This window comes from Aestuariivirga sp. (assembly GCF_020252405.1).
Taxonomy (GTDB): Bacteria; Pseudomonadota; Alphaproteobacteria; order Rhizobiales; family Aestuariivirgaceae; genus Aestuariivirga.
Genome location: NZ_JADCDA010000008.1, coordinates 54,752 through 107,581 on the forward strand (window position 1 = coordinate 54,752; position 52,830 = coordinate 107,581).

Consider the following 52,830-nt stretch of genomic DNA (forward strand, 5'->3'; position numbering starts at 1 on the left):
GCCGTGTCCTTCGGCGTGAAGACGCGCGCCTCGTTGCTGATTGTGTTGATCGGCCCCTTGAACTGGCCTGAGTTGCGGTCGATGAAGAATTTGTACAGAACGTCGTAGCCGACGATCATCGGGAGTCCGTAGAGATAGGCCTCCTCGGCGATTGCCCGGGCCTCGGAAACCTGCGGGGTGTCCTGGCTGAATGCGCCCGGCCCGGCCACCGGGACCATCAGGATGCCGGCAAGGGCAATCGCACCCAATGCGCGCCGGAACCTCGCCCCCGAAAGAACAGCTCCTGAAAGGCCCATCGCATCCGCTCCATGTGTTCGCGCACCGCCACTGCCGCCGATCCAGGGTGAACAAACCTGTGATCCGAGCCCTTGGACCTTCTCTAGAAAAATCGACCCCGCTCGGATATAGCCTTTCGGGACGAATTCCTTGGCATTTGGTGACACGTATTCCCATGACCCCTGGCCGGACACCGCCCATGCCCGAGATCGTGACCTTGCGCAGCGGCGGCCTGCGATCCTCGATCGAACTCATTCGCGAGTTGGGCCACGACCCTGTGCCGCTGGTTCTGGAGAGCGGTCTCACGCTCGACATCTTCGAAGACCCGGAGACCGAAATGCCGCTTACGGTCGGGCTTAAGCTTCTCAACGCCTGCGTCAGGACCTCCGGGCTTCCGCATTTCGGCCTCATGGCGGGAGCGCGCAACAGTTTGGCGACCCTCGGCCTGTTCGGACATATCGCCCAGACGGCTCCGAACATCCAGACCGCGATCAATGACCTCATCGGCTTCCTGTCCGTTCATGACCGTTTCGCCAAGGGGCGGCTGGCGATTGACGGCGAGACGGCGGCGCTCGAATACGCTTTCGACTATCCGTCCATCCTGGGCGCCGAACTGGCAACCGACATCACCATCGCGGCCGTAACCAAGATGTTGCGCGCGCTGTGCGGGGACGAATGGCTCCCGACGCGGGTGAGGCTGCCCAGGGCGCGGCCAGCGAACGCGAAGCCCTTTGTGGACACCCTGGGCGCGGACGTCGTCTTCGGCTCGAAACTTGGCGCGATCGAGTTTCCCGCGCTCTGGCTGACGCGCGCTCTTCCTGGCGCCAATCAATCGCTGCGCGCCTATTTCGGCGGTCTTGTGAGGCTGGCGCAACAATCCTCCGACTCGGAGGTGGAGAGGGTCCGGCGCATCGTGCGCGTCCAGCTGTTCGGCGGCAGGCCAACGGCGGAGCGCGCCGCGGCAGTCCTCGGCATCCATCGGCGCAGCATGGCGCGCCGCCTGTCCGCCGAAGGCCTCACCTTCAAGGAACTGGTCCGCGATCTCCGGTTCGAGATGGCCTGCGATATGCTGGCGAAGTCCGGTGCGCCGATGGCCCAGATCGCCGAGATGCTTGGCTACTCCGATCAGACGGTCTTTTCCCGCGCCTTCTCTCGTCACTTCGGCCACCCGCCCAGCCATCTGCGCAAAACCCAACGCTGAGTGCGCCCTCAAGTCATACCAAGGGACTTACGTTTTGACTCATTGGGGTTTTGATTTGGCTTGAGGTGTGATTCCTGTTTTGGAAAGGAGATTCGCAACATGCCTTCAGCCATCCGTTTTCGCGTCGATCACTGTTCCGCCGAGCTTCGCCGGCTTGCCAGGGCATCGAGGGACAGCAATTAAAGCCGCCGGTTTTTGTCTCTCGCGGCGGTCGCTGAAGGCCGGAGCCGGGAGGAGGCGGCGCAATGACCTGAAGCGCGTCATCAATGAGCGGTTCAACGTCGACTTTCATGAGCGTTATGTCGGCGTCATTCTGCGGAAGCTCGGTTTTTCCCACATCAGCGCCCGTCCCCGCCATCCCGGGCAGGACGCGGACGTCATCGCGGCATATAAAAAACTTCGCAGATTTACTGAATACCCGTCTTGCGGAGGTCCCCAGGGCATGATCCGCAAAAGTGGAACCTACTATTGCGACAAGATCATGCTCAAGCTTTTGATCTGGCGCATGTTTCGATCAAGTGATTCGACCTGATTGGAAGATGCGCCAGGGATGTCGCCATGCGCCCTTGGCGGGAACAGGCGCAAGCGCCGGTCGGGCACGGGAAGGAAGACGGCGCAGCCGCTTGCCCTGGGCCACCGCATAAACCTGTTTTGCCGCCTCGACAATGATGGCGCCCGAGAGGGCCGGCACCAGTCGCGACCCAAGGCTCTCAATGGCGGGGGCAGCAGAGAGCATCGCCGCTCTGGTGGAGGGCGGAAAATACAAGGCATAGGACCAGGACACCACCGAGAACTGGCTTTCCTTCAGCAGGGTGGATAGCTGCGGCTTCGAAAAAGGCTGGCCATGGCCGAAGGGCGAGGTGTCGAACCTTGCCCAGACGCCGCGGCGGTTGGGCACCACCAGAAACAGGCGGCCCTGCGGCGCCAGCACGCGCCATATCTCGCGCAGCATTTCCTGGGGGGCGTCTGTCAGTTCCAGCCCGTGCACAACCAGCGCCACATCCACCACGCTTTCGAGCAGCGGCAGGTCGCATTCATCGACCAGCGCGGACTGAACTGCGCCATTCTCGGGCCAGCGAAAGACGCCCTGCCGGGCCATCATGAAGGCGAGTTGCGCTTCCGGCTTGACGATGCAATCGGATAGATAGGGCATGGCATAACCCAATCCCATCACCCGCGCCCCCGGCAGCCCGGCAAGGCGCGGCTTCAATTGGCCCGCCAGGGAACGCCTTGTGGCCAAACCGAGCCTGCTGCCGTAGAATTCCCTCAGATCGACAATATCCACCGCACCAAAGCCCCATCCACCACAGCAAAAAGATCATCCGGCACGACAGCATCGGAACGAGACATGCCACATCTCATCTTCCACCAGTTCATCTGCCGGTCCGACAATTACGGCCTTATCCTGCATGACGACAAGACCGGCGCCACCGCCGCCATTGATGCCCCCGATGCGGCCGAAATCGAGCGCCAGCTGGAGGCGAAGGGCTGGAAGCTCACTCACATCCTGACCACGCACCATCATGGCGACCATGTGGAGGGAAACCTGGCGCTGCAGGAGCGCTATGGATGCAGCATCGCCGGACCAAGGGGGGAAGCCTCGAAGATACCCGGCATCGGGCGGGAAGTATCCGGTGGCGATCGCTTCACCTGGGCAGACCGTGAAGTGCGGGTGATGGATTGCCCAGGCCACACGCTGGGGCATATCGCCTATCACATGCCCGCCGAAGAAGCAGTGTTCGCGGGCGACACGCTGTTCTCGCTGGGCTGCGGCCGTGTGTTCGAGGGCACGCCGGAACAGATGTACCATTCGGTTGCCCAATTCGCGGCCCTTCCGCCGGCCACGCTACTCTATTGCGGCCACGAGTATACGCAGTCCAACGCCCGCTTCGCACTCGCTGTCGAGCCCGGCAATCTGACGCTGGCCCAGCGTGCCGCCGAGGTTGACCGGCTCAGCGCAGAAGGCAGGATGACCTGCCCCTCGACGATCGGGGCGGAGCTCGCCGCCAACCCCTTCCTGCGCACCGGCAGCGCGGAAATCCGGAAGACCCTGGGTCTGGAAGCCGCAAGCGACGCGACGGTCTTCGCCGCGCTGCGCGAACGCAAGAACAGCTTCAATTAGGCGCCGGCACGCGCTTGAACAGCATGTCCTTCGCGGCCATCAGCGCGCCCGCGGTGATGAGCAGGCAGGCGGCAAAAATCGACCAGGTGAAGGCCGCATAGCCTGCGACCGCCAGCGCCAGCGTGGACAGCAAAGGCGAGGCATAGGACGCCGCGCCGAGAACCATGATGTCGCCGTGCTTCACGCCATAGTCCCAGCTGTAGAAGGCCGCCCCGACCGGCAACAGGCCAAGACCCAGCACCGCCGCCCATTGCGTGGCATCGGCGGGCCATACCGTCGTTTCGAAAAGCAGGTGGCAAATGGCGGAGAGCACTGCGGTGACGAGGCAGAACCCCGCCACCACGTCGGTCGGTACATTGCCGAAGCGGCGGGACAACACCGAGTAGCCCGACCAGATAAGCGAGCACAGGAAGGCGAGGGCGTGGCCCTTGGTGAAGCCTTCGGCAAGCGAAAGTCCCCTGCCGCGCGTGATGATCAGCACCGCGCCCAGCAGTCCAAGCACAACGCCGAGGATGTGATGCGGCCGGAGCCGCTCGCCCGGAAGGAAGGCCGAGAACACCACCAGGAACAGCGGCCAGAGATAGGCGATGAGGCTCACCTCCACAGCCGGCGCCGCACGGATGGCGCTGAAGTAGACGACGTGATAGCCGAAAAGCCCGGCTACGCCGAGCAGCCACACCTGCCAGCCCTGACGCAGGGCAGAGACCGCACCCTTGCGGAACGGCCACGTGAGCGCCCCCATCAAACCGCCGACGAGAAAGGTCATCGCAGCGAGCTGGAAGGGTGGCATCTTGCCGCTTGCAGCGCTCATCAGAGCGAGCAGCGCCCACATGAGCACGGCGGTGAACCCGATGAGCGTTGCCGTGGAGCGCCGCATCAGGCTGCCTGCAGCCTGCGGCCAGCCAGCAGGCGGTCGCCGAAAATCGAGATTGCCACCGCGCTGAAGATCACCAATCCGCCCAAAAAGGCCGCACGTGTGGGAACTTCGCCGGCGCCGAGCCAGCTCCACAAGGGATTGAGCACCACATCGAGCATTGCAACGAGCGTGAGCGTGACGGCCGGTACGGCCTTGGCGCCCCTGGCATACCACACGAGCGGGATGGACAGCTGCAGAGGACCCATCAGCGCAAGCAACAACATGTCGTGGATATTGACCTGAAACCCACCCCCGGGATGGCCGCCGAAGACGTGGCCCAGAACCCCGGCCAGGAAGAAGGTTGCAAAGCCGCCGGCGCAGATTGCCGGCACCATGTCGAAGGCGCGGTAGCGCCGCAGCATCATGGTCTGCACCGAAAACGACAGGGGCACGAGCAGGGCCACGAGGATGCCGGTGATGTTGCCGGCCGAGAACCCATCCCAGGCGATGATTGCCACACCCGCCACCGCCATGACAGCCGCCAGCCAGGATGCCAGCGACGGCTTCTCATGGGTCAGCCAGGGACTGAGCACGCCTGCGAAGATTGGCGAAAGAGCGCCGATCACCGAAACGGTCGCGGTGCCAGCCAGCGTCAGCGAGGTGACATAGAGCGTCGAACCCGCCGAGAAGAAGCCCGCGACCGTGAGCAGGGCGGGAAGGGGAATCTCGCGGAACTTGGCAAAAGTCCGGTTGCCATAGACCGCCACCAGATAGGCAAGCAGGAACACCGACATCCAAAAACCGCGCCAGCAGTTGATCTGCCAGCCATCGAGACCGGGCATGAAGCGAACAAATACGCCAGCGAGGCTCCAACCGGCGGTGGCGCCGAGCACGAGCAGAATTCCCGTTCCGTATCCCGGTGCGCCGGCTGGCATGGCTGTCGACTGATTCGCTCCGTTCCGGGCAAAATCTTGCCCGCCGTGCCGACACTCCGCAATGCCCGCCGCCACTGCGTTCGGAAAACGGCTCGGATGTTGTCCCGGCCTTCGTTCCCGTTGCGTGAGCGGTCAGGCGCGCAGCGTCTTGTTCTCGGGGTCGTAGGGGCTCTCAGGGATGACCGTCGCCTCGAACATCTTGCCGAGGATCTTTATGTGGAGCGCGGTGCCCACCGCCGAATTCCCGGGCTTCACCATGCCCAGCGCCAGCGACTTGTTCACGCGGAAACCGAAGCCGCCGTTGGTGGCGCGGCCGACAAGCTGGCCATTGCGGTAGATCGGTTCGGAGCCGCGCGCGTCCGAGTCGTCGTCGCCTACGCCGTGGACTTCCATGGTCACGAAATTCCAGCCAAGGCCCTTCTGCCTGGCTTCCACCAGCGCGTCGCGGCCGATGAACTGACCCTTGTTCGGGTGCACGAAGCGGTCGAGGCCCGACTCATAGGCATTGTACTCGATCGACAATTCGCGCGGCACGAGGCGGTAGCTCTTCTCGATCGACAACGACGACATGGCCTTGATGCCATAAGGGCGGATGCCAAATTCCTTGCCTGCCTCCATGAGGAGATCGAACAGCGCAATCTGCTGCTCGACCGGGTGGTGGAACTCCCAGCCGAGCTCGCCCACGAAGTTCACGCGCAGCGCATGCGCCGCGCAGTGGCCCACGCTGATCTCCTTGCCGGAGAGCCACGGGAAGGCTTCATTCGAGAGGTCGGCATCGGTCAACTTCTGCAGCACCTTGCGCGAGTTGGGGCCGGCGAGCACCAGCACGCCGAAGCGGCTGGTGATGGAATTGAGCCGCACCGAACCATCGGCCGGGCAGAGCTTCCTCAGGTAATCGTGGTCATGGCGTTCATAAGCGCCGGCGGACACGAGGTAGAAGCGGCCTGGCGCCCACTCATAGACCGTGAATTCCGCGCGAACCCCGCCGCGCGGCGTGAGCAGATGGCACAGCGCGATGCGGCCCATCTTCTTGGGGATCCTGTTGGCGAGAATGGAGTCGAGCCAGTCGCGCGCGCCCGGACCTGACACCTCCATCTTGGCGAAGGCCGACATGTCCTGGATGGCGAGGTTGTTCATCACGTTCCGGCATTCTTCACCCACGAAGGGGAAGTAGTTGGAACGGCGGAACGACCACTTCTCGACAATGCGGCCATCATCCGTGGGCGGAGCATAATTGTGGTTGGTCAGCACATCCGGGCTGTTGATCTCTTCCTTGGTGAGGGCATAGGCCTTGGGCGCGAACCAGCCCGGACGCTCCCAGCCATAGACGGAGCCGAACACAGCGCCCAGATCCTTCATGCGGTCATAGACGGGGGTGCGCTTCAGCGGGCGGGCAGCCGGACGCTCCTCATCCGGATAGTGCGGCGTAAAGACATTGGCATAGGCTTCCTCGTTCTTGGCCTTGAGGTAGCCGCGCGTCGCATAGGGGCCGAAGCGGCGGGGATCGACGCCCATCATGTCGATCGAGGGCTCTCCCTCGACGATCCATTCAGCGAGCTGCCAGCCGGCGCCCCCCGCAGCGGTGACGCCGAAGGAATGGCCTTCGTTGAGCCAGAAGTTCCTCCTGTCCCAGGCGGGGCCGATGATCGGCGAACCGTCCGGCGTATAGGCGATGGTGCCGTTATAGACCTTCTTGATGCCCACCTCGCCGAAGGCGGGAACGCGGGTGATCGCCGTTTCGATGTGGGGCGCCAGCCGGTCGAGGTCCTCCTGGAAGAGTTCGTATTCGCTCTGGTCAGACGGTCCGTCCATGTAGCAGCAGGGCGCTCCGTGCTCATAGGGTCCGAGCAGCAGGCCGCCATTCTCCTCACGCATGTACCAGGAGGAATCGGCCTCGCGCAGCACGCCCATCTCCGGCAGGCCCCTGGCGTGACGTTCGCGGATCAGCGGATGCGGCTCGGTCACGATATACTGGTGCTCGACCGGGATCACGGGAATGTCGAGGCCGACCATGGCGCCCGTCCTGCGGGCGAAGTTGCCGGTGGCGGAGACCACGTGCTCGCAGGTGATGTCGCCTTGGCCGGTCTTCACCACCCATTCGCCATTGGGCTTCTGCTCGATGCCGGTGACCGTGGTGTTGCGATGGATTTCCGCGCCGCGCGAGCGCGCACCCTTGGCCATGGCCTGGGTGAGGTCAGCCGGCTGGATATAGCCGTCATCCGGGTGCTGGATGGCGCCGAGGATGCCATCGGTCTCGCACAGCGGCCAGATGTCCTTGACCTGCTGCGGCGTCAGCACGTTGACCTTAACGCCGATCGTCTCCGCCACGCCCGCATAATACATGAACTCGTCCCAGCGGTCCCTGGTGCGGGCGAGACGGATGTTGGAGACCTTCTTGAAGCCCACATGCTGGCCGGTCTCGGCCTCGAGCGAATTATAGAGGTTCACCGAGTACCGATGGATCTGGCCCACCGAGTAGGACAGGTTGAACAGCGGCAGGAGGCCCGCCGCATGCCATGTCGAGCCCGAGGTCAGTTCCTTCCGCTCGATCAGGACGACATCGCTCCAGCCCTTCTTGGCCAGGTGATAGAGCGTGCCGACGCCGACCACGCCACCGCCGATGACGACCACGCGCGCATGTGTTTTCATATGGGCAAATCCCTCAAGACCCCGAAGATTCGAGCTCACAATAGTGAGCACCATTCAACAGTCGTGAGGCAGAACGACCGGGGCAGGGCAGAATCCGACACGAGCGCATGATCCTTAAGGGTGGGACCCACAATTGCGATAAGATCATGCCCAATCCAACAATCCAGCGCCCGATCCGATCAGGTGATTTCACCTGATCGGAAGATGTTTTAGCCAGCAAAACCGCCCGCCTTCAGGAAGTCCAGTTCCGCCGCCGTGGACACCCGCCCCAGCACCGGATTGCGGTGGGGAAAGCGGCCGAACCGGGCGATGATGTCCAGATGGACCTGGGCCCAATGGGCCTGATCCTGCAGTCCGATGGTCCGGAACAGTGCAACGCCCCGGTGCTGGGCATCAAGATCCTCGGCATGCTCATATGGCATAATCAGCCAGCAGGCTCGGGGCGCGGTGAGTTTCTGGTGGAAACCCTGGCCAATCCACTGCTTGGCCAGCCGCAAGGCCCTCGCGTCAGCCGCGAAGGCCAGCGGGCTGCCGCGGTGGATGTTGCGTGGCGCCTGATCGAGCAGGATGACGAGGCCCAGCGCCCCCTCGGGCGTCTCGCCCCAATGGTCGAAGGCCCCCGACCGCGCGGCTGCCAGGGCCTCACCGAAGCGCACCTTCAGCGCGCCATCGAAAGCCGCATCCTTGAAGAACCAGCGGCCCGGACCGGCCAGTTCCCAGAAGCGCGTCACATCGGCGGGTGTCATGTGAGCTCCATATACGTTTCGATGAAGTGGGCCAGAGCCGTGACATCGTCGCGGTCGAAAACCGGAACGGGTGCGTTATCGATCGGGCCATTGGCCGCAATGGCCACCACAGTGGGATCATCGCCCGCAAGTTCGGGATGCGCAAGTTCGAGATTGCGCACCTCGACTTTGTGATGGCTGTCCCGCTTGTAGCCTTCGACGATCACCAGGTCGCAGGGCGCGAGCTTGCAAAGGATCTGCTCCAGCGTCGGCTCCGCCTCCGTCCGCGATTCATGGATGATCGCCCAGCGGTGGCGGGAGACGACGGCAACCTCGCAAGCACCTGCCTTGCGGTGGCGGAAGCTGTCCCGCCCCTCATGGTCGATGTCGAAGGAATGATGCGCGTGCTTCACTGTCGAGATGCGATGGCCGCGCTTCGTCAGTTCAATGACGAGCTTCTCGACCAGCGTGGTCTTGCCGGAATTCTTAAATCCGGCAACGCCGATGACCTTGTTCATAGGTTGAACTCTGCCGCAATGCGCCCGGCTTCCGCAAGGTCCTCCGGCGTGTTCACGTTGAAGAAGGGATCATAGGGATCAACGGGCCACTCCACGACGGCCGCATCGCACATGCGCTGCCAGTCCTGCAGTCGCGGGACGAGCGGTTTGTCCATTGCGCTTGCAAGGCTGGAGAGAAGTGCCGTTGACCATAGGCCGGTCAAGTAATGTTGTTGCGCCGACGTTGCGGCGATGGCGGCAGGCCGCCCCGCGGCAACAAGGCGCGCCGCCAGATCAGCCGGAAGAAAGGGCGCGTCGCACGGCACAGTCAGCACCGCGTCGCAACCTGTCTCCTTTCCATAAGCGAGCGCCGCGTGGACACCGGCGAGCGGTGTTGCGATATCCGTGCGGATGTCGGCGACGACGGAATGGCCCAGCCCGCAGAACCGCTCCGTCCCGCGGTTTGCATTGAGGACGATGGCCGGTACCTGAGGCGCAAGGCAGGCTGTCACGCGCTCCAGAATACTCCGCCCGCGGATGAGTGCGAACGCCTTTTCCCGCCCCATGCGGGACGAGCGCCCGCCCGCCACGATGACGGCGCAGAGCTTCATACGTGCGCGTAGATCCGCTGCGGCGGAATCCAGATCGTCACGCTGTCGCCCATACGGATCAATCCTTCGGCCTCCACCCAGCCGACCACACCGCGCTTGTGCATGGCGGCGGCGACGAAACCCTTCTTCTGTTCCGGGTGATGTTTCGCGATGATGTCCGCCGGATAGCGGCAGGGATGGTTCTCGGCATCGACCACCACCATGGCGCCGGAGGGAAACTGCAGCCGCGTCGAGGGTGGAAGCAGCGTGAGGTCAGGGATGCCGCTCAGCACCAGGTTGGCCCCCACCCATTCGGGTTTCACCGCGGGAATGCCCATCGTCTCCGCCACCTCGGCGAGCTCTTCCGCGGAGAGGATGGACAGCTGGCGCGAATTCCGCACCTCGGTGTTGCGCTTATACTGCTTCAGCATGCGGCTGTCGGACTTCCGTGTGAGGCCGCCGTGGCAATCGCCCTCCATGCCGGTGAACGACAGGCGGGCTTCCGGCACTTTGCGCTTCTCCAGTCCCGTGTCGCGGTCCGGGCTGGCGAGCAGCAGTTCCACATGGCCTTGGAAGCTAAGCTTGGTGAGAAGTTCCGGCAAGGCTGTATCTCCCTCGTCTGCGATGCTACCCTCTATCCCCAGCATGAACGAAAATCATTCCGAAAACACGCTTGATCTCTCTGGCCTGATTTGCCCGCTGCCCGTGCTGAAGGCCCGCAAGCGGCTGGCGGCGATGGCGCCGGGCGCCATCCTCAAGGTCATTGCCACGGACCCCATGTCCGCCATAGACATGCCCCACTTCTGCAATGAGCAGGGCCATATGCTGCTGGAACAGCAGCAGGATGGGCCGGTGCTCATCTTCAGGATCAGATGCAAATGAGTTTCGATTTTGGCGCATTCAACAATTGGGGCAGCCTCAAGAAGGTGGCAATCCGCGATGTCGACCAGGCGTTCGTTAGCGAGGCCAAGATCGACGCCGAATGGAAGGACCTGAATTTCCACTCCCGCCCCGACCTCGCCAACGCCCGCAAGGAATACAAGTTGGTAGAGGACATTCTCGCCGCAACCGGCGCCGAGGTGATCAAGCTTCCCGCCGCCCCCGGCCTGACGCTTGACTCGATTTACACCCATGATGCGCTGATCGTGACGCCGCGCGGACTGGTTAAGCCGCGCATGGGCAAGCCGCAGCGCCGGAAGGAAGCGGAAATCAACGGTGCGGCGCTCGAGAAGCTCGGCTTCCCCGTCGCGGGCGAGATCACGGGCGAGGGAAAGGTGGAAGGAGGTGACCTTGTCTGGATCGACCGCTTCACACTCTTGGCTGGCGTGGGCTACCGCACCAATCTGGAGGGATTGCGCCAGCTGGGAGAGATCATGGGTCCGGACGTCGAAATCCTGTGGTTCGACATGCCGCACTTCAAGGGCCGTTCAGACGTGTTCCATCTGATGTCCTGCCTCTCGCCGCTCGACCATGACTTGGCTGTTGTCCACACGCCGCTGATGGCGGCCCGCCAGGTCGAGTTCCTGGAATCACGTGGCATCAAGTTCGTCGAGGTGCCGGCGGAGGAGTTCGAGACCATGGGGTGCAACGTTTTGGCCCTCGGCCCGCGGCATGCCATGATGGTCGAGGGCAATCCGGAGACGGAACGCCGGATGAAGGCGGCAGGCGTCAAGGTCGAGGTCATTAAGGGTCATGATATCTGCCGCAAGGGAGAAGGCGGCCCGACCTGCATGACCAGGCCTCTGGTGCGGGAATAAGGAAGGCCAACTGACTGGGGAAACCCGGTCAATTCGGTTCACACCAGAAGTTCCTGGATTTTTTTGGAGAAACCCACCGTCACACTGCCGTCCTTGTGCTCAATGAGCGGCCGCCGGATCAGGGAAGGGTTGTCCACCGCTAGCGCCACGGCTTTGGCCTCTGTGAGGTTCGCCGTCTTTTCTGGCGGGAGGCCGCGCCAGGTGTAGCCGGCCTTGTTGATCATCTTCTCCCAGCCGCCCAGCGCCTTGGACCACTTGGCCACCTGATCCTTGGTGATTGGGCTGTCCTTCACGTCGGAGAAGCTATGTTTGATCTTATGTTCGTCGAGCCAGTCGATCGCCTTCTGGCAGGTCGAGCATTTGGATAGTCCGTAGAGATTGAGCGTCATTGTGCCGTTACCTGTTGAGCGAGAGGGTCTTGTCCGTGAAGGCCTCCGCCCCGCCGGCGATCTGATCGGTGAAGGCGCGGAACAGCCCCTCGATCATCGGTTTCTCGATGTTCTTGACGATGAACACGAGACGGGTCCGCTCATCCTTATCCGGCCAGGCGGGAAGCCTTACTGGAGGATGAAATACGTGCTGAACCCCGTGCAGGACCACCGGGCGTGACGGATCGTCGGAGACTTTCACGATGCCCTTCATGCGCAGCATGCTGGCGCCGTGGTAGGACTTCAGGAGTTCCATGAACAATTCCAGTCCCTGCGGGCTGATGGCGTTGGCCTCGCTGAAGGTGAATGACCGGATGTGTGCATCATGGCGCGAGACGTGATTATGATGATGGTCATCCGCGTGGTCCTGGCCTTGCGGATGGTCATGTCCATGGTCGTGAACCTGCCCCGGGCGGCGGCGGCGCTTCTCGCCTGTCTCATGAGCGTCCGCAGCAAGCCAGTTCTGCACATCGGCCGTCTTGGTTCTTGGATCGAACAGCCCCATCGTGAACAGCCGCCCGGCAGTCGCCTCATTTCGGTGGGTGGTCAACAGCCGGGCGGCGGGCGCCAACTCCCTGAGACGGCCAATGATGGCGAAGAGCATGTCCTCGCCCTCGCGGCCCACAAGCAGATCGACCTTGGTCAGCACGACGCGATCCGCCACCGCAACCTGCTTCACGGCCTCGGGATGGATATCCAGCGTCGCCATGCCGTTGAAAGCGTCAACGACAGTGATGACGCCCTCCAGCCGGCAGCGGGCGAGCAATCCGGGCTCACTCATCACCGCGTGCAGCACCGGCGCCGGGTCGGCCAGCCCCGTGGTCTCGATGACGATCCGGTTGAACGCCTTGATGTCGCCGCGGCTGCGGCGGGCGAGAAGATCGTGGATCGTGTCGATGAGATCGCCGCGAATGGTGCAACAAAGGCAGCCGGATGCCATTTCGATGACGTTTTCATCGGCCCGCTCGACCAGCAAATGGTCGATGCCGACGTCGCCGAACTCGTTGATGATGACGGCCGCGTCGGACAGGAATGGGTCCTTCAGCAGGGCGTTCAGCAGCGTGGTCTTGCCGGCCCCGAGGAAGCCAGTGAGGATCGCGACCGGAACGGGAGCATTGGCCATGGGCTATTTCTTCCATTTTCCAGGCAGGCTCGATGCCACGAGAGCGGCGAGAACGAGCCCGCCTCCGGTATACTGGTTCGCCTGCAGCCGCTCGCCGAGGATGAGCGCCGCGGCCGCCGTCGCCACCACCGGCTCCAGATTATAATAGGGCGCAACTGTAGACGCTGGTGCGAAGCGCAGCGACAGCATCTGAGCCATGTAGGCAACGATATAGATGATCGCCACACCAGACATAAACGTGAACCCCAGGCTGGTGGCAGGCCCGCCCGGCAGGAACCGCAGTGTACCGGACCCGGCATAGAGCGCAATCGCCAGCACCGGCGGCAGGATCACCATGTGCACCAGGCTGCCGAAAGCGGCGGGCGTCATGTACCGCGATATGGCGCGACCGGAAAAGAACTGCAAGGTCGCCCCGGCTGCTCCTGCAGCTGCCAGCAGGATGCCCCGGATATCGAGGCTGTCGAAGCTCGGCCCAACCGCTATGGCCAGGCCGATGAAGGCGACAAGCGCGATCAGAATGCGAAAAAGACCCGGGTTGCGGCCTTCGACCACCGGCGCCAGCAGCATGATGAGCACCGGGAACAGGTAGAAGATGATGACGGCCAGCCCCACCGGAATGAATTGCACCGAACCCAGATAGGCAACGGACACGAACAGCGTTGCCACCGACTGGCCGATGAAGCTGGGCAGCGCGCCCTTGGGCACCGCCATGCGCTCGCCTTGCGCCACGGCGACGACAGAAAAAACGATGGCAATCATGAAGGTGCGGAACAGCGTGCTCTCGATCGCCGGAATGCCGTTGCCAATGGCGCCGCGCACGAAGTTCGGCACCAGGCCATAGAGCCCGGCTGCGCCCAAAGCACAGGCAATTCCCAGTCCCGCCCGGTTGATCATGTGTTTCAGTTCTTCTTCTTTTTCTTGGCAGGCGGGGTTTTCGGCGCGGGTTTCGCAACATCATCACCCTCCGGATCGACCGTGACGGGGGGCCGCGCCAGATCAGGCGCCAGGGCTGCGATCTTGGCAAAGGTTTCCGGTGGGATCACCTCGCAGGGCGCTTTCTCGGCATGGTAGCGCGCGCAGGCCGCCTCGCTTTCGGGCTTGTCGAGATTCCACACGGCAGCGGCAAAACCGCGGTTTTCCGGCAGGCGGATCACCCCGGGCGTCCCCATGAGGTCCATGCCGGAAGGGCTCAGCATGCGACCGCGCAACGCCATGTCGGCGGTCGCCGAATTCTCGTAATTGCCGAAGGAGATGCCCCAGCCGCCCAGACTCTTGGACATGGCCAGGGTTATGGGCTTCTGCTTGCACAACTTGCGGGTCATGTCGGCCGGCACGATGCCACCCGTCCGCACATTGGGAATGGATTGCAGCTGGACGCGGGGCGCGGCCGGACGCGAGAAACCATCCGTCAGCAGCATTTCGGCCAGATCGACACGATGTTTGCCGCTATTGGCCCCTAAGATGACGGCTGCGAGACGATGCCCATCCTCGGTCGCCGTCGCGACCAGATTGAAACCGGAATTGCACACAAAGCCGGTCTTCATGCCATCGGCTTCCTTCATCTGGCGGAGCAGCGAGTTGCGGTTCATCAAGCGGCGCTTGCCGATGGCCAGATAGGGCTGCGAGAAGAAGTGGTCGTATTCCGGGAACTCCCGCAGGATCGTCGAGGCGAGGATGGCGATGTCGCGGGCCGTGGTGACATGGCGGGGGTCGAACAGGCCGTTCGGGTTCTCGAAATGGCTGCCGGTCATGCCGAGTTTGCGGGCCTCAGCATTCATCTCTGCCGCGAAGACCGGGATGCTGCCAGCAGCGGCCTCGGCCAGCACATAGGCCATGTCATTGGCCGAATAGACGAGCAGCGCCTGAAGCGCGAAATCCACGCTCACGGTCTTGCCCACCGGTACCCCGATCTTGCTGGGTGGCTGCGAATGGGCGAGTTCGGACACGGGAAGCTTCTGGTCAAGCTTCATCTCGCCCGACTTCAGTTTCTGGAAGATGATGTAGGCGGTCATCAGCTTGGTGATCGAGGCGGGGTACCAGGGGTCACCAGCGCGGTCCTGGGAGATCACCTCCTGGGTGGCGGGATCGAACAGCAGCGTCGGCCCGGCGGCGACGGCCGGCAGCGCAAAGCCGAGCATGACAAACACAGTGAGAATAAGGCAGAGGGTCGGCAATAGAGGTCTGCTCCAGGTCAGTCGGAAGTGGCGAGGCCGCTCTGTCATTACAGGAATCCGCCCATTCCGCAGCAGCCACGCTGCATCGCTGGTGCCCCTGGAGGGACTCGAACCCCCACGCCCTTGCGGGCAACAAATTTTGAGTCTGCCGCGTCTACCATTCCGCCACAGAGGCACGCGAGCCCCGCATAATTCCCCGCCCTTGCGCCGTCAACCGTAAAGGGGGAGAAGCATTTTCCATGATCCGCATCACCGACTCACTGGCCATCGACGAGGACGAGATCGGCTGGTCCGCCATGCGTGCGTCCGGCCCGGGCGGACAGAACGTCAACAAGGTGGCGACGGCCGTGGAGTTGCGTTTCGACATCGGGAAGGCCTTTCTGCCCGAGGACCTGAAGGCAAGGTTGCGCCCGCTGGCGGGACGGCAGCTGACGCAGGAGGGGGTGCTCGTCATCACCGCGCAGGAGACCCGCTCGCAGGAACGCAACCGCGAGATTGCACTGCAGAAGCTGATCGGGCTGCTGCGCAAGGCCGCGCACCGACCAAAGCGGCGTATCGCTACGAAACCGACGCGGGCCTCCAAGGCGCGCCGTCTCGATTCGAAGTCCAGGCACGCGCAGACCAAGCGCCTGCGCAGCTCACGACCCGACACGGATTGACTCCCTGATGCTCAAACGCCTCTATGACTGGACGCTGGCGCTGGCCGCGCGCGAGACCGCCGAAATCTGGCTTGCCGTGATCGCCTTTGTCGAGAGCTCGGTGTTTCTGATCCCCGCGGATGTGCTGTTTCTGCCCATGGCGCTCGCCCGTCCGGGGCGTGCCTACCGCTTCGCACTCGTCGCCACCGCCGCCTCGGTGCTGGGAGGCATCGTCGGCTACATGCTGGGCCACTATGCATTCGAAGCCTTCGCGAAACCGGTGCTGAGTTTTTATGGCAAGCTCGACGCGTTCAACCATCTCCGCCAATGCACCGGCGAAGACACGCTGATGCTGCTGCTCGTCACCTCGGGCCTCGCGCATCTGCCGCCCATCAAGATCGTCACCATTCTCGCCGGCGTGGCGGAGGTGAGTTTCCTGTTCTTCGTCGTCTCCAGCATCGTTGCACGCGGCGCGCGCTTCTTCGCGCTGGCTTGGGCGTTGCGCCGTTGGGGTGGCCCGATCCGCGACTTCATCGAGCGCCGCCTCGGCTTGTTGGCAGCCATTGTGGCGGGAATCGTCATCCTGCTCTATATCGTCATCAAATATTCGGGCATCGCCGGAAGCGTGACCACATGTTGAACATCCTCACTCCGCAACGCGCGGCCTTGCTGATCTTCGTCGTGGCCTTCGCCACCATCGCGGGGGCATGGATCTTCGAATACTATGGCTATCTGCCCTGCGAACTTTGCCTGAAGCAGCGCTGGGCCTATTACGCGGGCGTGCCTTTGGCGCTGCTCGTGGCTTTGCTTGGGCCGCGAAATCCCGGTCCCGCAAAAGCAGGTTTGATGCTGCTCGGCTTGCTGTGGCTCGGCAGCATGGTCTTCGGCATCTATCATTCAGGTGTCGAATGGAAATGGTGGCCGGGGCCCGCCACCTGCACCGCGCAGGTGGGTTTCACGGGCGGTCTTCCCGATCTTTCAAAGCCGGCGGTGCTGTGCGACACGCCGACAATCCGTATCATGGGACTGTCGCTTGCAGGCTGGAATGCGGTGATCTCGCTCGGCCTCGCCCTGGTGGCCTTCGCCGGGCTGAGGCGAGCTCAGGGGTCGAGCTCGGTATCCCAATAGAGATAATCCTGCCAGCTGTCATGCAGGTAGTTGGGCGGAAAATAGCGCCCGTTGCGGTGCAGCTGCGCCACACTCGGCCGCACCGGCTTCTGCGCCGGAAACATATTGATTTGTTGCGGCAGATATCCACCCTTCAGCAGATTGCAGGGGGAGCAGGCGGCAACGACGTTTTCCCACGTCGTCTGGCCGCCCTTCGAGCGCGGGATCACATGATCGAAGGTAAGGTCGTCATGGCCGCCGCAATATTGACAGGTGAAGCGGTCACGCAGGAACACGTTGAACCGGGTGAAGGCTGGCGTACGCGAGGGCTTCACATAGGTCTTGAGCGACACCACGCTGGGCAAACGGAACTCGAAGGTCGGACTTCTGACGACCCTGTCATATTCGGAGACGATGTTTACCCTGTCGAGGAAGACGGCCTTAATGGTGTCCTGCCAGCTCCAAAGCGACAGAGGATAGTAGCTCAACGGGCGGAAATCCGCGTTGAGAACCAGGGCAGGGCAGGCTTCCGGCGCAACCGGCACGAATTGCAAGCACACCTCACGGGGTCGAATCTCTGAGACGTTACTATATCTTGTGTGGCAATCCTGTGAAGACTCTTCTCAGACGATGGACCTGCCCCGCAAGACGCGATAGTGCTGCCACAGCAGAAGGGCCGCCACTGAGCGGTTGGGGCGCCATGGCGCCCCCAGTTCCACCATCACTCTGCTGGACGGACGATCCACCATGCCGAACAAGTCCTGTGCGGCCACTTGCAGGGCAAGGTCGGGAGCAGGCCAGGCATCAGCCGCCCTCGCCGCCGTCAGCAGATAGATGCTGGCCGTCCAGGGGCCGACGCCTGGAATGTCGAGAAGCCGTCGTTGCAGCTCGTCCTCCCCCATTGTGTGTGTATCATCAAACCATCCCTCAGCGAATGCGGCCGCAGCAGCACGGAAGGTCCGGGCCTTGGCCCCGGAGAGGCCGAGGGCCCGCAATTCCGGCTCGCTGAGTTTCAGGACCTCCTGCGGAGCGAAGCCACCAATGCAAGTAGCGAGTCGCGACCATATGGCTTCGCCGGCCTTGAGGGAGATGAGCTGGTCGGTGACGATCCGCAGCAGGCTCCCGAGCCCTGACGCGGCATGGCGCAGCGGTGGCAGTCCGTGGTGTTCCACGATAGGCCCAAAGCGCGGCTCGATGGCGGCAAGCTGCGCCACTGCCGCCTTTAGGTCATTCTCCGTTTCGAGCCGCTGCATGGAGGCTGTTTGACCTCTGAACGATTTCGCCGCAAGACCTGACCCATGAGCCGCCCCGTCTTCCGCTTCGCGCCGAGCCCCAATGGCTATCTGCACCTTGGTCATGCCTATTCGGCGCTGCTCAATGCCCGTATGGCCGCGGAGTCCGATGGCCACCTGCTGCTGCGCATCGAGGACACGGACGAAAGCCGTTCGCGGCCGGAATTCGTGAAGGCGATTTTTGACGATCTGGCGTGGTTGGGACTGTCATGGGAAGAACCTGTACGGGTCCAGAGCCAGCATTTTGCCGACTATCACGCCAATCTCATGCGGCTGTGGAACATGGGAGCCATCTACCCCTGCTTCTGCTCTCGAAAACAGGCTTTGGCCCGCTCCCTGCCCGTCCGCGACCCCGATGGTCAGCCGCATTACGGTGGCGCCTGCCGTGCCTTGCCGCGGCACGAGGCGGAGGCGCTGATCGCCCGCGGCAATGTCTTCGGCTGGCGGGTCGGCATGAACCAACTGGGCGACCCGCAAGCGGCCGTCTGGGGTGATGCCATGATCGCCAAGCGGCACGCCGGATCGAGCTATCACATTGCGGTGGTGACCGACGACGCGCTCCAGGGTGTCACCGATGTGGTGCGCGGCAAGGATATCGAGCCTGCGACGCCCCTGCACATGCTTCTTCAGCGGCTTCTCGGTCTCCCGGCGCCCCGTTACCTGCACCACGATCTGGTCAGGGATGCGGAGGGCCGGAAGCTTTCGAAGAGCATAGCCAGCACGTCTCTCCGGCAGCTCCGCGCCGCTGGGGCCACGCCGGACGGCATCCGGCATCAGCTTGGCCTTGCCTGATCAGAAATCCGAGGTAATGCCCTTCTTCTCCCAGTCGCCAAAGCGGGTGGGCTCAGGGCCTTCGCGGCCATTCACCTCTCTGGGGAGCTTCAATTCAGGCAAAGTCCGGCGACGCTCTTCAGCCTCGGCCAGCGCGCGCCGGGCCTCGGGGGAAAGCGGCTTGCCAGCCGTGGTCTTGTGGTCCGTGGTCATTGCCCTCATATGGAGGCTGGTCGAAGCATTTGGCAAGGAGGAGTTGGCGGCATGAATACCCTGCGCACGGGATTGCTGATGGCGGCTCTGATGGGCCTGTTCCTGGCGGCGGGCTATTTGCTTGGGCGGCAGCAGGGCATGTTCATCGCTTTCCTGCTGGCGGCGGGCATGAACCTTTTTGCCTACTGGAACGCAGACAAGATGGTGCTGCGCATGCATGGCGCTCGTGAGGTTGACCGGCGAAGCGCCCCCGAGTTCTATGGCCTGGTGGAGGAGCTCGCCCAGCGGGCCGGTTTGCCCATGCCCAAAGTCTATATTATGGAAAATCCCCAACCCAACGCATTCGCCACGGGCCGCAATCCGGAAAATGCCGCAGTTGCGGCCACGACAGGCCTGCTTCGCCTTCTGGACCGGGACGAGATTGCAGGCGTGATGGCTCATGAATTGGCCCATATCCGCCACCGTGACACGCTGGTCATGACCATGACGGCGACCATTGCGGGCGCCATTTCCATGCTCGCCAATTTCGGCTTGTTTTTCGGCGGCGGCCGCGACCGCAATAATCCGCTGGGACCCATCGGTGCAATTCTGATGATCGTTGTTGCGCCGCTTGCCGCCATGCTGGTGCAGATGGCGATCAGCCGCACGCGCGAATATGGCGCTGACCGGGGCGGCGCCGAAATCTCCGGCCAGCCCCTGGCCCTCGCCTCGGCACTCGGCAAGATTTCCGGAGCTGCGCATCAGATCCCGAATGCCACTGCCGAAGCCAACCCTGCGACGGCGCACATGTTCATCATCAACCCACTGTCCGGCATGCGGATGGACAACCTGTTCTCAACTCATCCGGATCCTGGCAAGCGCATTGCCGAGCTGCAGAAACTCGCTGGCGAGATGGGCGCCACGCGCCGGCCCGGCGCGGGTCCGTGGGAAGCAGCACCCAGACATGCACGCGGTCCGTGGGGATGATCCCAGCCGCCACGAAGGGGCTGGAGGCACGCCGCCTCGCCCCCCTGCTGCTGCGCGCCTGCGTCGACCGCACGCTCACCGTGGAGGAGGCGATCTCGGGCAGCAGGGATGCGCAGGCGCTGGAGCCGCGTAACCGCGCTCTGCTCGCAACGCTTCTGCTCACCGCTTTCCGGCACAAGGGCGAAATCGATGCGATCCTGGCGAAGCTTGTCGACCGGCCGCTGCCGCGCAAGTCGGGCGCGGCGCGCGAGATTCTCGTTCTCGGCATCGCGCAGTTGCTGTTTCTCGGCATGGCTCCACATGCGGTGATCGACCTCGCGGTGCGCAGCGCCAAGGCAGACCGGAACGCCCTGCATTTCTCCGGCCTCATTAACGCGGTGCTGCGCAAGGTGGCCAGTTGTGGAGCAGCACTGCGCGACGGGCTGGACGGGCCGCGCCTCAATACCCCGGATTGGCTATGGTCGCGCTGGGCGAAGGCCTATGGCGAGGACAGCGTCCGCGCCATCGCTCAGGCGCACGCCGAAAGGCCCGGCCTCGACATCAGTTTCAAGTCGGATGCGGAGAAATGGGCGGAGCCGCTCGGCGGTAGGCTTCTGCCGAACGGGCAGTTACGCCTGCCTCCCGGCCATGCGCCGGTTCCGGATCTGCCGGGCTTCGTGCAGGGCGCCTGGTGGATCCAGGATGCCGCTGCAACATTCCCTGCGCGGCTGCTGGGCGACGTGCATGGCAAGACCGTGCTCGATCTGTGTGCAGCACCGGGGGGCAAGACGCTGCAGCTTGCAGCCGCAGGCGCCAGGGTGACAGCTCTGGACCTGTCGGAAGCACGTCTCCGGCGTTTGCAAGAAAACCTCGTGCGTACTGGCCTCGCGGTTCAGGTCGTGGCCCAGAATATGCTGAGCCCCGGTCTTTCGGGAGAATGGGATGCCGTGCTGCTGGATGCCCCCTGCTCTGCCACCGGTACGATCCGCCGCCACCCCGAATTGCCCTATGTGAAGGACGAGGCCCAGATCCGCGAACTGGCCAGCCTGCAGCGCCGCATGCTGCGCAAGGCGGCGCTTTTGGTGAAGCCAGGCGGCACGCTCATCTATTGCACCTGTTCGCTGGAACCGGAGGAGGGCGAGACACGGGTTAGCGGATTTCTGAGGGACAACCCGGATTTCGGGATCATAGCGGCCGGGGGAAGCTGGCTTCCCGAGGGTGCGGTCAGGCCCGAGGGCTGGGTGCGGACTCTGCCATCGATGCAGTATGGCGGCTCGGCTGGGATGGACAGTTTCTTCGCGGCGGCACTGCACCGCCACGCCTGAATTGGCGCCGGTCAGGTGGACACACGTGGTCGGCAAGAACATGCGCCAGATCAAAAGCGTGAGCATGATCCGCGAAAGAGGTTCCACTTTTGCGGATCATGTTCTAAGCGGGCGGCGATCTCAACATCCGAGGCGCCGATGACCGAGCCTGTCCGCCACGCCCTGCTTTCCGTGTCCGACAAGAGCGGGCTCGTTTCCTTCGCAGCGAAACTCGTTTCTCTCGGGATCGAGCTGATCTCGACTGGCGGCACGGCCAGAGCCCTCGCAGAGGCGGGGCTGCCCGTCATCGAGGTATCGCGTCTCACGGGTTTTCCGGAAATCATGGACGGACGGGTAAAGACGCTTCATCCTGCCATTCACGGCGGACTTCTGGGCATTCGCACCAGGGCCGCGCACAAGGCGGCAATGGAGAGCCACGGCATCTGCCCGATCGGCCTTCTGGTGGTCAACCTTTATCCCTTCGAGGCAACGGTGGCGCGGGGCGCCTCATGGGAAGACACGGTCGAGAACATCGATGTCGGCGGTCCGGCAATGATCCGGGCGGCGGCGAAGAACCACGATAGCGTCACGGTGATTGTCGATCCCGCCGATTACGAGGTCGTGGCCGGTGAGCTCGCGTCGGGCGGCAATCTGACCGCGTTGGAGACTCGCCGGTCCCTCGCCGCCAAGGCCTTTGCCCGCACCGCGAGTTATGATGCGGCCATCAGTCAATGGTTTGGTGCCCAATGGGGCGATCCTTTGGGCAGCTATTTCGCAACCGGCGGCGCCAGGCTTCAGGCCTTGCGTTATGGCGAAAACCCGCATCAGCAGGCCGCCTTCTATTCTGTTCCAGGCGAGCGCTTCGGCATCGCTGCGGCGCGTCAGCTGCAGGGCAAGGAACTCTCCTACAACAACATAAACGACACGGACTCGGCGCTCGAATGCCTGGCGGAATTTGCCGGCGGCGGGCAGGCCGCCTGCGTCATCCTCAAGCACGCCAACCCCTGCGGCGTTGCCGTCGCTGCGGATTCCGCCTCCGCCTATCGCAAGGCGCTGGCCTGCGACCCGGTAAGCGCATTTGGCGGCATCGTGGCGTTGAGCGAGCCGCTGGACGCCAGAGCTGCGGCGGAAATCACCGAGCTGTTCACGGAAGTGATTATTGCTCCGTATGCGGATGAAAAGGCGGTTGAGATCGTTTCAAGGAAGAAGAATCTGCGCTTGCTTCTGCTCGACGGGCGGCCGCTGTCGGGTACCGGGCTGGCGGTGAAGTCGGTTGGCGGCGGCTTACTGGTGCAGACGCGCGACACGAATCCCATGGACGCGATGGATCTCAAGGTGGTGACAAAGCGGCAGCCGACACCCGCGGAACTCGCCGACATGCAATTTGCCTTCCGCGTCGCCAAGCATGTGAAATCCAATGCCGTCGTCTATGCGAAGAACGGGGCCACCGTCGGCATTGGCGCGGGGCAGATGTCGCGGGTCGATTCGGCGCGCATTGCGGCGCTCAAGAATGCCGGTGTTTCGCAGGCGGCGGGGCTCTCCGAGCCATCGATCCGTGGCTCCGTCGTTGCGTCGGATGCCTTTTTCCCTTTCCCGGACGGACTGCTTGAGGCCGCTGAAGCCGGGGCTACGGCGGTGATCCAGCCGGGCGGGTCGATGAAGGACGAGGATGTGATCCGTTCCGCGGATGAGAATGGCTTGGCCATGATCTTCACCGGCGTCAGGCACTTCCGCCATTAGCGCAAGTTACGATCAGGTGGAATTGAAACCTGCTCCTATCTCTGCAAACGTCGGCAAACGTCCTCGAGCTGATCGAGCGTTTTGTAACTGATCACCATGACGCCACTGCCGTCGTCCCTGTGGGTGATTTCGAGCTTCAGCCCGATGGCCTCCGACACCAGTTTTTCGAGGGCGCGCGTGTCGGCATCCTTCTCCGGCTTAATCTTCTGCTTCTTGGGCGCTGATGTTTCGCGCGCCAGCTTCTCTGCCTCGCGCACTGAGAGGCCAAGCTTTATGATCCGGGCTGCAAGTTCCGCAGGCGAATCGGTTGCCACCAAGGCACGCGCATGGCCGGCGGTGAGACGGCCCTGCTCGATCTCGGCGCGCACCGCCTCCGGCAGGCTCAACAGGCGCAGTGTATTGGCGATGTGGCTGCGGCTCTTGCCGATTGAGTCAGCCAGCTGCTGCTGGGTGTAACTGAATTGCTCAAGCAGCATGCTGTAGGCGCGGGCCTCTTCCAGCGCGTTGAGGTCGGATCGCTGGATATTCTCGATCAGGGCAATTTCCAGCGCCTCCCCGTCGGTGAGGTCGCGGATCAGCACGGGGACCTCGTGCACGCCGGCGCGTTGCGCGGCACGCCAGCGGCGCTCGCCCGCCACGATTTCATATTCGCCGTTGGCAATGGGCCGCACGACGATAGGCTGCAACAGACCCTTCTCCCGGATCGATCTTGATAGATCCTCGATGTCGGCCTCCGCGAAGTTCTTGCGCGGATTGTTGGGGCTGGCCTTGAGCAGGTCGACGGGCATGTGGCGCAGCGAGCGCACGTCCTGCACCACGGCCTCCTCGCTGGTGTCCTCACCGATCAGCGCGGCCAGTCCGCGGCCAAGTCGCTTCTTTTGAGGGCTTCCCATGTCCATGTCTCGTCCAATTCTCCCTAAAATGCGATTGCTTCTGAATTAAATCTAGGCGACGCGCAGTTCACGCTCGCGGCGGATGATCTCGGATGCCAGGCGGATATAGGCCTGAGAGCCAACGCAGGCATTGTCATAGAGCAGTACCGGCTTGCCATGCGAGGGCGCCTCGGAAATCCGGACATTGCGGGGTATAACAGTCTGGTAAACCTTGTCACCCAAAACACTGCGCACATCCTCCGCCACCTGTTCGGATAGATTGTTGCGGCGGTCGAACATGGTCAGCACCACACCTTGGATGGTGAGGCGCGGGTTGAGGTTGGCTCTCACCCGCTCCACTGTCTTGATCAGCTGACTGAGGCCTTCGAGTGCGAAGAACTCGCACTGCAGCGGCACCAGTATGGCATCTGCCGCCGACAGCGAGTTGATGGTCAGCAGGTTGAGCGACGGCGGGCAATCGACCAGAATATAACTGTAGCTGCGTTCCGGATCGTTCTCGCGGCAGAGAAGGGCAATGGCATCTGCCAGGCGATAGGTCTTGCGGTCGATGCTGGCAAGTTCAAGTTCTGCCCCGAGCAGGTCCATGGTCGATGGTGCGCAATGAAGCCGCGGAATGCCGGAATCGACGATCACGTTGCGCAGCGACGCCTCGCCCATCAGCACATGATAGGTTGATTTCTGGCCGGGGCGACGGTGCACACCGAGGCCGGTGCTGGCATTGCCTTGGGGGTCGAGGTCGATAATCAGTACCCGCTCGCCCACGGCTGCCAGTGCTGTGCCGAGGTTAATGGCCGTCGTGGTCTTGCCGACGCCCCCCTTCTGGTTGGCGACTGCAAGGATGCGCGGGGCCGGAGCAAGCGAAGCGCCATGGGTCGGGTCAGACACGGGAGGCCTCACGGATTTCGAGGATGACGCCCCGCGAGTCGCATTGGCTCGCGTGTTTCAAGAACTTCATTCTCCAGCATTTTGTGGCCTCGGTCAATTCAGCATCAACATCTTGTCCCTTGTGAAAGAGCCCGACGGACCCTTGAGACAGGAAAGGTTCTGCATAATCGAGCAGCAAAGGCAGAGGGGCCAAGGCGCGGGCAACGACACAATCGACCTTGGGGATGTTGCGATCACCCGCCAAGCTTTCCAGCCGAACATTGTGTATTGTCGTCCGGGTTCCAGTCTGACGCGCTGCCTCACGCAGGAATGCTGCTTTTTTTCCATTGCTTTCATAGAGATGTGCGTCGAGGCCTGCGGCAATGGCCAGCATGAGCCCGGGAATTCCGGCACCGGAGCCCAGTTCGGCGATGCTTCGAGCTCCTGGGGGAAGAAATGGTAGAAGTTGAAGGGCGTCGCAGACGTGCCGCTCCCAAACCGCAGCGACCGTTGCGGGGCCAATCAGATTGATATGTTTCTGCCACGTCAGCAGCAGCGTCACATAGGTCTCGATCTTCAACCGTGTCTCACGTGAAACATTGAAGCGGTTCAGGATAGCCTGCGCGTCAGATGCCATCACGCCGCATTCTGCCGCCCGTTGCGCCTGACATGGCCCAGAACGACCACCAGTGCGGTCGGCGTCATGCCATCAATTCGTGCAGCTTGGCCCAGCGTGGCAGGCCGAACTGCGGCGAGTTTCTGCCGGAGTTCTGCCGAGAGGCTGGGCATCGCATCATAATCAAGGCCTGACGGAAGGGTGAGCTGTTCTTCCTTTCGAAGAGCAGCGATGTCCGCCTCCTGGCGCTGGAGGTAACCGGTATAGAGAGCTTCGGCCTCCAGCGCCTCCACAACGTCGGGACGAAGCTCCTGCAACTGTGGCCATAGGCGGGTGACACCGGACCAGCCAATCTCCGCCATCCCCAACATATCCAGCGCCGAGCGTCGGAGCCCATCCTGGTTAACTTTCAGGCCCTTGCGGGCCGCCTCACCCGTAGAGAGTGTGAGGGAGCGAACAAGATCGAGGCCGCTTCGGACTGCGTTCTCCCGGGTCCGGAAGGCGGCTTGACGCGAACCTCCAACCAATCCTGCGGCGATGCCGATGGGGGTGAGGCGGAGGTCGGCATTGTCGGCCCGAAGCGAAAGACGATATTCGGCGCGCGACGTGAACATTCGGTAGGGCTCGGCAACACCGCGCGTCACCAGATCGTCGATCATCACACCGATATAGGCTGAGCTGCGGTCCAGCACGAATGGCGACTGTCCGACCGCCTTCCGAGCAGCGTTCGCGCCCGCAATGAGTCCCTGGGCGGCGGCTTCCTCATAGCCCGTCGTTCCGTTGATCTGGCCCGCGAGGAACAATCCGGGCAACTTCTTCACCTCAAGCGCAGCCGTCAATTCACGCGGGTCGACATAGTCATATTCGATGGCATAACCCCAGCGCTTGATCACCACTTCTTCCAGACCCGGCATGCTGCGGATGAAGCCCTCCTGAACATCCTCCGGAAGAGATGTCGAGATTCCGTTCGGATAGACGGTGTCGTCGTCAAGCCCCTCGGGCTCGAGGAACACCTGGTGGCTTTCCTTGTCCCGAAAACGCTGAACCTTGTCCTCGATCGACGGGCAATAGCGTGGCCCCAACCCTTCGATCTGCCCGGAGTAGAGCGGCGAGCGATGCATGTTATCGCGGATCAGGCGGTGGCCTTGGGCGGTCGTGTGCGTGATGTAACAAGATAGCTGAGGCGTCTCGATGGTGGAGGTCATGAAGGAGAAAGGAACCGGATCGGCATCGCCCTTTTGTTCCTCCAACCGGTTCCAGGCGATTGTACGCCCGTCCAACCGTGCCGGCGTGCCCGTCTTGAGCCGACCCAGCTTCAGTCCGGCGGCAGCGAGCTGCTCGGAAAACCCTCGGCTCGGTGGCTCACCGTGTCGCCCTGCAGGAATGCGCCGGTCGCCAATGTGAATGAGACCATTGAGAAATGTACCGGTGGTGAGGACAACCGCAGAACAGCAAAACACCCGGTCGTCTTCACAGATGACACCCGTCACTCTGCCGTCCCGCAGCTGCAGTCCATGAGCTGATCCCACCACCACCGAGAGGTTCGGCTGGTCCGCGATGGCTGTCTGCATTGCCTTCCGATAGAGCTTGCGGTCAGCCTGCGCCCGTGGCCCTCGAACGGCAGGACCTTTTGAGCGGTTAAGCAATCGAAACTGGATGCCGGCGCGGTCGGCAGCCCGCGCCATGAGACCATCCAAAGCATCGATTTCCCGAACCAGATGGCCCTTACCCAGACCGCCTATTGCGGGATTGCAAGACATCTCGCCGATGGTATCGGAGCGATGTGTGAGCAAGGCTGTGCGGGCGCCCATGCGTGCGGCAGCGGCAGCTGCCTCGGCACCGGCATGTCCGCCGCCAATGACGATGACATCGAAGTGCGCAGTCATTGGGTTTCTTTAGGCCAAACTGGTCACGAGGTCAAAAGCCGTCAGCGCATGTTCCGACCAGTTGGAATCACCCGGTCGGAATATGCGCCAGATAAAAAAGCTCGAGCATGATCTTGGCGCGAAAGTGGGTTCTACTCTTGCGGATCATGCGCTGGTGTTTCACGTGAAACAGGCCTACTTGCCGATGCAGAACCTGCTGAATATAGCTCCCAGCCACTCTTCTACACAAATCTTACCCGTGAGACGACCGATCTCCTCGGAGGCAAGGCGGATTTCTTCAGCCTTGAGTTCCAGATGGCCCGAAGGTGTCTTAAAGGCATTGTTTAGGAGCCTGATCGAACTGCGTGCTGCGGAGACCTGGCGGGCTGAAACAAGAAGAGATGACTCAACGGTGCCATAACGACGCTTAAGCAAGCCGGATAGATGGTCGATAAAGACTGGTATTCCTTCCCCGGTGCGTGTCGAAATCGATAATCCGGCATTCGGGAGTTCGTTTCGGAAGAGTCCTGGATTTAGGTCGCACTTATTCCGAACGACAATGTCGGGCGCCTGTTCAATGGGACATGCGCTACCCTCAACGTCAGGAGACCAGACCCAGACCACGATATCCGCCTCGGACATGCGCAGCAGAGTTCGGCGGATACCCTCTTCCTCCACCTCATCGGATGCCCTGCTGCGCAAGCCTGCGGTGTCAGTCAACACGACTGGAACGCCATCGATGTCGAGCAAGACCTCGATCGAGTCCCGTGTCGTTCCCGGCACGTCCGACACGATGGCCGCATCCCGGCGTGCCATGGTGTTCAGCAAGCTCGATTTTCCAGTGTTCGGCCGTCCCGACAGGACCACCTGAACGCCATCCCGCACAACCTCGGCCACCGCAGATGCTTCCACCGCGCTCGAAATTTCGGCGAGCAGTGCGGAAATCCGGCCATCGATTCCCGCGGCGGCCTCTTCTGCCACACCCGGCTCGTCGACAAAATCGACAACCGCTTCGATATCCGCCCGGATGAGCAAGAGTTGACGTCGCCAATGCTCGAAAATGTCGCTCGCCAGTCCGGACATTTGCCGGAAGGCCTGGCGCCGCTGGTTGGCCGTGCGGGCTTCCAACAGGTCAGCAAGACCCTCGACTTCCACAAGGTCCATTTTTCCATTGAGAAAGGCCCGCCGGCTGAACTCTCCAGCCTCTGCAGGCCGCACGCCGTGAAAACTGCCGAGGGCGGCCAGTACAGCACTCACCACTGCCGGACTGCCATGCAGATGGAGTTCCGCGCAATCTTCGCCCGTGAAGGATCGGGGGGCCGGGAGCCACACGACGATGGCCTTGTCGAGCGCCTCTCCGCTGGATGGATCGCGGATTGACCGGAGCGCAAAGTCCCGCGGGGCGGGAAGTTCGCCGATAAAACCCGCGAGCAAACTGGCCGCCGCAGGTCCAGAAATGCGGATGACGGCGACACCAGAACGTCCTGCTCCCGACGAGAGGGCGTAGATCGTGTCAGTGACTGTCATTTCGACCTCGGATCGAACGACGCGCTATGCCGTCTCAGACATTCATCAGGCGTTCATGGAGTCGAAGAAGTCGCTGTTGCCCTTGGTTTGGCGCAGCTTGTCGAGCAGGAACTCGATGGCGTCCACCGTGCCCATAGGGTTCAGGATCCGGCGCAGCACGTAGGTTTTCTTCAAAAGGTCGGGCTTCACCAGCAGTTCTTCCTTGCGGGTGCCGGAGCGCAAGATGTCGATCGCTGGAAAGACCCGCTTGTCCGCCACCTTACGGTCAAGGATGATTTCCGAGTTGCCGGTACCTTTGAACTCCTCGAAGATAACTTCATCCATGCGGCTGCCGGTATCGATGAGCGCGGTGGCGATGATGGTCAGCGAGCCACCCTCCTCGATGTTGCGCGCGGCACCGAAAAATCGCTTTGGCCGCTGGAGCGCGTTGGCGTCCACACCACCGGTCAGAACCTTGCCGGAGGACGGTACAACGGTGTTGTAGGCACGGCCCAGACGGGTGATGGAATCAAGCAGGATTACCACGTCACGGCCATGCTCCACCAGGCGTTTGGCCTTTTCGATAACCATTTCGGCGACCTGAACGTGGCGGGACGCAGGCTCGTCGAAGGTGGAACTGATGACCTCGCCCTTCACAGAGCGCTGCATGTCGGTCACTTCCTCCGGACGCTCGTCGATGAGCAGCACAATAAGGTAGCATTCCGGATGGTTGGCGGTGATGGCATGCGCGATATTCTGCAGCAGAACGGTCTTGCCGGTGCGCGGCGGGGCCACGATAAGGCCACGCTGGCCCTTGCCAAGCGGCGAGACGATATCGATGACCCGCGAGGAGTAATCCTTCTTCGTCGGGTCGCCAGTTTCCATTTCCAGGCGTTCGTCCGGGTAGAGCGGCGTCAGATTGTCGAAGTGAACTTTGTGGCGGGTCTTTTCTGGATCCTCGAAGTTGATCCGGTTGACTTTGACGAGGGCAAAATAGCGTTCGCCTTCCTTCGGGCTGCGGATCTGGCCTTCCACGGTGTCACCGGTTCGGAGTGTGAACTTCCGGATCTGACTGGGGCTGATGTAGATGTCGTCAGGGCCGGCCAGGTAATTGGCGTCGGGCGAGCGCAGGAAGCCGAAGCCATCCTGCAGCACCTCCACAACGCCTTCGCCGATGATTTCCACCTCCCGGGCGGCCAAATTCTTGAGAATCGCGAACAGCAACTCCTGCTTGCGGAGTGCGCTGGCATTTTCGACCTCGAGTTCCTCGGCGAGCGACACGAGCTCGGCTGGCGTCTTCAATTTGAGATCCTGAAGCTTGATCTCTTTCAGGTCAGCAATAGCAGTCATAATCTTTTCTTTATGGGGGGTTCCGGCGCGGGAGCGGGAACGTTGAGGCGGGTGCGCGTCAAGCCGTGGGCGATGCGTTGTTCGCCCAGTATAGCTGCTCCGCCCGCCCCCGCCAAGAATAAACTCAGAAAGGCTTGATGATCACAAGGATGACGATACCGATCAAAAGCAAGGTGGGCACCTCGTTGATGATGCGGAAATAGCGGCCAGGCCTGCTCTCACGGCCATTGCGAAACCGCGCGGTGTGGACCTCGAGAAGCCCGTGAAAGGCAAACATAATGGCCACAAGAAGAAGCTTCAGCCAAAGCCATGGGGGCATGGCCTGATCCCAGCTGCCAAGATAAATGAGCAGCACACCACTGATCAGGGCCACAGTAGCCGCTGGCCGCATAATCGCCTTAAGGAGCCGCCTCTCCATCACCCTGAAGACTGAAATCAAGTCGCTTTTCACTTTGTTTTCAGTATGATAAACAAAAAGACGCGGGAGATAAAAAAGCCCCGCCATCCACGATATGACGGCAAGAATATGAAGAACCTTCATCCAGCTATAGTAATCATTCATCGTAGAGCCTGACGGCGTTGACGACAGCCCCGACGACCGAGGGGTCCGTCCCGAGCCTGATCCCGTGGCCCAGATTGAAGATGTGCCGCTGACGGTCCAGACTGGTGCAGATCCGCCGGACTTCCCTTGTGACGACGTCCGGACCGGCCAAGAGGGCCACCGGATCGAGGTTTCCTTGAACGACGACGTCCTGTGGCAGGTCGGCCAGGTCAAATTCCGTCTCAACACCAATGGCGTTTGCCCCTGGAATGGCTGCCGCTTTGCGTTGTGCCATACCTACGCCTCGGGCAAAAACGATGATCGGCAGAGCCGGGAGTTGCGCTTTCACCCCGGCCACGATGGCTGCCAGGGGTTTAATCACGAATTCTTCAAGCTCTGTGCCCACCAGGTCGCCCGCCCAGGAATCGAATATTTGGACCGCCTGCGCCCCTGCCTTGGCCTGAGCCAACAGATAATCGACTGACTCCCTGACCAGACGATCGATGAGCGCACAGAACCAGGGCTGTCGCTGGTAGGCCGCCACCTTGGCCATCACACGATCCGAGCTGCCGCCACCCACCATGTAGCTCGCTACAGTCCACGGCGCGCCGCAAAAGCCAATGAGTGCCTGATGCGGCGCCAGCTGCGACCGGGTCAAGCCCACCGTCCGGCACACCTGTTTGACTTCATAAGTGGCGGCCACCGGCCTCAGCCGGTCAAGGTCCTCCATGCTGCGCACGGTGCCAAGCACCGGGCCCTCGCCTTCGGCGAATTTCAGCGGCAGTCCCATAGCGTGTGGAACGACCAGAATGTCGGCAAACAGGATCGCGGCATCAAGGTCATACCTTCGCAAGGGCTGAACTGTGACTTCCGCTGCAAGTTCGGGATTGTAACAAAGATCCAGAAAAGAACCGGCCTTCTCGCGCACTGCACGGTATTCGGGCAGATACCGCCCCGCCTGGCGCATAAACCACATAGGACGCCGCAGCGCCGACTTGCGGGTCAGAACGTCAAGTAATGCACTGCGGGGTGCCGCGGCGCCCTTCCCTGTCTCTATCATTTTGACTCTTCTTGTATCTTTTGTTTGGTCCGCGGGAAACGGGATACAACCCAATCCAATGATCGTCCACAGGTCAAGTACATCCTTGGCGACACGGCCTGCGTCATGCCGCGTTAACGGAAAATAAACACGTGTTAACAGATCGTTAATGCACTAGAACCATATTGGCAGTGCCTTCGCCAGCCCCTGTTCGCCCGAATTGTTTTCCACATCGGCCATGGCGGTCCTTGCGCTTCGGCTTGTCTGTGGATGGCAACCGGGACAAGCTCTAGGAAGTCGGCGTCCCACTGGCCGTTATCCAAGAAATTCACATTTCATCCACATCATGATGCAGGACGGTACACAGCGTTACTTCCACCTCCATCTCGTGTCCGATGCCACGGGCGAGACACTGAACACAGTGGCCAAGGCAGCGGTCGCGCAGTATTCCAACTTCCGGCCCATTGCCCACATCTACGCGCTGGTGCGCACCCCGTCGCAGCTAAACCGCGCCCTTCGCGAGATCGAGGAGCAACCGGGAATCGTGCTGTTCACCCTTGTCAACCCTGATATGCGCCGCCACCTCGAAGAGCAGTGTGGAACGATGGGCGTTCCCTGCCTGTCCATCCTCGACCCCATCATCGCTATCCTATCGCAATATCTCAACGCCAGTTCACGTCCGCAGGTGGGTGGCCAGCATGCACTGAACTCCGATTATTTCCGCCGGATCGATGCGCTCAACTTCACCATGGCGCATGACGACGGCCAGTCGGTCAACGATCTCGAGAAGGCGGATGTCGTCATCCTCGGCGTGAGCCGTACCTCCAAGACCCCGACGTCCATCTATCTCGCGCAACGCGGCATTCGCACGGCGAATATTCCCATCGTGCCCGGCATTCCGGTTCCGAAGAAGCTGATCGGCCTTCAGGGACCCCTCGTCGTCGGCCTTATCGCCAGCGCGGAGCGTATCGCCCAGATCAGGCGCCATCGGCTTCTGTCCTTGAAAGAAAGCCGCTCCACCGACTACATCGATCCCCGCCAAATCACCGATGAGCTGATGCTGATGAAGACACTGTGCTCCAAAAATGACTGGCCGATGATCGACGTTACCCGCCGCTCAGTGGAAGAGACTGCGGCCACCATCCTCAATATGCAGTCCGAAACCAGACGCATCGACAAGTGACATGATCGTTCTTGCCTCCAGCAGTGCGACGCGCCAGGCGATGTTACGCAACGCCGGCCTCAACTTTGTGGCGCTGGCGCCCGCGCTCGATGAAAAGGCGCTCGCCGCTGCAAATCCACACTGGCTGCCACGCGAGACGGCCCTCAGGCTTGCCGAGGCGAAGGCGATCAACGTGTCGCTGCGCCACGCCGATGCCCAGGTGATCGGCGCTGACCAGGTCCTGGCGCTTGATAACAGGGTCTATGGCAAACCAAGCAATCGCGCCCACTGCCTTGCGCAGCTGCGTGCGCTTCGCGGGCGAACGCATGCATTGATCTCAGCCGTTGTGCTGGCGCGCGACGGCAAGGCGGTCTGGGCCCATACCGACGAGGCGCTGCTCACCATGCGCGACTACAGCGATGCGTTTCTCGAAGATTATCTTGAGGCGATCGGGGACGACTGCACCAAATCCGTGGGCGGATACAAGATCGAGGGGCGCGGCGTGCAGCTGTTCCGCTCAGTGTCGGGTGATCACTTCACCATCCTCGGCCTGCCTCTCGTGCCCCTGCTGCAGAAACTGCGCGAAGCGGGAGAGATCGCCGCGTGACCAAGGCCTGCGTCATCGGCTGGCCGATCAGCCACTCCCGCTCCCCCATCATCCATGGCTACTGGCTGAAGCAGCATGGCATCAACGGCAGCTACACGCGCCAGCCGGTCGAGCCATCTTCGCTCGCGGATTTCATTGGCTGCCTCGAGGGCGCCGGCTACGCCGGCTGCAATGTCACCATCCCGCACAAGGAAGCCGTCTTCGGTCTTGTCAGGCGCGCGGATGATTCAACGGAACGGCTTGGCGCCGTCAACACAGTCTATCTGCAGAACGGCAAGGTGCTGGGCACAAACACAGATGGCGAAGGCTTCATCAACAGCCTGAAGCAGGGCGCACCCGGGTTGGATCTCGCCAACTCGCGCGCCGTGGTGCTCGGCGCCGGCGGCGCCTCGCTCGCGGTGGTGAATGCCATCCTCGAACAAGGCGCTGCCGAGGTTGCCATCGCCAACCGTACACGCGGGAAGGCTGACCAGCTGCGCATGCGCTTCGGAACGCGCGTCCTGCCTATCGGCTGGGAGGAAGCCGCGGATCACCTCGCGGAGTGCAGTCTACTCGTCAATACAACTTCTTTGGGCATGAAGGGCCAACCGGACCTCGACCTCCGGCTGGCGAAGCTGCCGCAGAGGGCTGTCGTCGCGGACATCGTCTATACGCCTCTTCGAACCCGCCTGCTTAACGAAGCTGCGGCGCGTGGCAACACGGTGGTGGAAGGATTGGGCATGCTTCTGCACCAGGCGGTGCGCGGTTTCTCGCTGTGGTTTGGGGTTACGCCGCAAGTGACGCGGGAACTCCGCGATCTGGTGGCGCGCGATATCGATCCCGATTTCCCGCGATGATCGTTGCCGGACTCACAGGCTCGATCGCCATGGGCAAGAGCGAAACGGCAAGGATGTTTGCCGCCCGCGGTATCCCCGTGTTCGACAGCGATGCGGCGGTGCATGCACTCTATGCGCCGGGTGGTGCGGCCGTTGAGCCGGTGCGCGGACTGGCGCCCGATGCTGTGGTCGAAGGCGCCGTCGACCGCCGCAAGCTCGCCACCCTGATACAGGCCGATCCTGCGCTGCTGAAGAAGATCGAAGACATTGTGCACCCGCTGGTTAAGGAACGGCAGGCGGCATTTCTCGCAAAGACTGCGCAACAGGCCGATATTGCCGTGCTTGACATTCCCTTGCTGTTCGAAACCCGGCGCGAAACGGATGTGGATGTGGTGATCGTTGTCACCGCCAAGCCGGAGCTGCAGCGCAAACGCGCTCTTGCCCGCGCCGGGATGACGACCGAGAAGCTCGACTTTATTCTCTCGCGCCAATTGTCCGACGCCGAGAAGCGCGCGCGGGCGGATTATGTGATAGACACCTCGGGGAGCCTTGCCGAGACGGGATTCGAGGTGGACCAGGTGATCGCATCGCTCAGGGCGAAAGGAAAGGCATAGGCATGGTGCGGGAAATCATCCTCGATACGGAAACCACCGGGCTCGATCCGGCCGCGGGTGACCGCATTGTCGAAATTGGCACGGTGGAACTTGTAAACCACCTGCCCACCGGCCGCACCTTCCATGTCTACATCAATCCCGAACGCGACATGCCGAAGGAGGCGGAGGCCGTCCACGGCCTGTCCAGCGCCTTCCTCAAGGACCAGCCCGTTTTCAGCGCCATCGTGCAGGACTTTCTCGAGTTCATCGGCAGCGACGTGCTGATCATCCACAATGCCAGCTTCGACATGGCTTTCATCAATGCCGAACTTGGATTTCTGCGGCGGCCTTCGATTCCGCCCGAACGCATCGTCGATACGCTGCACATGGCGCGGCAAAAGCATCCCGGTGCCGCCAACAGCCTTGATGCGCTGTGCCGGCGTTATTCCATCGACAACAGCAGGCGCACCAAGCATGGCGCACTGCTCGATTCCGAGCTTCTGGCGGAGGTCTATCTCGAGTTGATCGGTGGTCGGCAGACCGCGCTGATCCTCGATGCTTCCGTCACAAAAAAGTTGGCGGTCAGCGGTGTCCCCCAGGCCGCGCAGCAACGTCCTTTGCCTTTGCCCCCGCGACTGACGGATGAGGAGCGGCTTGCGCATGCCGACTTCGTGACAGGGCTTGGCGACAACGCCCTATGGAATCAGGGAAGCCCGAAGTAGCTCATGCCTCTCCCACCGTCTGCTGTTGCATGCGGCGCTGGTACATGGCGGCGAAATCGATCGGGTCCAGCATCAGAGGAGGGAAGCCGCCATTGCGCGTTGCCTCCGCCAGGATTTGGCGGGCAAAGGGGAAGAGTATCCGCGGACATTCGATGAGCACGGCCGGATGCAGCAACTGGTGCGGGAAATTCTCCAGCCGGAAGGTGCCTGCATAGACGAGTTCTGCCGCGAAGGCGACCTTATCGGCTGTGGTGGCCTTGGCATCGAGGTGAAGCTCGACTTCGAAATCATTGACAGCCAGCGGCCGCGCATTGACATTTACCGAAACCGCGATGTCAGGCTGTGCTTCCTGACTGAAGGCGTGCGGGGCGTTCGGGTTCTCAAAGCTCAGGTCCTTTAGATATTGACCGAGGATCCGCAGCGACGGCTGCTCCTGGGGAGTTTGGCCCGTGGTGCCGGCGCCAGCCGCTCCGTTCTGGGCGGCTTCAGGCGCAGCAGTGGACTTCGGGGTATCGGTCATCTTGGCCTCTTTCTGCATTTGGCCCTCGCTATCATGGGCTTTCAGGCCCTGCAAGCGGCAGAGGGTCCGGGGAGTTTCTGTCATAGAGTTTTGATTCGTCCTTTGGACTTGGACCCCGAAGGTTGGACCTATATATAGGTGGCGGGGTCCGCCGCGTCATGCCTCCGCGGAAGATGCGACTCTGAAAGCCGCCAACTGGTTGATGGAATGAGTTTTGATCCAATTAACATCCTTCTTCTTGCCGTAGCCCTCGTGGTTTTCTGGCGGCTCCGCTCCGTGCTCGGCACCCGCACCGGTACGGAAAAGCCGCCGTTCGACCTGTTTGGAAGCAAGCGTGGCGCCCAGGATACGAGTGGCGCCGTCACGCGACTTCCAGAGCCCACGCCCGTTCCAGCCAATGACACGGGCGACCGTGACCCGCCCCCACCGGTCTGGAAAGGCTTTGCCGACGAGGGTTCCCCGCTCGCCGCGGCGCTGGGCCGCATGGCGGAGAACGACAGCGGCTTTACGCCCAGGGCCTTCGTTGACGGAGCCAAGGTGGCTTACGAGATGATCATTGACGCCTTCGCCCGAGGTGACAAGGCGGCGCTCAAGAACCTCCTCTCGAAAGAGGTCTTCGATGGGTTTGCGCGCGCGATCGATGCCCGCGTCGGCCAGGGCCAGCGGGTGGATTCCCGTTTCGTCGGGATCGACAAGGCCGTTATCCAGCAAGCAAGCCTGGCGGGGCGCAAGGCCTCCATCACAATGGAGTTCGTGAGCGAGCTCATCTCCGCCACCTATGACAAGGCCGGTGAGGTGATCGAGGGCGACCCGAAGGAGATCCGCATTGTCACGGATGTCTGGACCTTCGAGCGTGACCTTGGCTCGCGCGATCCCAACTGGAAGCTGGTGGCCACCGAGGCGCCGGCCTGACCATGTACGGCGCGGCATGGACGGCACGCTCTCTCCGGTGGGTTTAAACGGGCTCGAAGGCTGGAGAGACCATGACCCCGAAGGTGCGCGGCAGGCCTTTCGCCGGTCCAGCCGGGAGATGCTGGAACAGGGCGCGGGATTTCGCCGGCCGGTGCGCTTCGGGGGCAGCCTCTCATCATGGCGCAACGCCTGCGTGGCTGCGTTCGACGCAGGCGATGCGCGGAGCTTTTTCGAGCGCCTGTTCCGGGCCTATCGGGTGCATGACCCGGAAAGGCCGGAGGGCCTTTTCACCGGCTATTACGAGCCTGAAGTGGAGGGTAGCAGGACGCGCACGGAAACATTTCATGTGCCGGTCTATCGCCGCCCTCCCGATCTCGTGAGTTTTCACGATCGTGCCGCAGAAGAAACAGGGCTTGCCTATGGCCGGCTGGTGAGTGGCAAGGCGCAGCCGTATCTTTCCCGCCGCGAGATAGAGGCTGGCGCTCTGGCCGGGCAGGGGCTGGAGATCGTATGGCTCAGGGACTGGGCCGATGCCTTTTTCATCCACATCCAGGGCTCGGCCCGCGTGCACCTGGCGGAAGGGGGCACGCTGCGGCTCTCCTATGCGGCCAAATCCGGCCTTCCCTACACCGGCATCGGCACCATTCTGGTGCGGCAGGGCGTGCTGCCGGAAGATGCGATGTCCATGCAGGCCATCCGCCGCTGGATGGCAGCCCATCCGCGTGAGGCGCGCGAACTGATGTGGGAGAACAAGTCCTTCGTGTTCTTCCGCGACGCCGCACTCGAGGATCAGGCGCTGGGTGCGCTGGGCGCTCAGCACGTGCAGCTCACGCCGCGCCGCAGTCTCGCCGTTGACCGCGCGCTGTGGATGTTCGGCATGCCTGTCTGGCTGGACACGCTGGCGCCGTCGGGCCAAGGCAACCGCATGACGCACATCCGCCAGCTTCTCGTGGCGCAGGACACCGGAAGCGCCATCAAGGGTCTTGCCCGGGGTGATGTCTTCTGGGGCTTCGGTGATGAGGCTGCTCACATTGCGGGGCCCATGAAGAGCGCGGGCCTGATGACCGTGTTGCTCCCCGTCGCGGTGGCCGGGGAGCTCGGTCTTCCGATATGAGCCGCAAGCCGCCCGATTATGAGCTCTGGCTTGAGACCGCGAAAACCGTGAAGCCACTGCGCGCCCAGTCGCGCGCTCCCGCGCCGAAACCGGCGCCTCCGCTGCTCCATGCGAAGAAGTCGGCCAAAGGGCCGTCTGGGCCGCATATGCATGTCCTCTTGCCGCCACACCGGCCGCCGCCGCAGATCACTGGGCTCGACAGGCGGACAGCGCAGAAGCTCACGCGCGGCCAAGTCGAGATCGAGCGGCGTCTTGATCTTCATGGTACGGGCATCGAATTGGCGCGTGTCCACCTTCTTGGCTTCCTGCGCGATGCGCAATCCATGGGGACCCGCAACGTGCTGGTCATCACCGGCAAGGGCGCCTCACCATTTTCGCGTCATACGCTGCATGGCGCGGGCCACTTTCATGCGCCCGAGCGCGCCGGCCGCCTGCGCCGGCTTGTCACGGAATGGTTCCACGAACCGGAATTCAGGAGCCTTGTTGCAGGCTTTCAGCCCGCCCATCCAAAACACGGCGGCGGCGGCGCATATTACGTCCGTGTCCGGCGCATCCGGGAGGAGCGATGACGCCCTTCGGCGACAGGATGAGGAAACTGAGAGCCGAGCGCGGCGTGACACTGAAGGAGATGGCGGAGGCCCTGGGTGTTTCACCCGCTTACCTCTCGGCGCTCGAGCACGGCAAGCGCGGCCGCCCGGGCTGGCACCTCATTCAGCGCATCCTTGCCTATTTCAACATCATCTGGGACGAGGCGGACGAGGTGGTGCGCCTCGCCCGCATCTCCCACCCGCGCATCACTATCGACACCTCGGGTCTGAATCCCAAGGCCACCGAGTTCGCCAACCGGCTGGCTGACGACATCGGCAAGCTCGATGCCGCCACGCTCGACGAACTGCTCGTCACGCTCAGCCGAAAGCGGCAGAAACCTAAAGGATGAACTTCGACAGGTCGGCGTTCCGGGCAAGCGTGCCGACATGTTCCTCGACATAGGCGCTGTCAATGACCACCGTATCGCCGGACCGGTCGGGCGCCGCATAGCTCACCTCGTCGAGCAGCCGCTCCATCACTGTCTGCAGGCGGCGCGCGCCGATGTTCTCGACCGCGGCATTGGTGTCGGCGGCAATCTGCGCGATGGCTCCGATGCCATCGCCGGTGAAGTCCAGCGTCACGCCCTCTGTCTTGAGCAGGGCGCGATACTGCCTGATGAGGCTCGCTTCGGGTTCGGTGAGAATGCGTTCAAGATCGCCGCGGTCAAGCGCCTTCAGTTCGACGCGGATGGGCAGGCGGCCCTGCAGCTCCGGCAGCAGATCGGAGGGTTTGGCGATGTGGAAAGCACCCGAGGCAATGAACAGGATGTGGTCCGTCTTCACCGGCCCATGCTTGGTTGACACGGTGGTGCCCTCGATCAGCGGCAGCAGATCGCGCTGCACACCCTCGCGGCTCACATCAGCACCCTGGCGCTCGGAGCGTGCGCAGATCTTGTCGATCTCGTCGAGAAAGACGATGCCGTTTTGTTCCACCTGCTCCACCGCTTCCCGCACGATCTGATCCTGGTCGAGCAGCTTGTCGGACTCCTCCGCGAGCAGGACCTCATGGCTTGCCTTCACCGACATGCGACGGGCCTTGGTGCGCCCGCCGAAGGCCTTCCCGATCATATCGGACAAATTCACCACACTGGCGGACCCCGGCATTCCGGGAATCTCGAAACTCGCAGTACCGGTATCGGCAACCTGGATTTCGATCTCCTTGTCGTCAAGCTCGCCCGACCGCAGCTTGCGGCGAAAGGCCTCGCGCGTCGTCTCAGAGGCATTGGCCCCAACCAGCGCTTCGATCACGCGCCGCTCGGCATTGAGCTGCGCCTGGGCTTCGACATCCTTGCGCCGTGTTGTCCTGGTCATGGCGATGCCGGATTCGAGCAGGTCGCGCACGATCTGGTCCACGTCGCGCCCGACATAGCCCACTTCGGTGAATTTGGTGGCCTCGACTTTCAGGAACGGCGCATTCGCAAGCCTGGCGAGGCGGCGGGCTATCTCGGTTTTGCCGACGCCGGTCGGCCCGATCATCAGGATGTTCTTCGGCATCACCTCGTCGCGCAAAGGGCTCTCCAGCTGTTTCCGCCGCCAGCGGTTGCGCAGCGCAATTGCCACCGCGCGCTTGGCCTCGGTTTGGCCAACGATGTGGCGGTCAAGTTCGGAAACGATCTCGCGCGGGGAAAAATCGGTCATCGCAAATTCCACTCAGAATCCACTCAGGCGGCAGCCAGGGTTTCGACGGTCAGGTTGTTGTTGGTGTAGACGCAGATGTCGGCGGCGATCGCCATGGCCTTGCGCGCAATGGCTTCGGCATCAAGGTCGCTGTCGGCAAGCGCCCGGGCCGCGGCGAGCGCATAGTTGCCTCCGGATCCAATGGCGATGATGCCTTTTTCCGGCTCCAACACGTCGCCCGTGCCGGTGAGCACCAGGGTCACAGACTTGTCGGCGACGATCATCATCGCCTCAAGGCGGCGGAGATAGCGGTCGGTGCGCCAGTCCTTGGCCATGTCCACGCAGGCGCGGGTCAGCTGGCTGGGATACTGCTCCAGTTTCGACTCGAGACGCTCGAACAGTGTCATGGCATCGGCTGTTGCGCCGGCGAAACCGCCGATAACATGCCCCGCACCCAGCGGACGCACCTTGCGGGCATTGCCCTTTATGACGGTCTGGCCAAGACTCACCTGCCCATCGCCGGCGATGACCACTTTGCCTCCTTTCCGGACCGAGAGAATGGTCGTGCCGTGCCAAGCTGTGCTCTCTGCCATGGGAGGAGTCCTTCAGAACTGCTGGCCGATCATGTAGGCCTGCCGGGCTTCAAAGAAAAGCCAGACTTGGCCATTTCCTGTTGCATCTGCTAAGAGGCTCGCAACCAGCTGGACCAGCCCCCGCCATGCGCACGGCCTTGATCGAACGCAAGACCACCGAAACCCGAATTTCCGCCGCCGTTAACCTCGATGGCAGCGGAAACTACGACGTTACAACCGGCGTAGGTTTCCTCGACCATATGCTGGAGCAGCTGTCCCGGCATTCTCTGATCGACCTTACGCTCAAGGCGGAGGGTGATCTGCACATCGACTTCCACCACACTGCGGAGGATTCCGGCATCGCAATCGGCCAGGCTGTGGCCAAGGCGCTGAGTGACCGCAAGGGCATTCGCCGCTACGCCAGCCTGTATCTGCCGATGGATGGCACCCTGACGCGGACCGCCATCGATGTTTCGGGGCGCCCTTTCCTCGTCTGGAAGGTGAATTTCACCGCACCGAAGATCGGCGACTTTGACACCGAGCTGGTGCGTGAATGGTTCCAGGCCTTCGCGATGAATGCCGGCGTCACGCTGCACATCGAGACGCTTTACGCCGACAACAACCACCACATTGCGGAATCCTGTTTCAAGGCGCTGGCGCGCGCCTTGCGGGAAGCAATTGACATCGACCCGCGGCAGAGGGACAGGATTCCCTCCACCAAGGGAACGTTGGCAGGCCAATGAAGCTGTTCACCGTTCTCGAGCCGCCTGACGGCAAGCCGGAGCGCGTGGCCTTCGTATCCGAAGGCTTTGCCTGGAGCGCACTTGCCCTGGGCTTCGTGTGGGCGCTGTGGCACCGCATGTGGCTGGTGGCCGCTCTGTTGTTCGCCCTTACCTCCGCATTGACCGTGGCTACAAATCTGGAACTCCTCGGATCTGGCTTTGCAGGGCTGCTGCAGTTCGGTATCTCGCTTCTGTTCGCCTTCGAGGCGCGGGCACTGCAGGTTGCGTCCCTCGAGCGCGTCGGCTATCGCCGCAGTGCCCTTATCCAGGCCAGCACTTCCGAAGCGGCGGAGCTTGGCTATTTCGCGGGCCGGGCGAACAACGCACCGGAGCCTTTGTCTGCGCGCCTGCGCGGTGCGCCGGATGACACTCTCGGCATTTTCGGAAATGTGTGAGGCCCCGCCGTGAGCGTTGCCATTATCGATTATGGATCCGGCAATCTCCACTCCGCCGCCAAGGCTTTCGAACGCGCCGCGCGTGACAGCGGCATCGCGATGAAGATCGGCGTTACCTCAGACCCGGATGTGCTGCGCCGGGCAGAACGCCTTGTATTGCCTGGCGTTGGCGCCTTCAGGGATTGCCGCACCGGCCTCATGGCGGCTCCCGGCCTTTGGCAAACGCTGCGGGACGAGGCGGTCAACAAGGGCAAGCCATTTCTCGGAATCTGTGTGGGTATGCAGCTCATGGCCTCCTGCGGGCTCGAGCATGACATCACTGCGGGTTTCGGCTGGATTCCGGGTGACGTAACGCCGCTCGCGCCGCGCGAATCTTCATTCAAGATCCCGCACATGGGGTGGAACACGCTGGACCTGGCGCGTCCGCATGCTCTGCTCAAGGATATTCCGCTCGGCGAGCGCGGGCTCCATGCCTACTTCGTCCATTCCTTCCATCTCGACGCGCAGAGCAGCTCCGACATTATTGCCACAACGGAGCACGGTCAGACCGTCACCGCCATGGTGGGCCGCGACAATCTGGCCGGCACCCAGTTCCACCCGGAAAAGAGTCAGACGCTGGGGCTGACCCTTCTGGCCAATTTCCTGAAGTGGCGGCCATGATCCTGTTTCCCGCCATCGACCTGAAGAACGGCCAGTGCGTGCGCCTGAAGCTGGGCGACATGGCCCAGGCAACCGTGTTCAACGACGACCCTGCCGCCCAGGCGAAGAGCTTCGAAGACCAGGGCTTCGCGTGGCTGCATCTCGTGGATCTGAACGGCGCCTTCGAGGGCAGGCCGGTGAATGCCGCTGCCGTAGAGGCCATCCTTCATGCAGTGAAGTTGCCGGTCCAGCTTGGTGGCGGCATCCGCAACCTGGGCCAGATCGAGACGTGGCTCGTCAAGGGAATCCGCCGGGTGATCCTTGGCACCGCGGCGCTGCGTGATCCCGCACTGGTGCGGCAGGCCTGCCGTCTGTTTCCCGGGCGCGTTGCAGTTGGGATCGATGCCAGGGGCGGTCGGGTTGCCGTTGAAGGCTGGGCTGAAACCTCGGACCTGACGGTCATCGATCTTGCTGGGCGTTTTGCCGATGCAGGCGTTGCCGCCATCATTTTCACTGATATCGAGCGTGACGGCATTCTTGCGAGTCTCAATATCGAATCGACACTTGAGCTTGCGCGCGTGGTTCCGATCCCTGTCATCGCCAGCGGCGGGCTTGCCTCCATGGACGACATCCACCGTCTGTTGCAGCCGGACTGCCGCATCCTCGAAGGCGCTATTTCGGGCCGCGCTCTCTATGATGGCCGGATCGACGTAACCGAGGCTCTGCGCCTTTTCCAAGAGGCCCCTTGATGCTCAAGGCCCGGCTTATCCCCTGTCTCGACGTGAAGAACGGCCGCGTCGTCAAGGGCGTCAATTTCGTGGACCTGCGTGATGCCGGTGACCCGGTGGAGATTGCCAAGGCCTATGACTCTGCCGGGGCGGACGAATTGTGTTTTCTGGACATTACGGCAACCCATGAGAACCGCGGCATCCTCTTCGATGTGGTGCAGCGCACGGCGGAAGCCTGCTTCATGCCGCTCACCGTGGGCGGCGGCGTACGCTCGCTGGACGACATCCGCAAGCTGCTCCTTGCGGGCGCTGACAAGGTCTCGATCAACTCAGCTGCCGTGGCCAGCCGCGACTTCGTGCGCCAGGCGGCAGAGAAGTTCGGAGCACAATGCGTCGTGGTGGCGATCGACGCGAAATCTGTATCGCCTGGCAAATGGGAGATATTCACTCACGGCGGCCACAAATCCACGGGCATTGACGCGGTGGAGTTTGCCCGGGAGGTGACGTCGCTCGGCGCCGGCGAGATTCTGCTTACCTCCATGGATCGGGACGGCACCGGCAAGGGCTTCGATATCGAACTCACCCGCGCCATCGCCGATGCGGTGTCCGTGCCGGTCATCGCCTCGGGCGGTGTCGGCACGCTGGACCATCTCGTCCAGGGGATCCGCAATGGCCATGCGGCAGCCGTGCTCGCTGCCTCGATCTTCCACTTCGGCGCCTATTCCATCGGCGAAGCCAAGCGGCATCTTTCGGCTGCGGGCATTCCCATGCGGCTCAACTAGGATAGCGGCCATGACGGATTACAGGCTCGATGTTCTGGCATCCCTCGCCGACGAGGTGGTGGAGCGTCGGCAAGCCTCGCCCGGGTCCTCCTACACTGCAAAGCTGCTCTCCCAGGGCGTCGAGAAATGCGCCAAGAAATTCGGCGAGGAGGCGGTGGAACTGGCGCTTGCATCCGTGCTGCGCGACACCGCGCATGTCACGGCCGAGGCTGCCGACGTCCTCTATCACCTGCTCGTGCTGCTCGCGGCCTCGGACGTGAAGCTGACGGACGTCATGGGCGAACTTGCGCGCCGCCAGGGCGTGAGCGGCCTTGCGGAGAAGGCCTCCAGGCCCAAGGATTGATGCATGGAAGAACTCGTCAAGGAAGTCTCTCCGTTCCGCCGCTTTGCGCGCGAGGAATGGTCGGCCCTGCGGGCCGACACGCCGATGACACTTACGCAGAAGGACCTCGACGAACTGCGCGGCCTCAATGACCGCGTCGACCTTGAGGAGGTCGAAACCATCTATCTTCCGCTGTCGCGCCTGCTCAATCTTTATGTGGCGGCTACCCAGGGCCTGTTCCGCGCCACCAACAACTTCCTCCACCTCACTGAACGCAAGGTGCCTTACCTGATCGGCATGGCGGGCAGCGTGGCGGTGGGCAAGAGCACCACCGCGCGTATCCTGCAGCGGCTCCTCGCGCGCTGGCCAAAACACCCCAAGGTCGATCTTGTCACCACCGATGGCTTCCTCCTGCCAAACGCCATCCTCGAGCGCGAAGGGCTGATGACGCGCAAGGGCTTTCCCGAAAGCTACGATCTTCCGGCGATCCTGCGCTTCCTCTCGGACATCAAGGCGGGAAAACGCAACGTCACGGCGCCGCTCTATTCGCATCTCACCTATGATGTGCTGAAAGACGAGCGCGCGGTGATCGATCAGCCGGACATCCTCATCGTCGAAGGCGTCAACGTGCTGCAGACGGGCCGCCCCCCGCGCGACGGGCGCGGTATCCCGAACACCTCGGATTTCTTCGATTTTTCGGTCTATATCGATGCCGATACGGCGGACCTCAAGACCTGGTACATCGAGCGCTTCCTCACCCTGCGGGACAGCGCTTTCCGCAATCCCAAATCCTACTTTCACCGCTATGCGACGCTCTCCGACGGGGAATCGCGCGATACGGCAAGCCGCATCTGGGATACCATCAACCTGGTGAATCTGCGCGAAAACATCCTTCCCACACGCCCGCGCGCCGACCTCGTCCTGCGCAAGGGCGCGGATCACTTCATCCGCAGCGTCTTCCTGAGAAAGCTATAGCAGCCCGAGCCCTTCGGCATGCGCCCGGAGCGACACTTCGGGCCTCGCGCCGATGTGGGAGATCACCTCGGCCGCCGCCATGGAGCCAAGCCGCGCGGATTCGTAAAGCGTCCTGCCATTGGTGAAGCCATGGAGGAAGCCCGCAGCGAAGAGATCGCCCGCTCCCGTGACATCGACGATCCTGCTCACCGGATGCGCCGGGATCGCATGAACCTCGCTTCCGTTCACCACCACGCAGCCCTTCTCGGAGCGCGTTACGACGGCGATGGGGCAATCGGCGGCGACCGCTTTCACTGCACCGTCGAAATTCTGAGTCTGGTAGAGCGACTTAATCTCGGCTTCATTTGCAAAGACGATGTCGATGTCGTTGCGGATCAAGTCGAGGAAGCTGTCGCGGTGCCGCTCGACGCAGAAGGAGTCCGACAGCGTGATCGAGGTCTTGCGGCCGGCGGCCCGCGCGATTCTGGCTGCCAGCTTGAAGGCTTCCTTGGCCTCGGGCCGGTCCCATAAATAGCCTTCCATATATGTGATCTGCGCCGCCTCGACGGCGTTCCGGTCAACATCGGCTATGGTGAAGTTCACGCAGGCGCCGAGATAGGTGTTCATGGTGCGCTCGCTGTCGGGCGTCACCAGAATGAAGGAGCGGGCAGTGGCCGGACCATCTGAGGCGGGGGCCGTGTCAAAGGCAACACCCTGGGCCCGCATATCATGCCGGAAGATTGCACCCAGCTGGTCAGCCCTCACCTTGCCGAAATAGGCTGCCCTGCCACCCAGCGAAGCGACGCCCGCCGCCGTGTTCCCAGCGGATCCGCCCGATAACTCGATGGCCTGGCCCATGTCGGCATAGAGTTCCTCGGCCCGGGCCTCGTCGATCAGGTTCATCGACCCCTTCACCAGCCTGTGCCGCGAAACGAAATCCTCTTCCACCCGCGCGATCACATCGACAATCGCGTTGCCGATGCAGAGAACGTCAAAACCGGAAGCTGTCATCGAGATTTCCTTGCCCAGTCCCCCCGCCCTGGGGCGTGCTCCGATCACGTGGGATCACCTGATCGGCAAGAACATGCGTTCATATGCCAGAGCATGATCTTGTCGCAAAAGTGGGTTTCGCTATTGCGCATCATGCTTTAGCCAGGCCCACTTGCGCTGGCAAGCCGGGGTGATTAGGTGGGGTTGATGTTGACCTCCGCATTCCGCGCCTTTGGCGACCTGTTCTCGCCGGAATTTCGTTCCGTGCTGTTCAAGGCGCTGGGGCTGACCGTCGCGCTGTTTATTGCCGTGCTGGTGATCGCCGAATTGCTGATTGCCAGTTTCACCCAGTTTTCGTGGCCGTGGGCTGACCGTCTGGTGGAGGTGGGGGCCGGATTGGCGCTGCTGGTTGTCTTCTTCTTCCTCATCTTCCCGGTCACAGCGGCTTTCGCCGGCCTGTTCCTCGACCAGATCGCCGAGAAGGTGGAGGAGCGCCACTATCCCTGGGACCCCCGTGGAACGCCCCTGCCGGCGGGGCGTGCCATCCTGATGGCCATCCAGTTCTTCATCGTCGTGCTGCTGGTCAACCTTGCGGTGCTGCCCACCGTGTTCTTCGGTTTCGGAGTCTTCGTGCTGATTGCCGCCAATGCCTATCTGATCGGGCGTGAATACTTCGAAATGGTCGCGATGCGACACATGCCGGTGGAGGAGGCAAAGATTCTGCGCAAGGAGAACAGCCAGACAGTATTCGTCGCAGCCCTGCTGCCGGCCGTCATGTCGCTGGTGCCGATCGTCAATTTAACTGTGCCCCTGTTCTCAACCGCCTATTTCACTCACCTCTTCAAATCGGTGCAGGCGTCTTCGGCGTGAACCGGCAGATGTCGGACATAAGGCAGCGCCAGCATTCAGGCTTGCGCGCCCTGCACACATAGCGCCCGTGCAGAATCAGCCAATGGTGGGCATGTCGGCCATAGGGCTTGGGCACGACCTTAAGGAGCTTCTGTTCCACCTCCAGCGGCGTTTTGCCGGGCGCCAGGCCCGTGCGGTTCCCGACCCGGAACAAATGCGTGTCGACAGCGATCGTCGGGTGCCCGAAGGCGATGTTGAGCACCACATTCGCCGTCTTCCGCCCCACCCCGGGAAGGGCCTCAAGCGCCTCCCGGTCGTCAGGAACCTCCCCACCATGCTTGTCGATAAGCTGGTGCGACAGGAGGATAACGTTCTTCGCTTTGCCGCGAAACAGGCCGATGGTCTTGATTGCGTCTCGCACCGTATCCTCGCCTAGGGCGACCATTTTCTCAGGCGTGTCGGCAATGGCGAACAGCGGCTTCGTAGCCTTGTTCACGCCGTCGTCCGTCGCCTGTGCGGAGAGCACGACGGCAACCAGCAGGCTATAGGGGTTTACGTAATGCAGTTCGCCCCTAGGGTCAGGGTTGGCGGCCTGGAAGCGGCGGAAGATTTCTTCCACTTCCTCAGGCTTCAGACGGCTTGCTTTGGCCATGGCTCCGGTGTTCCCTTGCAGGTCTTGGGGTAGAACAGCGGCATGGATCAGGGCAACAGCAAAGTCTGGCAGGCGACGCTCACGCCGCATCGGAGCCTCGACAGGAAAGGCTTTTACCTCCTCATGGGGCTTGTTGCTCTCGTGAACCTAATCGTCGCCGGAATGTTCGTGGCGCTTGGGGCCTGGCCCATCGCCGGCTTCGCCGGGCTCGACGTGCTGTTGGTGTGGTGGGCCTTCCGGATGAATTTCGCCGATGCCCGCAAGCTCGAGCGCATTTCAATCACCGAGCATGAGCTGGTGCTTGAGCGCGAGAGCGAAAGGCGCCCGCCGCAGCAGCTGCGCTTCGTCCGCCGCTGGGTTCGCGTCGAACTCGAGGAGGACCGCGAAAGGGAGCTGATCGGCCAGCTGCTTCTGGTTTCTGGCCGCACCCGGGTGGCGGTGGGCGAGTTCCTGGCCCCGGAGGAGCGCAAGACGCTGGCCCAGGCCCTCAAGTCGGCCCTCGCGGTTCCGCGCATCTGATCAGCTTTCGGGTGGGAAAGCGGCTCGCGCGGGGTTAGCTTGCACAGCATGGAAAACGCAATCACCTTCACCGAAGCTGCCCGCGATTACGAACTCGTCCGCCGGAATCTCGACTATTTGCGAGAGCACTGGCGGGAACAGCCGTCGCTTGACCTTCTTGCCGAACGCAATGGATTGAGCGCTGCTCATCTGCAGCGCCTTTTCATGCGCTGGGCGGGTCTGAGCCCCAAGGCCTTCGTCCAGGCCCTGACCATTGACCACGCCCGCAAGCTGCTGCGGGATTCGGCAAGCGTTCTGGACACCAGCTATGAAGTGGGTCTGTCCGGACCGGGGCGCCTCCATGACCTTTTCGTCACCCATGAGGGCATGACGCCGGGGGCCTACAGGGCGCGCGGCAAGGGGCTTACGATCCGTTACGGGTTTCATGACTGTCCTTTCGGCAAAGTCCTGCTGATGACGAGTCATAACGGCATTTGCGGACTGGCTTTCGCAGACCCCGGTCAGGAGGAGGCCAGCTTACTGGACATGCGAAGCCGCTGGCCGGACGCCGACTATGTCCTGGACGCCGGGGTCACGGCGGGTCCCGTGGCCCGGATTTTCAATCCCCAGCGTTGGACGGTGGAACAGCCATTGCGTATCGTATTCATAGGCACGGAGTTTGAAACGAGGGTCTGGCAGACGCTGCTGAAGATTCCAATGGGCCGGGCGACGACTTATTCCGACATCGCCGGTCATCTCGGGAATTCCAAGGCCTCACGCGCGGTAGGCGCGGCCGTTGGCCGGAACCCGATTTCCTTCGTGGTGCCTTGCCACCGCGTGCTCGGCAAATCCGGCGGGCTCTGCGGTTACCACTGGGGTCTGACGCGGAAACAGGCGATTCTGGGCTGGGAGGCGGGCTTGTTGGCTGCAAGCAGCAAGGCTGCGTGAGGTCAGCGCACCGACTTGCGCAGGCGGATGATGATGTCCACCCGGTCGATCTCCGTGCCCGCGGGGAGGGGCGGCAGGCCAAGCACTTTCAGGTCCTCCGTGCCGATGTCGACCAGAGAGTCGGTCTCTGCAATGTAATAGTGGAAATGGTTCGAAGTGTTTGTGTCGAAAAAGGTTCGGTCGCCCTCGAAGGCAACCTCGCGCAGCAGGCCTGCCGCCTTGAACTGGTTCAGCGTGTTGTAGACGGTGGCCAGCGACACATCGATCCGGGCGGCCAGCGCCTCCTTATGCAAGCTTTCGGCGCTCACATGGCGGTCACCCGCGCTGAACAGAATGGCGCCCAATGACAGGCGCTGACGAGTGGGGCGCAGCCCTGCCTGCCTCAGGCGTTCAGCCAATACGAAATCCTGCACATCCATGTTGCAACCTCTATACGCGAAACCCGTTAGGCAAGGCAATCTTGGCGCCAATACGGCGGCGGGCGCCGCCAGAAAGCGGACTTGGACCAGATATTTCCATGTGATAGGAACGGCAAAACCGGGGCAGGCCGGTGGAGTTTGGGACCAGAGGCAGAATGAACGAACCGAAGTCGAGTTATGGTTACGAGGAACTCCTGGCCTGCGGACGCGGTGAACTCTTCGGGCGCGGAAACGCGCAGCTGCCTCTGCCCCCGATGCTGATGTTCGACCGCATCACAGAGATTTCCAAGGACGGCGGCGCTGCGGGTCTCGGCAAGGTTGTCGCAGAACTCGATATCAATCCAAACCTCTGGTTTTTCGGTTGCCACTTTCAGGGCGATCCGGTCATGCCCGGCTGCCTTGGTCTTGATGCGCTGTGGCAGATGACCGGCTTTTTCATGGGCTGGCTGGGTGAACCAGGCCGCGGCCGCGCGCTCGGGGTCGGCGAAGTGAAGCTTTCCGGCATGGTCACCCCTATCGTCAGGAAAGTGACCTATGAAGTCGAGGTCAGCCGTCTTATTCTTCGCAAACTCAAGATGGCGGTCTCGAACGGACTCATGAAGGCCGACGGTGAAACGGTCTATCAGGTTACCGATATGAAGGTCGGGCTGTTCCAGCCCACGGCCTGAGAAAGGAAGTTAACATGCGGCGTGTCGTCGTGACTGGCCTCGGCATCGTGTCGAGCATCGGCAATAACGTGCAGGAAGTCTTGAATTCGCTGTTCGAGGCTAAGTCCGGCATCGGCAAGTCCGACGAATATGCCAGGCTCGGCTTCCGCTGCCAGGTGCATGGCGCGCCCACCTTCGACCTTGAGGGCATCGACCGGCGCATACGCCGCTTTATGGGGGATGGTGCGGCCTGGAATTACGCTGCCATGCAGCAGGCGATTGTCGACTCAGGGCTTGAGGAGCAAGACGTCAAGAACGATCGCACCGGCCTCATCATGGGTTCCGGTGGCCCTTCCACCCGCACCATCGTGCAGGCGGCTGACACGACCCGCGACAAGGGCCCCAAGCGCGTCGGTCCCTTTGCCGTGCCTGCGGCCATGTCGAGCACCAACTCGGCAACGCTGGCCACTCCTTTCGGCATCCGCGGCGTGAACTATTCGATCTCGTCCGCCTGCGCCACCTCGGCCCATTGCATAGGCAATGCGGCGGAGATGATCCAGTGGGGCAAGCAGGACGTGATGTTCGCCGGCGGCGGCGAAGAACTCGATTGGACGCTCTCGGTGTTATTTGACGCCATGGGCGCCATGTCGTCGAAGTACAACGCGACGCCCGCCACCGCCTCCCGCGCCTATGACAAGAACCGCGACGGCTTCGTCATTGCCGGCGGTGCGGGTACGGTGGTGCTGGAGGAACTTGCGCACGCCAGGGCCCGTGGCGCCAGGATCTATGCCGAACTCATCGGTTACGGCGCAACGTCCGATGGTTATGACATGGTGCAGCCCTCGGGAGAAGGTGCGATCCGCTGCATGAAGCAGGCGCTCAGCAATGCTGGCGCCATCGATTACATAAACCCGCATGGCACATCGACGCCGATTGGCGACAAGAAGGAAATTGAGGCGATCCGCTCTGTGTTCGGCGACAGCATCCCGCCGATCTCCAGCACCAAGTCGCTCACCGGTCATTCGCTCGGCGCAGCCGGCGTGCAGGAAGCGATCTACTCGATCATGATGATGAAGAACAATTTCCTTTGCGAGAGCGCTCATATCGCGGAACTCGACCCCGAATTCGCCGATGTGCCGATCATCCGCAAGCGCATCGACAATGCCAGGATCGACACGGTGATGTCGAACAGTTTTGGCTTCGGCGGCACCAACGCAACCCTCGTCTTCCAGCGCTACAACGGCTGATCTCCACATGACCAATTCCTTGATGGCGGGCCGCCGCGGACTCATCATGGGCGTCGCGAATGACCATTCGATTGCCTGGGGCATCGCTCAGCAGCTCCACAGGCACGGAGCCGTGCTCGCCTTCACCTATCAGGGAGAAGCCTTCGGCAAGCGCGTGAAGCCGCTTGCCGAATCCGTTGGCTCCGCGGTGCTTCTGCCGTGCGACGTGGAGGACATCGGCACGGTCGATCAGGTGTTCGAAACCCTGAAGCAGAAATGGGGCAGCGTCGATTTCGTGGTGCACGCTATCGCCTTCTCGGACAAGAACGAACTTAAAGGTAAATATTCCGATACGACGCGCGGGAACTTCATCCGCACCATGGTGATCTCGTGCTTCTCCTTCACCGAGATCGCCAGACGCGCGGCGGCTTTGATGCCGAATGGCGGTTCGCTGTTGACGCTGACCTATGGCGGGTCGGTGCGCGTTATGCCCAATTACAATGTTATGGGTGTGGCCAAGGCGGCCCTCGAATCCTCTGTGCGCTATCTCGCGGCGGACTACGGTCCGCAAGGCATTCGTGTGAACGCCATCTCGGCCGGTCCCATGCGCACACTGGCCGGTGCTGGCATCGGCGATGCACGGGCCATGTTCAGCTTCCAGCAGGATCACGCGCCTTTGCGCCGTACGATCACGCTGGATGAGGTCGGTGGTGCGGGTCTATACCTCCTGTCTTCACTTTCGGGCGGTGTCACCGGCGAAA

At 62.3% G+C, this 52,830-nt stretch carries 64 protein-coding genes and 1 tRNA gene (2 of these 65 only partly in view); 34 read left to right on the plus strand and 31 right to left on the minus strand.

Annotated elements, in window-relative coordinates; translation table 11 throughout:
* On the minus strand, window positions 1–296 hold the 5' portion of the coding sequence (locus IOC69_RS01715) for a DUF1254 domain-containing protein (RefSeq protein WP_290541792.1). The gene continues 2,572 nt to the left of window position 1, outside the view; the window shows 296 of its 2,868 coding nt (coding positions 1–296); its start codon is at window positions 294–296; its stop codon lies beyond the left edge, outside the window.
* Window positions 297–475: 179 nt separating this feature from the next.
* Here IOC69_RS01715 and IOC69_RS01720 point away from each other — a divergent pair, with 179 nt between their 5' ends.
* Window positions 476–1,477, plus strand: a complete 1,002-nt coding sequence (locus IOC69_RS01720) for an AraC family transcriptional regulator (protein WP_290541793.1) — start codon at window positions 476–478, stop codon at window positions 1,475–1,477.
* Window positions 1,478–1,556: 79 nt separating this feature from the next.
* Window positions 1,557–2,009 carry a winged helix-turn-helix domain-containing protein gene (locus tag IOC69_RS01725; RefSeq protein ID WP_290541794.1) on the plus strand — a complete coding sequence of 151 codons (453 nt, stop codon included), beginning with the start codon at window positions 1,557–1,559 and terminating at the stop codon, window positions 2,007–2,009.
* Here IOC69_RS01725 and IOC69_RS01730 read toward each other — a convergent pair.
* Window positions 1,992–2,762, minus strand: a complete 771-nt coding sequence (locus IOC69_RS01730) for a methyltransferase domain-containing protein (RefSeq protein ID WP_290541795.1) — start codon at window positions 2,760–2,762, stop codon at window positions 1,992–1,994. The two genes, IOC69_RS01725 and IOC69_RS01730, sit on opposite strands and share 18 nt — an antisense overlap.
* Before the next feature lie 63 nt (window positions 2,763–2,825).
* On the opposite strand from IOC69_RS01730, the gene gloB reads away from it, so the two are divergent.
* Window positions 2,826–3,599: a hydroxyacylglutathione hydrolase gene (gene gloB / locus IOC69_RS01735; RefSeq protein WP_290541796.1), complete on the plus strand. Its 774-nt coding sequence runs from the start codon at window positions 2,826–2,828 to the stop codon at window positions 3,597–3,599.
* Here gloB and IOC69_RS01740 read toward each other — a convergent pair.
* The 7 genes from IOC69_RS01740 to IOC69_RS01770 all read right to left on the minus strand — a co-directional run bounded on the left by IOC69_RS01740 (window position 3,592) and on the right by IOC69_RS01770 (window position 10,453).
* The gene (locus IOC69_RS01740; RefSeq protein WP_290541797.1) at window positions 3,592–4,476 is read right to left on the minus strand and encodes an EamA family transporter; all 885 of its coding nucleotides are present in this window, start codon (window positions 4,474–4,476) and stop codon (window positions 3,592–3,594) included. The genes gloB and IOC69_RS01740 overlap by 8 nt on opposite strands.
* Complete coding sequence (locus IOC69_RS01745) at window positions 4,476–5,465, minus strand: DMT family transporter (protein WP_290541798.1); 990 nt, start codon at window positions 5,463–5,465, stop codon at window positions 4,476–4,478. Before IOC69_RS01745 ends, IOC69_RS01740 begins: the two co-directional genes overlap by 1 nt.
* A 57-nt stretch (window positions 5,466–5,522) precedes the next feature.
* Window positions 5,523–8,039 (minus strand): FAD-dependent oxidoreductase, encoded by a 2,517-nt coding sequence (locus tag IOC69_RS01750; RefSeq protein ID WP_290541799.1) that lies wholly within the window; start codon window positions 8,037–8,039, stop codon window positions 5,523–5,525.
* Window positions 8,040–8,248: 209 nt separating this feature from the next.
* Window positions 8,249–8,785: a DUF924 family protein gene (locus tag IOC69_RS01755; RefSeq protein WP_290541800.1), complete on the minus strand. Its 537-nt coding sequence runs from the start codon at window positions 8,783–8,785 to the stop codon at window positions 8,249–8,251.
* On the minus strand, window positions 8,782–9,282 hold the full coding sequence (gene mobB / locus IOC69_RS01760) for a molybdopterin-guanine dinucleotide biosynthesis protein B (RefSeq protein ID WP_290541801.1): 501 nt from the start codon (window positions 9,280–9,282) through the stop codon (window positions 8,782–8,784). Before mobB ends, IOC69_RS01755 begins: the two co-directional genes overlap by 4 nt.
* Window positions 9,279–9,872 (minus strand): molybdenum cofactor guanylyltransferase MobA, encoded by a 594-nt coding sequence (gene mobA / locus IOC69_RS01765; protein WP_290541802.1) that lies wholly within the window; start codon window positions 9,870–9,872, stop codon window positions 9,279–9,281. The genes mobB and mobA overlap by 4 nt, the downstream gene beginning before the upstream one ends.
* Window positions 9,869–10,453: an MOSC domain-containing protein gene (locus IOC69_RS01770; protein ID WP_290541803.1), complete on the minus strand. Its 585-nt coding sequence runs from the start codon at window positions 10,451–10,453 to the stop codon at window positions 9,869–9,871. The genes mobA and IOC69_RS01770 overlap by 4 nt, the downstream gene beginning before the upstream one ends.
* Window positions 10,454–10,496: 43 nt before the next feature.
* On the opposite strand from IOC69_RS01770, the gene IOC69_RS01775 reads away from it, so the two are divergent.
* Both IOC69_RS01775 and IOC69_RS01780 read left to right on the plus strand, forming a co-directional pair.
* Window positions 10,497–10,733: a sulfurtransferase TusA family protein gene (locus IOC69_RS01775; protein ID WP_290541804.1), complete on the plus strand. Its 237-nt coding sequence runs from the start codon at window positions 10,497–10,499 to the stop codon at window positions 10,731–10,733.
* Complete coding sequence (locus tag IOC69_RS01780; RefSeq protein ID WP_290541805.1) at window positions 10,730–11,608, plus strand: dimethylarginine dimethylaminohydrolase family protein; 879 nt, start codon at window positions 10,730–10,732, stop codon at window positions 11,606–11,608. The genes IOC69_RS01775 and IOC69_RS01780 overlap by 4 nt, the downstream gene beginning before the upstream one ends.
* 38 nt (window positions 11,609–11,646) lie before the next feature.
* On the opposite strand, the gene IOC69_RS01785 is transcribed toward IOC69_RS01780, so the two are convergent.
* From IOC69_RS01785 to IOC69_RS01805, 5 genes are all read right to left on the minus strand, one after another.
* The gene (locus IOC69_RS01785; protein ID WP_290541806.1) at window positions 11,647–11,997 is read right to left on the minus strand and encodes a Spx/MgsR family RNA polymerase-binding regulatory protein; all 351 of its coding nucleotides are present in this window, start codon (window positions 11,995–11,997) and stop codon (window positions 11,647–11,649) included.
* A gap of 7 nt (window positions 11,998–12,004) precedes the next feature.
* A complete protein-coding gene (locus IOC69_RS01790; protein ID WP_290541807.1) occupies window positions 12,005–13,159 on the minus strand; it encodes a GTP-binding protein in 1,155 nt (384 codons plus the stop codon).
* 3 nt (window positions 13,160–13,162) lie between these two features.
* Window positions 13,163–14,053 carry a DMT family transporter gene (locus tag IOC69_RS01795; protein ID WP_290541808.1) on the minus strand — a complete coding sequence of 297 codons (891 nt, stop codon included), beginning with the start codon at window positions 14,051–14,053 and terminating at the stop codon, window positions 13,163–13,165.
* Between the two features lie 5 nt (window positions 14,054–14,058).
* Entirely contained in the window at window positions 14,059–15,297 is a 1,239-nt protein-coding gene (locus IOC69_RS01800; protein ID WP_290541809.1) for a D-alanyl-D-alanine carboxypeptidase family protein, read from the minus strand.
* Between the two features lie 125 nt (window positions 15,298–15,422).
* A tRNA-Leu gene (locus IOC69_RS01805) sits at window positions 15,423–15,508 on the minus strand.
* 64 nt (window positions 15,509–15,572) lie between these two features.
* Here IOC69_RS01805 and arfB point away from each other — a divergent pair.
* From arfB to IOC69_RS01820, 3 genes are read left to right on the plus strand one after another with little or no spacing between them, the layout of a single operon-like run.
* A complete protein-coding gene (gene arfB, locus IOC69_RS01810; protein ID WP_290541810.1) occupies window positions 15,573–15,992 on the plus strand; it encodes an alternative ribosome rescue aminoacyl-tRNA hydrolase ArfB in 420 nt (139 codons plus the stop codon).
* A 7-nt stretch (window positions 15,993–15,999) separates the two neighbouring features.
* Window positions 16,000–16,611 carry a YqaA family protein gene (locus tag IOC69_RS01815; protein WP_290541811.1) on the plus strand — a complete coding sequence of 204 codons (612 nt, stop codon included), beginning with the start codon at window positions 16,000–16,002 and terminating at the stop codon, window positions 16,609–16,611.
* On the plus strand, window positions 16,605–17,099 hold the full coding sequence (locus IOC69_RS01820) for a disulfide bond formation protein B (RefSeq protein WP_290541812.1): 495 nt from the start codon (window positions 16,605–16,607) through the stop codon (window positions 17,097–17,099). The genes IOC69_RS01815 and IOC69_RS01820 overlap by 7 nt, the downstream gene beginning before the upstream one ends.
* Here the strand turns inward: IOC69_RS01820 and IOC69_RS01825 are convergent.
* Together IOC69_RS01825 and IOC69_RS01830 are read right to left on the minus strand one after the other, a co-directional pair.
* Complete coding sequence (locus IOC69_RS01825; protein WP_290541813.1) at window positions 17,072–17,638, minus strand: HNH endonuclease; 567 nt, start codon at window positions 17,636–17,638, stop codon at window positions 17,072–17,074. The two genes, IOC69_RS01820 and IOC69_RS01825, sit on opposite strands and share 28 nt — an antisense overlap.
* A 63-nt stretch (window positions 17,639–17,701) precedes the next feature.
* Entirely contained in the window at window positions 17,702–18,331 is a 630-nt protein-coding gene (locus IOC69_RS01830) for a DNA-3-methyladenine glycosylase 2 family protein (RefSeq protein WP_290541814.1), read from the minus strand.
* A 45-nt stretch (window positions 18,332–18,376) separates the two neighbouring features.
* On the opposite strand from IOC69_RS01830, the gene gluQRS reads away from it, so the two are divergent.
* Entirely contained in the window at window positions 18,377–19,162 is a 786-nt protein-coding gene (gluQRS, locus tag IOC69_RS01835) for a tRNA glutamyl-Q(34) synthetase GluQRS (protein WP_290541815.1), read from the plus strand.
* Here gluQRS and IOC69_RS01840 read toward each other — a convergent pair whose 3' ends face one another.
* Window positions 19,163–19,354 carry a DUF1674 domain-containing protein gene (locus IOC69_RS01840; protein ID WP_290541816.1) on the minus strand — a complete coding sequence of 64 codons (192 nt, stop codon included), beginning with the start codon at window positions 19,352–19,354 and terminating at the stop codon, window positions 19,163–19,165.
* A 51-nt stretch (window positions 19,355–19,405) separates the two neighbouring features.
* Here IOC69_RS01840 and htpX point away from each other — a divergent pair, with 51 nt between their 5' ends.
* The 3 genes from htpX to purH all read left to right on the plus strand — a co-directional run bounded on the left by htpX (window position 19,406) and on the right by purH (window position 23,343).
* Window positions 19,406–20,320 (plus strand): zinc metalloprotease HtpX, encoded by a 915-nt coding sequence (htpX, locus tag IOC69_RS01845; RefSeq protein ID WP_290541946.1) that lies wholly within the window; start codon window positions 19,406–19,408, stop codon window positions 20,318–20,320.
* Window positions 20,317–21,624, plus strand: a complete 1,308-nt coding sequence (locus IOC69_RS01850; RefSeq protein WP_290541817.1) for an RsmB/NOP family class I SAM-dependent RNA methyltransferase — start codon at window positions 20,317–20,319, stop codon at window positions 21,622–21,624. Before htpX ends, IOC69_RS01850 begins: the two co-directional genes overlap by 4 nt.
* 138 nt (window positions 21,625–21,762) lie before the next feature.
* Complete coding sequence (purH, locus tag IOC69_RS01855; protein WP_290541818.1) at window positions 21,763–23,343, plus strand: bifunctional phosphoribosylaminoimidazolecarboxamide formyltransferase/IMP cyclohydrolase; 1,581 nt, start codon at window positions 21,763–21,765, stop codon at window positions 23,341–23,343.
* 35 nt (window positions 23,344–23,378) lie between these two features.
* Here the strand turns inward: purH and IOC69_RS01860 are convergent, their stop codons facing one another.
* The 8 genes from IOC69_RS01860 to hemE form a co-directional block, all read right to left on the minus strand.
* Window positions 23,379–24,236 (minus strand): ParB/RepB/Spo0J family partition protein, encoded by an 858-nt coding sequence (locus IOC69_RS01860; protein ID WP_290541819.1) that lies wholly within the window; start codon window positions 24,234–24,236, stop codon window positions 23,379–23,381.
* A 51-nt stretch (window positions 24,237–24,287) separates the two neighbouring features.
* Window positions 24,288–25,121: a ParA family protein gene (locus tag IOC69_RS01865; protein ID WP_290541820.1), complete on the minus strand. Its 834-nt coding sequence runs from the start codon at window positions 25,119–25,121 to the stop codon at window positions 24,288–24,290.
* Window positions 25,114–25,737 (minus strand): 16S rRNA (guanine(527)-N(7))-methyltransferase RsmG, encoded by a 624-nt coding sequence (gene rsmG / locus IOC69_RS01870; protein WP_290541821.1) that lies wholly within the window; start codon window positions 25,735–25,737, stop codon window positions 25,114–25,116. The genes IOC69_RS01865 and rsmG overlap by 8 nt, the downstream gene beginning before the upstream one ends.
* Window positions 25,737–27,602, minus strand: a complete 1,866-nt coding sequence (gene mnmG / locus IOC69_RS01875) for a tRNA uridine-5-carboxymethylaminomethyl(34) synthesis enzyme MnmG (protein WP_290541822.1) — start codon at window positions 27,600–27,602, stop codon at window positions 25,737–25,739. The genes rsmG and mnmG overlap by 1 nt, the downstream gene beginning before the upstream one ends.
* A gap of 174 nt (window positions 27,603–27,776) precedes the next feature.
* Window positions 27,777–29,108 carry a tRNA uridine-5-carboxymethylaminomethyl(34) synthesis GTPase MnmE gene (gene mnmE, locus IOC69_RS01880; protein WP_290541823.1) on the minus strand — a complete coding sequence of 444 codons (1,332 nt, stop codon included), beginning with the start codon at window positions 29,106–29,108 and terminating at the stop codon, window positions 27,777–27,779.
* Between the two features lie 45 nt (window positions 29,109–29,153).
* Window positions 29,154–30,419, minus strand: coding sequence for a transcription termination factor Rho (gene rho, locus IOC69_RS01885; protein WP_290541947.1), 1,266 nt, complete (start codon window positions 30,417–30,419; stop codon window positions 29,154–29,156).
* Window positions 30,420–30,561: 142 nt separating this feature from the next.
* On the minus strand, window positions 30,562–30,999 hold the full coding sequence (gene hemJ, locus IOC69_RS01890) for a protoporphyrinogen oxidase HemJ (protein WP_290541824.1): 438 nt from the start codon (window positions 30,997–30,999) through the stop codon (window positions 30,562–30,564).
* The gene (gene hemE / locus IOC69_RS01895; protein WP_290541825.1) at window positions 30,992–32,038 is read right to left on the minus strand and encodes a uroporphyrinogen decarboxylase; all 1,047 of its coding nucleotides are present in this window, start codon (window positions 32,036–32,038) and stop codon (window positions 30,992–30,994) included. The genes hemJ and hemE overlap by 8 nt, the downstream gene beginning before the upstream one ends.
* Window positions 32,039–32,366: 328 nt before the next feature.
* Between hemE and IOC69_RS01900 the strand changes: the two genes are divergently transcribed.
* The 5 genes from IOC69_RS01900 to dnaQ are packed head-to-tail and all read left to right on the plus strand — an operon-like array spanning window position 32,367 to window position 35,916.
* A complete protein-coding gene (locus IOC69_RS01900) occupies window positions 32,367–33,200 on the plus strand; it encodes a pyruvate, water dikinase regulatory protein (protein WP_290541948.1) in 834 nt (277 codons plus the stop codon).
* Window position 33,201: 1 nt separating this feature from the next.
* On the plus strand, window positions 33,202–33,786 hold the full coding sequence (locus IOC69_RS01905; protein ID WP_290541826.1) for a Maf family nucleotide pyrophosphatase: 585 nt from the start codon (window positions 33,202–33,204) through the stop codon (window positions 33,784–33,786).
* Entirely contained in the window at window positions 33,783–34,622 is an 840-nt protein-coding gene (locus IOC69_RS01910; protein ID WP_290541827.1) for a shikimate dehydrogenase, read from the plus strand. Before IOC69_RS01905 ends, IOC69_RS01910 begins: the two co-directional genes overlap by 4 nt.
* Window positions 34,619–35,215, plus strand: a complete 597-nt coding sequence (gene coaE, locus IOC69_RS01915; RefSeq protein ID WP_290541828.1) for a dephospho-CoA kinase — start codon at window positions 34,619–34,621, stop codon at window positions 35,213–35,215. Before IOC69_RS01910 ends, coaE begins: the two co-directional genes overlap by 4 nt.
* A gap of 5 nt (window positions 35,216–35,220) precedes the next feature.
* Complete coding sequence (gene dnaQ, locus IOC69_RS01920; protein WP_290541949.1) at window positions 35,221–35,916, plus strand: DNA polymerase III subunit epsilon; 696 nt, start codon at window positions 35,221–35,223, stop codon at window positions 35,914–35,916.
* Between the two features lies 1 nt (window position 35,917).
* Here dnaQ and secB read toward each other — a convergent pair whose 3' ends face one another.
* Window positions 35,918–36,436 (minus strand): protein-export chaperone SecB, encoded by a 519-nt coding sequence (gene secB / locus IOC69_RS01925; protein ID WP_290541829.1) that lies wholly within the window; start codon window positions 36,434–36,436, stop codon window positions 35,918–35,920.
* 207 nt (window positions 36,437–36,643) lie between these two features.
* Between secB and IOC69_RS01930 the strand changes: the two genes are divergently transcribed.
* The 4 genes from IOC69_RS01930 to IOC69_RS01945 all read left to right on the plus strand — a co-directional run bounded on the left by IOC69_RS01930 (window position 36,644) and on the right by IOC69_RS01945 (window position 39,399).
* Window positions 36,644–37,348 carry a Tim44/TimA family putative adaptor protein gene (locus IOC69_RS01930; protein ID WP_290541830.1) on the plus strand — a complete coding sequence of 235 codons (705 nt, stop codon included), beginning with the start codon at window positions 36,644–36,646 and terminating at the stop codon, window positions 37,346–37,348.
* 193 nt (window positions 37,349–37,541) lie between these two features.
* Window positions 37,542–38,462, plus strand: coding sequence for an MltA domain-containing protein (locus tag IOC69_RS01935; protein WP_366935496.1), 921 nt, complete (start codon window positions 37,542–37,544; stop codon window positions 38,460–38,462).
* A complete protein-coding gene (locus IOC69_RS01940; protein WP_290541832.1) occupies window positions 38,459–39,031 on the plus strand; it encodes a Smr/MutS family protein in 573 nt (190 codons plus the stop codon). Before IOC69_RS01935 ends, IOC69_RS01940 begins: the two co-directional genes overlap by 4 nt.
* On the plus strand, window positions 39,028–39,399 hold the full coding sequence (locus tag IOC69_RS01945; RefSeq protein WP_290541833.1) for a helix-turn-helix domain-containing protein: 372 nt from the start codon (window positions 39,028–39,030) through the stop codon (window positions 39,397–39,399). The genes IOC69_RS01940 and IOC69_RS01945 overlap by 4 nt, the downstream gene beginning before the upstream one ends.
* Here the strand turns inward: IOC69_RS01945 and hslU are convergent.
* Complete coding sequence (gene hslU, locus IOC69_RS01950; RefSeq protein ID WP_290541834.1) at window positions 39,389–40,687, minus strand: ATP-dependent protease ATPase subunit HslU; 1,299 nt, start codon at window positions 40,685–40,687, stop codon at window positions 39,389–39,391. The two genes, IOC69_RS01945 and hslU, sit on opposite strands and share 11 nt — an antisense overlap.
* A gap of 23 nt (window positions 40,688–40,710) precedes the next feature.
* Window positions 40,711–41,259 (minus strand): ATP-dependent protease subunit HslV, encoded by a 549-nt coding sequence (gene hslV / locus IOC69_RS01955; RefSeq protein WP_290541835.1) that lies wholly within the window; start codon window positions 41,257–41,259, stop codon window positions 40,711–40,713.
* A gap of 125 nt (window positions 41,260–41,384) precedes the next feature.
* Between hslV and hisB the strand changes: the two genes are divergently transcribed.
* Genes hisB through coaA form a run of 7 tightly spaced genes read left to right on the plus strand, consistent with a single transcriptional unit; the run spans window position 41,385 to window position 45,861 of the window.
* Window positions 41,385–41,981, plus strand: a complete 597-nt coding sequence (hisB, locus tag IOC69_RS01960) for an imidazoleglycerol-phosphate dehydratase HisB (RefSeq protein WP_290541836.1) — start codon at window positions 41,385–41,387, stop codon at window positions 41,979–41,981.
* Complete coding sequence (locus IOC69_RS01965) at window positions 41,978–42,415, plus strand: DUF2628 domain-containing protein (RefSeq protein ID WP_290541837.1); 438 nt, start codon at window positions 41,978–41,980, stop codon at window positions 42,413–42,415. Before hisB ends, IOC69_RS01965 begins: the two co-directional genes overlap by 4 nt.
* A 9-nt stretch (window positions 42,416–42,424) precedes the next feature.
* A complete protein-coding gene (gene hisH, locus IOC69_RS01970) occupies window positions 42,425–43,075 on the plus strand; it encodes an imidazole glycerol phosphate synthase subunit HisH (RefSeq protein WP_290541838.1) in 651 nt (216 codons plus the stop codon).
* The gene (gene hisA / locus IOC69_RS01975; protein ID WP_290541839.1) at window positions 43,072–43,803 is read left to right on the plus strand and encodes a 1-(5-phosphoribosyl)-5-[(5-phosphoribosylamino)methylideneamino]imidazole-4-carboxamide isomerase; all 732 of its coding nucleotides are present in this window, start codon (window positions 43,072–43,074) and stop codon (window positions 43,801–43,803) included. Before hisH ends, hisA begins: the two co-directional genes overlap by 4 nt.
* The gene (gene hisF / locus IOC69_RS01980; protein WP_290541840.1) at window positions 43,803–44,564 is read left to right on the plus strand and encodes an imidazole glycerol phosphate synthase subunit HisF; all 762 of its coding nucleotides are present in this window, start codon (window positions 43,803–43,805) and stop codon (window positions 44,562–44,564) included. Before hisA ends, hisF begins: the two co-directional genes overlap by 1 nt.
* Window positions 44,565–44,574: 10 nt before the next feature.
* Window positions 44,575–44,907 carry a phosphoribosyl-ATP diphosphatase gene (locus IOC69_RS01985; protein WP_290541841.1) on the plus strand — a complete coding sequence of 111 codons (333 nt, stop codon included), beginning with the start codon at window positions 44,575–44,577 and terminating at the stop codon, window positions 44,905–44,907.
* A gap of 3 nt (window positions 44,908–44,910) precedes the next feature.
* Window positions 44,911–45,861 (plus strand): type I pantothenate kinase, encoded by a 951-nt coding sequence (gene coaA / locus IOC69_RS01990; protein ID WP_290541842.1) that lies wholly within the window; start codon window positions 44,911–44,913, stop codon window positions 45,859–45,861.
* Here the strand turns inward: coaA and IOC69_RS01995 are convergent.
* Window positions 45,856–46,851 (minus strand): adenosine kinase, encoded by a 996-nt coding sequence (locus tag IOC69_RS01995; RefSeq protein ID WP_290541950.1) that lies wholly within the window; start codon window positions 46,849–46,851, stop codon window positions 45,856–45,858. The two genes, coaA and IOC69_RS01995, sit on opposite strands and share 6 nt — an antisense overlap.
* Window positions 46,852–47,037: 186 nt before the next feature.
* On the opposite strand from IOC69_RS01995, the gene IOC69_RS02000 reads away from it, so the two are divergent.
* Window positions 47,038–47,700, plus strand: coding sequence for an EI24 domain-containing protein (locus IOC69_RS02000; protein ID WP_290541843.1), 663 nt, complete (start codon window positions 47,038–47,040; stop codon window positions 47,698–47,700).
* Here IOC69_RS02000 and nth read toward each other — a convergent pair.
* Window positions 47,672–48,331, minus strand: a complete 660-nt coding sequence (gene nth, locus IOC69_RS02005) for an endonuclease III (RefSeq protein ID WP_290541844.1) — start codon at window positions 48,329–48,331, stop codon at window positions 47,672–47,674. The two genes, IOC69_RS02000 and nth, sit on opposite strands and share 29 nt — an antisense overlap.
* Window positions 48,332–48,373: 42 nt before the next feature.
* Here nth and IOC69_RS02010 point away from each other — a divergent pair, with 42 nt between their 5' ends.
* The gene (locus IOC69_RS02010) at window positions 48,374–48,850 is read left to right on the plus strand and encodes a DUF2244 domain-containing protein (protein WP_290541845.1); all 477 of its coding nucleotides are present in this window, start codon (window positions 48,374–48,376) and stop codon (window positions 48,848–48,850) included.
* 48 nt (window positions 48,851–48,898) lie between these two features.
* Entirely contained in the window at window positions 48,899–49,777 is an 879-nt protein-coding gene (locus IOC69_RS02015) for a bifunctional helix-turn-helix domain-containing protein/methylated-DNA--[protein]-cysteine S-methyltransferase (RefSeq protein WP_290541846.1), read from the plus strand.
* Window positions 49,778–49,779: 2 nt separating this feature from the next.
* Here IOC69_RS02015 and irrA read toward each other — a convergent pair whose 3' ends face one another.
* Window positions 49,780–50,175, minus strand: a complete 396-nt coding sequence (gene irrA / locus IOC69_RS02020) for an iron response transcriptional regulator IrrA (RefSeq protein WP_290541847.1) — start codon at window positions 50,173–50,175, stop codon at window positions 49,780–49,782.
* 176 nt (window positions 50,176–50,351) lie between these two features.
* Between irrA and fabA the strand changes: the two genes are divergently transcribed.
* The 3 genes in view from fabA to fabI are tightly spaced (at most 14 nt apart) and all read left to right on the plus strand, a layout consistent with a single transcriptional unit that may run on beyond the window.
* Window positions 50,352–50,864: a 3-hydroxyacyl-[acyl-carrier-protein] dehydratase FabA gene (gene fabA, locus IOC69_RS02025; protein WP_290541848.1), complete on the plus strand. Its 513-nt coding sequence runs from the start codon at window positions 50,352–50,354 to the stop codon at window positions 50,862–50,864.
* A gap of 14 nt (window positions 50,865–50,878) precedes the next feature.
* The gene (gene fabB / locus IOC69_RS02030) at window positions 50,879–52,090 is read left to right on the plus strand and encodes a beta-ketoacyl-ACP synthase I (RefSeq protein ID WP_290541849.1); all 1,212 of its coding nucleotides are present in this window, start codon (window positions 50,879–50,881) and stop codon (window positions 52,088–52,090) included.
* Between the two features lie 7 nt (window positions 52,091–52,097).
* Window positions 52,098–52,830: the 5' portion of an enoyl-ACP reductase FabI gene (gene fabI / locus IOC69_RS02035; protein ID WP_290541850.1), read on the plus strand. Its footprint extends 68 nt past the window's final position; only the first 733 of its 801 coding nucleotides appear in the window; its start codon is at window positions 52,098–52,100; the stop codon falls past the right edge of the window.

What these genes read in the sequence shown, in the direction of transcription:
- IOC69_RS01720 (WP_290541793.1), top strand. Translation starts at nt 476, where the DNA reads ATGCCCGAGATCGTGACCTTGCGCAGCGGCGGCCTGCGATCCTCGATC.
- gloB (WP_290541796.1), top strand. Translation starts at nt 2,826, where the DNA reads ATGCCACATCTCATCTTCCACCAGTTCATCTGCCGGTCCGACAATTAC.
- IOC69_RS01740 (WP_290541797.1), bottom strand. Translation starts at nt 4,476, where the DNA reads ATGCGGCGCTCCACGGCAACGCTCATCGGGTTCACCGCCGTGCTCATG.
- IOC69_RS01750 (WP_290541799.1), bottom strand. Translation starts at nt 8,039, where the DNA reads ATGAAAACACATGCGCGCGTGGTCGTCATCGGCGGTGGCGTGGTCGGC.
- IOC69_RS01755 (WP_290541800.1), bottom strand. Translation starts at nt 8,785, where the DNA reads ATGACACCCGCCGATGTGACGCGCTTCTGGGAACTGGCCGGTCCGGGC.
- mobB (WP_290541801.1), bottom strand. Translation starts at nt 9,282, where the DNA reads ATGAACAAGGTCATCGGCGTTGCCGGATTTAAGAATTCCGGCAAGACC.
- mobA (WP_290541802.1), bottom strand. Translation starts at nt 9,872, where the DNA reads ATGAAGCTCTGCGCCGTCATCGTGGCGGGCGGGCGCTCGTCCCGCATG.
- IOC69_RS01775 (WP_290541804.1), top strand. Translation starts at nt 10,497, where the DNA reads ATGAACGAAAATCATTCCGAAAACACGCTTGATCTCTCTGGCCTGATT.
- IOC69_RS01780 (WP_290541805.1), top strand. Translation starts at nt 10,730, where the DNA reads ATGAGTTTCGATTTTGGCGCATTCAACAATTGGGGCAGCCTCAAGAAG.
- IOC69_RS01785 (WP_290541806.1), bottom strand. Translation starts at nt 11,997, where the DNA reads ATGACGCTCAATCTCTACGGACTATCCAAATGCTCGACCTGCCAGAAG.
- IOC69_RS01790 (WP_290541807.1), bottom strand. Translation starts at nt 13,159, where the DNA reads ATGGCCAATGCTCCCGTTCCGGTCGCGATCCTCACTGGCTTCCTCGGG.
- IOC69_RS01795 (WP_290541808.1), bottom strand. Translation starts at nt 14,053, where the DNA reads ATGATCAACCGGGCGGGACTGGGAATTGCCTGTGCTTTGGGCGCAGCC.
- IOC69_RS01800 (WP_290541809.1), bottom strand. Translation starts at nt 15,297, where the DNA reads ATGCTCGGCTTTGCGCTGCCGGCCGTCGCCGCCGGGCCGACGCTGCTG.
- arfB (WP_290541810.1), top strand. Translation starts at nt 15,573, where the DNA reads ATGATCCGCATCACCGACTCACTGGCCATCGACGAGGACGAGATCGGC.
- IOC69_RS01815 (WP_290541811.1), top strand. Translation starts at nt 16,000, where the DNA reads ATGCTCAAACGCCTCTATGACTGGACGCTGGCGCTGGCCGCGCGCGAG.
- IOC69_RS01820 (WP_290541812.1), top strand. Translation starts at nt 16,605, where the DNA reads ATGTTGAACATCCTCACTCCGCAACGCGCGGCCTTGCTGATCTTCGTC.
- IOC69_RS01830 (WP_290541814.1), bottom strand. Translation starts at nt 18,331, where the DNA reads ATGCAGCGGCTCGAAACGGAGAATGACCTAAAGGCGGCAGTGGCGCAG.
- gluQRS (WP_290541815.1), top strand. Translation starts at nt 18,377, where the DNA reads ATGAGCCGCCCCGTCTTCCGCTTCGCGCCGAGCCCCAATGGCTATCTG.
- IOC69_RS01840 (WP_290541816.1), bottom strand. Translation starts at nt 19,354, where the DNA reads ATGACCACGGACCACAAGACCACGGCTGGCAAGCCGCTTTCCCCCGAG.
- htpX (WP_290541946.1), top strand. Translation starts at nt 19,406, where the DNA reads ATGAATACCCTGCGCACGGGATTGCTGATGGCGGCTCTGATGGGCCTG.
- IOC69_RS01850 (WP_290541817.1), top strand. Translation starts at nt 20,317, where the DNA reads ATGATCCCAGCCGCCACGAAGGGGCTGGAGGCACGCCGCCTCGCCCCC.
- purH (WP_290541818.1), top strand. Translation starts at nt 21,763, where the DNA reads ATGACCGAGCCTGTCCGCCACGCCCTGCTTTCCGTGTCCGACAAGAGC.
- IOC69_RS01860 (WP_290541819.1), bottom strand. Translation starts at nt 24,236, where the DNA reads ATGGGAAGCCCTCAAAAGAAGCGACTTGGCCGCGGACTGGCCGCGCTG.
- rsmG (WP_290541821.1), bottom strand. Translation starts at nt 25,737, where the DNA reads ATGGCATCTGACGCGCAGGCTATCCTGAACCGCTTCAATGTTTCACGT.
- mnmG (WP_290541822.1), bottom strand. Translation starts at nt 27,602, where the DNA reads ATGACTGCGCACTTCGATGTCATCGTCATTGGCGGCGGACATGCCGGT.
- mnmE (WP_290541823.1), bottom strand. Translation starts at nt 29,108, where the DNA reads ATGACAGTCACTGACACGATCTACGCCCTCTCGTCGGGAGCAGGACGT.
- hemJ (WP_290541824.1), bottom strand. Translation starts at nt 30,999, where the DNA reads ATGAATGATTACTATAGCTGGATGAAGGTTCTTCATATTCTTGCCGTC.
- hemE (WP_290541825.1), bottom strand. Translation starts at nt 32,038, where the DNA reads ATGATAGAGACAGGGAAGGGCGCCGCGGCACCCCGCAGTGCATTACTT.
- IOC69_RS01900 (WP_290541948.1), top strand. Translation starts at nt 32,367, where the DNA reads ATGCAGGACGGTACACAGCGTTACTTCCACCTCCATCTCGTGTCCGAT.
- IOC69_RS01905 (WP_290541826.1), top strand. Translation starts at nt 33,202, where the DNA reads ATGATCGTTCTTGCCTCCAGCAGTGCGACGCGCCAGGCGATGTTACGC.
- coaE (WP_290541828.1), top strand. Translation starts at nt 34,619, where the DNA reads ATGATCGTTGCCGGACTCACAGGCTCGATCGCCATGGGCAAGAGCGAA.
- secB (WP_290541829.1), bottom strand. Translation starts at nt 36,436, where the DNA reads ATGACCGATACCCCGAAGTCCACTGCTGCGCCTGAAGCCGCCCAGAAC.
- IOC69_RS01930 (WP_290541830.1), top strand. Translation starts at nt 36,644, where the DNA reads ATGAGTTTTGATCCAATTAACATCCTTCTTCTTGCCGTAGCCCTCGTG.
- IOC69_RS01940 (WP_290541832.1), top strand. Translation starts at nt 38,459, where the DNA reads ATGAGCCGCAAGCCGCCCGATTATGAGCTCTGGCTTGAGACCGCGAAA.
- IOC69_RS01945 (WP_290541833.1), top strand. Translation starts at nt 39,028, where the DNA reads ATGACGCCCTTCGGCGACAGGATGAGGAAACTGAGAGCCGAGCGCGGC.
- hslU (WP_290541834.1), bottom strand. Translation starts at nt 40,687, where the DNA reads ATGACCGATTTTTCCCCGCGCGAGATCGTTTCCGAACTTGACCGCCAC.
- hslV (WP_290541835.1), bottom strand. Translation starts at nt 41,259, where the DNA reads ATGGCAGAGAGCACAGCTTGGCACGGCACGACCATTCTCTCGGTCCGG.
- hisB (WP_290541836.1), top strand. Translation starts at nt 41,385, where the DNA reads ATGCGCACGGCCTTGATCGAACGCAAGACCACCGAAACCCGAATTTCC.
- IOC69_RS01965 (WP_290541837.1), top strand. Translation starts at nt 41,978, where the DNA reads ATGAAGCTGTTCACCGTTCTCGAGCCGCCTGACGGCAAGCCGGAGCGC.
- hisA (WP_290541839.1), top strand. Translation starts at nt 43,072, where the DNA reads ATGATCCTGTTTCCCGCCATCGACCTGAAGAACGGCCAGTGCGTGCGC.
- hisF (WP_290541840.1), top strand. Translation starts at nt 43,803, where the DNA reads ATGCTCAAGGCCCGGCTTATCCCCTGTCTCGACGTGAAGAACGGCCGC.
- IOC69_RS01985 (WP_290541841.1), top strand. Translation starts at nt 44,575, where the DNA reads ATGACGGATTACAGGCTCGATGTTCTGGCATCCCTCGCCGACGAGGTG.
- coaA (WP_290541842.1), top strand. Translation starts at nt 44,911, where the DNA reads ATGGAAGAACTCGTCAAGGAAGTCTCTCCGTTCCGCCGCTTTGCGCGC.
- IOC69_RS01995 (WP_290541950.1), bottom strand. Translation starts at nt 46,851, where the DNA reads ATGACAGCTTCCGGTTTTGACGTTCTCTGCATCGGCAACGCGATTGTC.
- IOC69_RS02000 (WP_290541843.1), top strand. Translation starts at nt 47,038, where the DNA reads ATGTTGACCTCCGCATTCCGCGCCTTTGGCGACCTGTTCTCGCCGGAA.
- nth (WP_290541844.1), bottom strand. Translation starts at nt 48,331, where the DNA reads ATGGCCAAAGCAAGCCGTCTGAAGCCTGAGGAAGTGGAAGAAATCTTC.
- IOC69_RS02010 (WP_290541845.1), top strand. Translation starts at nt 48,374, where the DNA reads ATGGATCAGGGCAACAGCAAAGTCTGGCAGGCGACGCTCACGCCGCAT.
- IOC69_RS02015 (WP_290541846.1), top strand. Translation starts at nt 48,899, where the DNA reads ATGGAAAACGCAATCACCTTCACCGAAGCTGCCCGCGATTACGAACTC.
- fabA (WP_290541848.1), top strand. Translation starts at nt 50,352, where the DNA reads ATGAACGAACCGAAGTCGAGTTATGGTTACGAGGAACTCCTGGCCTGC.
- fabB (WP_290541849.1), top strand. Translation starts at nt 50,879, where the DNA reads ATGCGGCGTGTCGTCGTGACTGGCCTCGGCATCGTGTCGAGCATCGGC.